This window comes from Streptomyces sp. bgisy130, assembly GCF_057708345.1.
This window is the reverse complement of sequence record NZ_JBYISA010000025.1, coordinates 57,672-111,616: the sequence shown is the minus strand read 5'-3', so window position 1 is coordinate 111,616 and position 53,945 is coordinate 57,672. Positions and strand designations below refer to the sequence as shown.

Genomic DNA, 53,945 nt, shown 5'->3' with positions numbered 1-53,945 from the left:
ATCTCTCCGGCGCCGAACACGCCGATTTCCGCAGCTTCCTGGATCGGAACCGGGGCGACCAGCCCCAGGGCCCTAGCCGGCGTTCGGTTCGGTGGGTGTGAAGTCGTACACCGCCCACTCGGTGAGCGGCAGGTACCCGAGGCGCTGGTAGAGGGCGTTGCTGGTGGGGTTGGCCGGGTCGGCGTACAGCACGACGTCGGTGGCGCCTGCGGTGAGCGCGGCCTGGCTGACCTCGGTCGTCACGGCGGCCGCGTAGCCGCGACCCCGGAGGTGGGCCGGGGTGTAGACGGGGTCCACCCGGACCATGCCGCCGACCATCGATGTTGCGCCTGCCATGGAGACCGGTGTGCCGTCCGGGGTCTCCCAGAAGGTGAAGTGTTTGTCGGCGAAGCGTGTGCCGGCCCAGGAGTCGGCGTCGATGGTGACGGCTTCCCTGACGTCCCTGGTGAACTCGCGGAGGAAGATCATGAGTTGCTCACGGTCCTGTTCGCCTACGAGTCGGCCCCGGCCCTCTGGGACTGGTGTGGGTGGGGTGAGCGTGCCGAGGCGGTACAGGCGGATCCGGTTGCGCAGTGTGGGTGTTGCGCCTGTGTGCCGCTGCCACGCCTCGGCGAAAGCGGTGGCGGTGCCGTGGTCCGCGCTGACGAAGGGCAGGGAGTGCCCGAGGGCGGCCAGGTGGGCGGCGAGGGTGTCGGCGTGCTCGGGCGTGAGGTGGGTCAGGCTCAGTCCGCGGATGAGGCAGAAGATGGCGTGGACGTTGCCTGCTCGCTCCAGTCGGCCTAAGACGGGCGCTGGGGCGCCTGGGGTGCCGAATGCGTCCGCTCCGCGCGTACGCAGTGTCTCGATGGTTGTCAGCGGTGTGGTGTGCAGGGCGGGGCGCGAGCGCAGGAATTCTCCGGCTCGGGTGTGGAAGTCGTCGACGTCTTGGGTGAGGTGCCAGTCATCCGGGCGCATGCTTCATGATCCCGGATGGACTCGGCTGCGGGGAAGGGAATGCTCGGAGGTCAGTCACCGTCGGGGGCTGGGTTCCAAGGGTGGGACGAGGCGGTAGGAGTCGCCGTGGGAGTGCACCAGGCCGCCGGTGGGGGCGGGGAAGTGGGTGCCGAGCAGCAGGGTGTCGGTGTCGGCCAGGGAGGCGAACAGGTGGCGGCGGGTGGCGGCGGCCTGGTCGGGGTCGGTGTCCACGCAGCTTCCCATGGTGGGGTCGAGCAGTTGGACGGGGTGGTGGATGCAGTCGCCGGTGATCAGGGCGGTGGTTGTGCGGCCGCGCACTTCGACGGCGAGGTGGCCTGGGGTGTGGCCGGGGGTGGGGATCAGGCGGATGTTTGGCGCGATATCGGTGCCCTCTGCCGGGATGTCGATGAGGTCGAGAAGGCCGGCGTCCTTGATGGGGTGGACGGAGTCCATGAACATCTGCTGCCGGGCTTCGTCCATGTCCACCGACGCCCAGTGGTTCCACTCCGTGCGGGACGTCAGGTAGCGAGCGTTGGGGAAGGTGGGCCTCCAAGTGGCGCCATCGGCATACGTGTTCCACCCGACGTGGTCGGTGTGGAGGTGCGTGAGGATCACGAGGTCGATGCTCTGGGGCGGAAAGCCGGCGGCTTCGAGGTGTGCGAGGTAGTCGCTGTCGAGGTTGTTCCAGGCGGGGTTGGCGCGTGGTTTGCCGTTGCCGATACCGGTGTCGACGAGGACGCGCAGGCCGTCCACGGAGAACGCGAAGCTGTGGCTGCTCAGTCGCAGGATGCCGTCGTCATCGGCGAAGTCGGGCCGTAGCCAGGGTGCTTGGGCCACCACGTCAGGTGTGGCCGCCGGGAGCAGCCAGGGGCCGGTCTGCGGGGGCAGGGCGACCTCGTCGATGCGGTGGATGGTGAGGTCGCCCAGGTCCCAGGTCGCGGGCGCGCTGCTGGCGGAGGGGTTCGAGTGGCTGTGCATCGGCGTTCTTTTCCGTTCCTTCGCTGGTGCTTGGGAGTGGGGTGGAGTGGGGCGGGGGGATGCGGGAGCTGACGCCCATCGTGACGGACCCTCAGCCGCAAACGCTATTTATTTGCTTTAGATGACGCTAGACCCTACCGTCGACTAAGGCAAATCTTTTGCTTTTGCTGTGGATAGTCGCTGGACGGCCGATGGGCGGCCGCTCCGCAACGCACGCTGCACGTAAAGGAAGGAGATCCATGAGCGACGTCGAACTCACCGCCGCCGAGGCCGCCAGGTGGGCGCTCCGCGCCGGGCTCCCGCTGGAGAGTGAGCGCCACGACGAGGTGGCCGCCACCGCGAACCACATCCACTCCGTGGTGCGCACCTTGCGCGAACTGGACTTCGGGGAGACACCGCCCGCCACCCACACCATCGAAGGGGAGGCCACCGATGGCGCTCTTTGAACTGACCCTCGCCGAGGCGGCCGACGCCGTGGCGCAGGGGGAGGTGTCCCCGGTGGAGCTGACCGGCTCCGTGCTCGAACGACTCGACGCCGTCGAAGAGCGGCTCGGGGCGTACGTCGCCGTGGCGAGTGAAGCGGCGCGAGAGGCGGCCGTATTGGCGGAGCGCGAGATCTCGGCCGGCCTGTATCGGGGGCCGCTGCACGGCATCCCGTTCGGGCTGAAGGACCTCATCGATGTCGCCGGTCTGCCGACCACGGCCAGTTCCCGGGTACGGGCGGGGCATGTCGCACCGGCCGACAGCGCGGTGGCCCGGAGCCTGTTCGACGCCGGGGCGGTCCTCCTGGGGAAGACGCACACACATGAATTCGCTTACGGGCTGACGACGCCCCAGACGCGCAATGCCTGGGACCAGGGCCGTATCGCGGGCGGATCGAGCGGTGGTTCCGCGGTCGCGGTGGCCGCCGGAGCGGGCACCTTCGCCCTGGGTACGGACACCGGAGGTTCCATCCGCGTACCCGCGGCGCTGAACGGCGTCGTCGGGCTGAAGCCGACCTATGACCTGCTCTCCCGGGACGGTGTGACCTCGCTGTCCTGGTCCCTCGATCATGTCGGTCCCCTCACCCGTACGGTGCGGGATGCGGCGCTCGTGCTCTCCGTGCTGACGGGCCACGACTCCCAGGACCCGGCCGGCCCCAGTGTCGCGCGGCCGGGCTACCCGCTCCCTGGGGAAGGGGACTTGACGGGGCTGCGGGTCGGAGTGCCGGTCAACTACTACTTCGACCGGGTCAGCCCCGCCGTCGAGACCGCCGTACGACGTGCCCTCGCCCAGATGTCGGATCTCGGGGCCGAGCTCGTCGAGGTCGAGATTCCGCTGGCCCGCTACATCCAGGCGATCCAATGGGGCCTGATGGTCCCGGAGGCGACCGCCTACCACGAACGTGCGCTGCGGTCGGTCCCCGAGCTGTACGCGCCGGATGTCCGGGTGCTGCTGGAGGCCGGCGAACTCCTTTCGGCCGGTGATTACCTGCGGGCCCAGCGAGCCCGCACTCTCATGCGTCAGGCGTGGGGGCGCGTGCTCGAACAGGTCGATGTGATCGCCGCGCCCACGGTGCCGATGACGGCTGCCGAGGTGGGCCAGGAGACCGTGGAGTGGCCGGACGGTACGACGGAGAGCGTCTCCGACGCCTATGTCCGTCTGTCCGCCCCCGCGAACATCACCGGGATACCGGCGCTGACTTTGCCGGTCGGCCGCGATCACGCGGGCCTGCCCATCGGGATGCAGCTGATGGGGCCGCCCATGGGGGAAGCCCTCGTACTGCGTGCCGGTCAGGCTTACGAGTCGGTCCAGGACGGGCATGGTGAGCCGGCGCCGGTGACGACCTGAAGGGCGCGGCCACGCAGGTGGGCGGCAGTCGGTTCAGCCGTTGGTACCGGTGCGCCGGCGGAGGCCGGGCGGGCCCTCGTGGGTGAGGGCTGCTGAGTGACCTATGTCAGAGAGGAAGGACCCACTCCAGATGCAACGATTTTGCTTTAAGGTGGTGGCATGAGTCCCAAGTCCATGGCTCGTCCCGGGGGGCGCAGCGCCCGCGTCCAGGAGGCCGTGCACGCCGCGGTGCGGGAACTCGAAGCCGAAGCGGGCCGCGCCTCGCTGACCGTGCCGGCCGTCGCGGCCCGCGCGGGTGTCACCCCGTCGACGATCTACCGCCGCTGGGGCGACCTCCATGAGCTGCTGTCCGACGTGGCGGTCGAGCGCCTGCGTCCCGAGGAGCCGCCCGCCGACCACGGGAGTCTCCACACCGATCTGGAGACCTGGGCCAGGCAGTTCCTCGACGAGATGGCCTCTCCGTCGGGCCGCGCCTATATCCGCGACGCGCTGCTCGGTGACCCTGACGGCAGCAATGCCGGTCAGTGCTCGGCCTACGCCGCCGACCAGATCGAGGTCATCCTCGGTCGCGCGACGGGACGCGGCGAAGCAGCTCCCGACGTCGAAGCGGTCATGGACCATGTGGTGGCCCCGATGATGTACCGCATCCTGTTCCAGCCGGGCCGGCTCACCCCTTCCTACGCGGATCACCTCGTACAAGCCGCCCTTACCGCACCCGTCCCGCCCGACTGACGGAGCGAGCGACCGGCCTCGTCATCAACGTCGTGGGACTTTGGTTGCTGTACGTCGCGACGAAAGGTGGTGTCGCCGACGCGAGGTGCTGCATAACGTGGCTGCGTGACAGGTGTGGAAGGTATGGAGCGTGCACAGCGCGCTCGGCAGGCGCCCGCGGTAAGGGTGCGTACGGGGTTGCGGCGGCTGGCCGAACCGGGCAGGACTCTCTTCGGTCCCGGGATGTGGCCGCCCAGGCGCATTGTCCTGGAATCGCTGCTGAGCGTGGTGCTGGCGACGCTGGCAGCGGGGACCGAGGCCCTGCGCGACGGGGGCGCGGTACAGGTAACCGCCGTCGCGCTGGCTGCCGGACTGCTGTCGCCGCTGCGCCGGGTGCTGCCCGGAACGGTCCTGCTGGTGGCCATCGCGGCTTCGTTTCCATTCGGCGGTGTCGCGCCGCTGATCCCCGTCGCCAGTTGGTCGGCCGGGCGCCGAATCGCCGGGGTGGGCAGGGCGACCGGCACCTTCGCCGTCGCGTACGTCCTCAGCTTCTGCTTGGACCTCTCGCGGGAGCTGCCCCGCGTCTCGCCGGCGTTCCTGGTCATCGGCGCCCTGGTGACGCTGGTCGCGACCATCGTGCCCGGCCTCGCCGGCCGCTACTGGTCGCAGCGCCGCACGCTGCTGGACACCCTGCGCGAGTACAACGCCCAACTGCTGCGCGAGCGCGCGATGATCGCCGGACAGGCCCGGATGCGGGAACGCCAGCGCATCGCGCAGGACATGCACGACAGCCTCGGCCATCAGCTCGCCCTCATATCGGTGCACACCGGAGCGCTGGAGGTGGACCGCGAGCTGACCGGACGGCAGCGGGAGGCCGTGGGGGTGCTGCGGGAGGCGTCGGTGGGCGCGATGCACGAGCTGCGCGAGGTGGTGGGGCTGCTGCGGGACGGCACCCACGCCCCCGGTGACGGAGCCATTCCCCCGTCCGCCGCGGGCGGCGCCCCCACCCCTGCCCTTGAGGCCATGGGGGAGGAGGATGCCAAGGCGCCGGCGCGCGGGGTGGCCGGCATCGAGCGCTTGGTGGAGGTGTCCCGGAGCGCGGGTACGGCCGTGGAGCTGCGGCGCTCGGGCGAGATGCGTTCGCTTGCCCCGACCGCCGATCACGCGGCGTACCGGATAGCTCAGGAGGGCCTGACCAACGCCCATAAGCACGCCCCGGGCGCCTCGATCACCATTGAACTGCGCTATGAGCCGGACTCGTTGGTCGTGGAGGTCGCGAACGGCCGTGCACCCGAGACCGCGGACGACGGCCGGAGCGTGGTGAGCGGCGGCCAGGGGCTGACCGGCCTCCGGGAGCGGGCCCGGCTCGTCGGCGGCATGGTGCATGTGGGCTCCACGGCGGACGGCGGCTTCCGGCTGGCGGGGGTGCTGCCGTATACCTCGCCGGAGCGCGGTGCCACCAGCTCCTCGCCCGGCGACGAGACTGCGACGTTCGTTGACCGCACAGGCGACTTTCGGCAGCAGATCGTGGCGGGTTCGCTCGGCGAAGCTGATCCGGTCATCGACTGGAACGCATCGCCGAAGGAGCTGGCCAAGGCCATGAGTACGCAGAAGAGAAGCAGCGGTATAGCCATCGGTTGCGGAGTGGCGGCACTGCTCGTCCTGCTGCTGGTGGCCGGCCTCCTCGTCGGTGGGGCCTTCCTCGTGAGCGAGTGGGACAAGGCCATGATCGAACCGAAGGAGTACGCGTCGGTGAAGGTGGGCCAGTCCGAGACGACGGTGCGCAAGCGGTTGCCCGAAGGCTCCTCCCTCCTGACCGAGGGCCTGGACAAGGGCGCACCGCCGGTGCCCGAGGGCGCGAAGTGCCTCAGCCTGAATTCCTCGGAGTTCGGCAGCAGCTGGGAAAAGGAGCCGGTCTTCCGGTTCTGCTTCAAGGACGGCAAGTTGATCGAGAAGAAGTCCTTCGAGGTCAAGACGTAAGGGCGGAACGCTCGCCGTGAGGTCGGGGCGGGTGGCGTGATCGGGGATGATGGTGAGCGGCCGCAGTGATGACCGTTCAAGAGGGCGCAGGAGACTCGTGATCAAGGTTCTCGTCACGGATGACGAGCCGCTCATTCGGGCGGGTATCAGGATGATTCTCACCTCGGCCGACGACATCGACGTCGTCGCGGAGGCGGCGAACGGTCGCGAGGCGATCGAACTGGCCCGCGCCCAGCGGGTGGACGTCGTGCTGCTCGACATCCAGATGCCGGTCATGGACGGGCTCACGGCCCTGACCGAACTCCGCCGGGCCGCCCCGGACGCGCGGGTGCTGATCCTCACCACCTTCGGGGAGCAGCAGAATGTGCTGCGCGCCCTGGCGGAGGGCAGTGCGGGCTTTCTGCTCAAGGACTCGGCGCCCGCGGAACTGATGCGTGCGGTACGGGCCGCCGCGGCCGGGGACGCATACCTGTCGCCGGGCGCCACCCGCCATGTCGTGGACTCGCTGGCGTCCGGCCAGAGCGTGCGCCGCGCCGAGCAGGCCCGCCGCCGGCTGGAGACCCTGTCGGACCGCGAGCTGGAGGTCCTGGCGCTTCTGGGCGAGGGCCTGTCCAACGCGGACGCCGGCCAGCGGATCCATATGAGCGAGGCCACGGTCAAAACGTATGTGAGTCGCATCCTCGCCAAGCTGGGCTGCGAAAACCGGGTACAGGCCGCCCTCCTGGCACGAGACGCCGGCCTGGGAACCTGAGCAAGCCTCCCCGCCCGCCCCGCGAACGAGTCCCGTCACGAGCGGGCCGCGCCCTTGCGGTCCCCGCGAGTCACCGCCTCAGCGAAGTCCAGGCCGCTGCCCCGGTCGGCGTAGCTCTGGCTGCCGCACGCACACCTCACGACCGGGGCGGTGACGGCACGCCCCCGCCAACGACACCGCCCCCTACGCAGCAACTGCCCTGGTCCGGGCTGCCCCCATAGGCAATCCGAGCGCCCAACGTGTCCAATACACCCAACGCGCCCTGGGCGCCCAGCACATCACTCCTCTCCCACCCGGCATCAGAAAGACAGCCATGTCCAGACTTCCGACGTTCCGCACCACCTCACTGCTCTCCGCCGCCCTCCTGCTCACCCTCGGCGCCACCGCCACCGCCTGCGGCCCGGACAAGGGCGGCGCCGACCGTATGGATTCCTCGCCCGCGGGGGCCGCCGCGCTCCCCGCCTCCCTCGCCTCCCAGAAGCTCAACTGGCAGCCCTGTACGGCGCCGTCCACCGCTCAGGGCGGTGGCGCCGCGCCCGGCAAGTTGCCGGACGGGACGGCGTGGGAGTGCGCGACGATGAAGGCGCCCCTCGACTACGCGAAGCCCGTCGGCGACACCATCGACCTCGCGATGATCCGTGCCAAGGCCGAGGGCGGCGGCAAGCGGACCGGCTCGCTGGTCTTCAACTTCGGCGGGCCGGGCGCCTCAGGCGTGGCCACCCTGCCGGGCTACCCCCCGGCCCGTACCCTGCGCGCGCAGTACGACCTGGTCAGCTTCGACCCGCGGGGCGTCGGCAACAGCGCGGGCGTGCGGTGCCTGAGCGACAAGGAGATCGACGCACAGCGCGCCGAGAACCACGATCTGGCGGGGACGGCCGAGCAGAACAAGCGGACCGCGGCGGCCTGCGCGAAGCACTCCGGCAAGGTGCTGCCGCACGTCGGCACCGAGAACGCCGCCCGCGACATGGATCTGATGCGCCAGGTACTGGGCGATGCCCGGCTCAACTACTTCGGCATGTCCTACGGGACCGAACTGGGCGGCGTCTACGCCCACTTGTTCCCGAAGCGCGTCGGCCGCACCGTCCTCGACGCCGTGGTCGACCCGACCCAGGACGCCGTACACGAGTCGCTGGGCCAGGCGAAGGGCTTCCAGCTGGCGCTGGACAACTACCTCGCGCACTGCGTCAAGACGCCCGGCAGCTGCCCGTACCGGAGCCCCGAGGACGGGCGCCGGCGGATCGTCAGTCTCCTCGCGAAGACCGCGAAGCAGCCGCTGCCGACGAAGAGCGGGCGCAAGCTCACCAAAGAGCAGGCGATCATAGGCATCGTCGCGACGCTCTACTCCAAGGAAGCCTGGCCGGCCCTGTCGGTCTCGCTCGCCGACGCGGAGCAGGGGAGTGGCGACAACCTCCTGATGCTGGCCGACGACTACATAGGCCGGGACGACAAGGGGCACTACAACACCATGCAGTCCGCCAACACCGCGGTGAACTGCGCCGACACCAAGCAGCGCCTCACCACCAAGGAAGTGCAGGCCAGGCTGCCGGAGTTCCGCAAGGCGTCCCCCGTCTTCGGTGAGCTGACCGCGACGGGCCCGCTGGGCTGCCACGGCTGGCCGGTCACCGGCACCGGCGACACCCCGGAGGTCTCGGCGCCCGGAGCCGCCCCCATCGTCGTCATAGGCAACGCGGGCGACCCGGCGACTCCCGTTGCGGGCGCCCGGAAGATGGCCGAGAAGCTCGGGAAGGGCGTGGGGGTGCTGCTCACCGTCAAGGGCGAGGGCCATGGCACGTACGGCGTCAACCCGTGTGCCACCAATGCCGTGAACGGACATCTGCTGGACGGCAAGGTCCCGGCGGACGGCACCGTCTGTTCTTGACCACCGCGTAGCGCGCCGATGCGCACGCTCCCGTTGCCGGGGCGTGCGCATCGGCTGAGGCGCTGCGGTCAGCAGGGTGAGCGCTCCCAGTCCCTGGACGGTGCCGCCCTCAGGAAACCGAGCGCAGCCGGGCGATGGATGTCAGGTACCTGTCATCCATAAGTGTAGAACTTGGTGTGATCCAGCAGATCCGCCGGGGTGACGTCGTTCCACGGCTTCATGGTGTCGTGGAGATCGACGACATCGGGTGTGTTGCCGGTCGGCAGATACCCCGACTTGGGGTGCATCCGCTGCCAGTCGGCCCAGAGCTTGTCGATGAAGCAGTGGTGCAGCCAGAAGACCGGGTCGTTCGGCGAGGCGCCGGTGGTCATCTGCCCGCCGACCCAGACGTGCACGCGGTTGTGCAGATTCGGACCGCGCCAGCCCTCGAGGTGGTTGCGGAAGCTGTCGGACGAGCTGTTCCAGGGTGCGGCGTCGTAGACCGTCATGGCGAGGACCCGGTCGACCTCGGCACGGGTCGGCAGTTCGCGGACCCCAGTGCCGAGCGAGCGGCGCAGGAACGTCCGCCCGTCCACCCGGATGTTCATCGGCCACTTGCCGCCGGTGAAGGCGAACGGCCCCGAGGTCACCCGGCCGTCGCCGCTCCGCCCGTCGCCGCCGAGGAAGTCGTCGGCCCACAGGGAGCTGCGGGGTGTGCGATCGACGGTCCAGTCCCAGTAGGGGAGCATGACCGAAGGTGTGATGCTCTGTAGGGCTTCTTCGAACTGGAGCAGGAACCTGCGGTGCCAGGGCAGGAACGAAGGTGACCGGTGGCCGGTCCGCTCTCCGTCGTCGGTGTCACCGATGATGAAGGCGTTGTGGGTGCTGATGAACTCGTCGTAGCGGCCGCTGCGCTTGAGCTCCAGCACCGCATCGACGAAGTTCCGCTTCTCGGTGGCGGTGAGGTCCGCCTGGTTCTTCCGGACTGCCATGTCGAGGACTCCTCGGTGGGGGGACGGGCAGGGTCGGGTCTCAGCCGGTGACGACGGGGACCAGGTCGGCGCCCTGGAGTTCGCGGACGGCGGCGCGCGCCAAGGCACGTGGCGTGGTGAAGGTCTCGTAGTGGTTCACCAGGCTTATCCAGGTTCCGTCGGCATTCCGCATCACATGGAGGTCGTCGTTGTCGATGCGGACGACGAACTCCATCCCCTCGTGGGGGCCGTCGGCCCGGCCGGCGTGGTGACCCCCGTGGCCCCGGTGCCCCCCGTTGCCTCCGTCTTCGGTCGGCCAGCCCTCGATGTGGCGGCCCTGGTACATCTCGTCGAACGGCTCCGCCATCCGGTGCCCGCCGGACGGACCGTGACCGGCCGAGTGCCCGTGACCGGCTGAGTCTCCGCGGCCTGCGGCAGGGCGGGTGGCCGTGGTGTCGGCGAAGGCGGCCGGTGCGGCGAGCACCGCACCGGTCACGGCCGCGGCGCTGCCGTACAGCACCTGGCGTCGGGTGGGACGCGACATGTTCCACTCCTCTGTTCGTCTCGGCTCCTCCTCCGGGGCGGGCCCGCTGAGGAGGGTTCTTCGAGCCGGCGGGCCGACGGTCGGTCCGCGCCGCCACATGCTGGCAGGGACGAACGGATCATCAAGTTGTCCCGTTGAGTGAGGCAAGGAACGAGACAACACCGGGACAAAGGTGCAGGATTCAACGGCGCCAATCGTCTTCATGCCCCGGCGCGGCTCGCCGCGGAACCGGATATTCCGCGATGTCGGCAGCCTTTCGCCGCAGATCCTTCTCTCCCGCGATCGAAACCATGAGCCCCCGCACGGCCGGAACTCGGCGCGAATGCACGGGGCTTCGGGGGTGGGGGGTTGCGGACCCGGCGCTGTCAGGGCGGGGGCGCGAATCAGTACGTGACGCCAACATCCTTGGCGCGCCGCGCGGTTGGCCGCTGTTTATCGGCTCAGTGGTGCTGCTCACAGCGTGCGTGGCGGGCGCTCGTGTGCGGGGCGATCCGGGACAATGAGAGTGATCCGGAATGCTGAAACAGGTGCTGACCTGGGGAAACGAAGACTCCCTGTGAGGCCGTTCCGGAATGCCGGAACGAACAGAGGATCAGGGTGGGGACGGAAACAGACGAGTTCGCGCGGCAATTACGCCGGCTGAAGGAGCGTTCCGGACGCAGTTATGGCGTTCTCGCCGGGCAGCTGCACATGAGCGTGTCCACGCTGCACCGGTACTGCAACGGCGACGCCGTGCCGATGGACTTCGCACCCGCCAACCGCCTCGCCAGGAGGTGCGGGGCAACACCGGACGAACTGGTGGAGCTGCACCGGCGTTGGATCCTCGCCGACGAGGCCCGCAGGCGGAGCCGCGCAGGGGCCACGGCGGCTACCGCCGCTGCCCCGGATGCCTCCTCGGCCGAACGGCCGGCCTCCTCGTCGGACGAGCAGGCCGACACGTCCGCGGATACGGCCACGGATACGTCTGCCGACACGCATACGGCCGCCGATACGTCCGCCGAAACGGCCGCGGATACGTCCGCAGCCTCCGCCCCTGCGGCCCAACCCACCGACCCGCACGCCCACGCCACCGGGGGAATGCCGGACTCACCACGCGCCTCCGACTCACCGCACGCCGCCGCGGACGCACCGCGCCCCCCGGACGCACCGGCCACCCCGCCCCCGGCGGCGCCCAAGCGTGCCCCCGCCCTGCGCCGCACCTACCTCCGTATCGCCCTCGCGGTCACCGCGGTGGCCGGTCTCGCCATACCGGCGGCCTTGGCCGTGGACGACCCCAAGGATGCCCAGCGGCGGAACGCGCACGGCGCCGACCGGTCTCCGGCCGCCAGTGGCGCTCCCACGCGGCCGCCGAAGAGCCCCGCACCGGGCCACAGCGCAGCGGACCGAAAGCCCACCCCGAGCGGAAAGGCGCGGCACACCACACCCGGCCCGGAACGGTCCGACGGCTCCGGCGCGAGCGCGGCCCCGGAAGCGGACCGGGGCGGAACGGCGCCGCGCGTGGGCATCAGCTCGTACAACTGGGATCAGCCCTGTGGCGTCAACTACCTCCTCCAGAAGTCCCCGGACCGGGTCCCGCCACCGCCCGCGCCCCAGTACACCCGCGGCTGGGCACGTGCCGAGGGCGGCATCGACGGTGGGCATCTGAAGCTCCAGCTCACCGCGACGGGCCGCACGGATGACGCGGTCGTGCTGACCTCCCTGCACGTACGGGTGATGGGCCGGCATACCGCGCTGCCCTGGGCCGCCTATTCGATGGGCGACGGCTGCGGGGGCGGTGTCACCCCGCGGTCCTTCGACATCGACCTGGACGAGGCACAGCCGCTGGCGAAGCCCGTGGCCGGGCAGGACGGCGACATCGTGGTGCCCGCGAAGAACTTCCCCTTCAAGGTCTCCACCCAGGACCCGCAGGTCCTGAACCTCGACCTGCACACCGAGGGCCATGACGTCAGCTGGTACCTGGAACTCGGCTGGAGCAGCGGCGACCGGCGCGGGACGATCCGCGTGGACGACGGGGGAAAGGCGTTCCGTACGAGCGCGATCGAGGGCCGCGAGCGCTACTCCTACCGGGCGGACACCAACCGCTGGGTTTCCGAATGACCCGAGGGCCCCGGGGAGCCCCTCACGGCGACTGACGCTTCGCACCGGTCCGGCCGCATCCGGGCACGGCCGTCTTGCCGGACCCGGGCCGGGACGCGGCCCCGGCCCCGGACCCGGACCCTGCCTCCAGCCGAGGGCGACTCGCGAGACCTGTGCCGACACGTTCGATGTCACCCGAGCGGGGCTGACGTACGGTGGCCGTGGGCTCGGCCGTGCCGTGGTCGTGGAGGCGGCCGTGGCTTGGCCGTGAGGTAACTGTGCCCCTGGCCCTGGCCGTGACCGAGGAGGTGGCTGGTGACGGAGCCGTGGTCCCCCCAGCGCGACGCCCTACGGGGCCGTGTCGCGCTGGTGGCCGGAGCGACGCGGGGAGCCGGCCGCGGAATCGCCGCCGCACTGGGGGAAGCCGGCGCCACCGTGATCTGTACGGGGCGCAGCAGTAGCACAGGCTCCGCCGCAATCCAGTCGGACTACGCCCGTACCGAAACCATCGAGCAGACGGCCGGGCTGGTGAGCGGCCTGGGCGGGGTGGGGATCCCGGTCCAGGTGGACCACCTGGATTCCGCGCAGGTGGCACGCCTGGCGGAGCGCGTCCGCGACGAACACGGTCACCTCGATGTGCTGGTGAACGACATCTGGGGCGCCGAGATCCTCAAGGGCCCGCCACCGGAGTGGAACACCCCCGTCTGGGAACACGACCTGGACAAGGGCCTGCGCATCCTGCGACTGGCGGTCGAGACCCACCTGGTCACCTCGCACCACCTCTTGCCCCTCTTGATCAACCGACCCGGCGGCCTGCTCGTCGAGGTCACCGACGGCACCACGGCCTTCAACGCGGACCACTACCGGATCTCGGTGTACTACGACTTGGCGAAGGTCGCCGTGAACCGCCTGGCCTTCTCCCAGGGCCACGAACTCGCACCCCACGGCGCGACCGCGGTGGCCCTCACCCCGGGATGGCTGCGCTCGGAAATGATGCTCGACAATTTCGGGGTCACCGAGGCCAACTGGCGGGACGCCCTCCACGGCACGGTCGAGGGATACCCCGCCGCCCCCGCCGGATTCACCCACTCCGAGTCACCCAGATACCTCGGCCGCGCCATCGCAGCCCTGGCCACAGACCCCGCCCGCTCCCGCTGGAACCAGCACTCACTGACCTCCGCCGAACTCGCCCGCGCATACGGCTTCACCGACATCGACGGCTCCCAACCGGACAGTTGGGCACACCAGGCGTGACCGGATGGCCGGCCGGTCGGCGTGATCACGGCTTTCCTTGAGTGAGCCGGACGACAGGGAGGGAACACACCGATGCAAAGAAGAGGTCTCCAAATGCCGATGGTGTCATCCGGAACTGAAGCGCACATCGATCCCGACGCTCCAGAGACCGCCTAACCCACCCCCAGCCTGCTGCTGCACAGGACGGCACAGAGACCGTCTGAGCGCGGCCAGCCGCGTTGAGATCGTCGTCCTTCAGCGGGTGCAGGAGCGAGGTCCGTGTAGGTCGGCTTCACGTCTGCATGTCATGACACCGCTCACCAGGCCAACAGCAGCGCGTTCAGCAGTACCAGGGCGGCCAGCAGGCCCAACACGGTCGCCAGCGCACGGAGTTTGAGAACGGTATAACGCTGCTGGTACTCCCCGCGGAGCTGGTGGGCGCGGGCGGCGATACGGGTGATGGCCATCTGGGAGATATCGAGCTGACGACGGGCCAAGAGGTCCACCAGCTCTTCCCGTTGGGCGGTTGTCGGCCAGTCGAGGGCGTCGACGGCGGCTTCGGCGTCGGCGCGGGCGCAGTCGGCTTCGGCCTGCCACAGCAGATATCCCTCCATTCTGGCAATACCCGCCTGGACGGCACGGCTGTCCGGCGTTCGGCTCTCGGTCATCGCTCCACCCACTCAGCCCGGCTGTTCCCCCGAAGGGCGGTCGGTGTGACCTGGCTCTTCGGGTTCGGCCGCATCGCGCCGCGCGCCCTTCCTGGCGAGCTCCAGGGCGGCGACGTCGGGGTGATGCAGGTCGAAGGCGGGCGACTCCGAGCGGATACGGGGCAGTGTGGTGAAGTTGTGCCGCGGTGGCGGGCACGAGGTGGTCCACTCAAGAGAACGTCCAAAGCCCCACGGGTCGTTGGCGGCTTCCTTCGGGGCGTACTTGGCCGTTTTCCAGACGTTGTAGAGGAACGGCAGCGCCGAGAGGCCCAGCAGGAACGCACCGATGCTGGAGACCGTGTTCAGTGTGGTGAAGCCATCGGATGCCAAATAGTCCGCGTAGCGGCGGGGCATGCCTTCGACTCCGAGCCAGTGCTGGACGAGGAAGGTGAGATGGAAGCCGATGAACAGGGTCCAGAAGTGGATTTTGCCGAGACGCTCATCGAGCATTCTGCCGAAGAACTTGGGCCACCAGAAGTAGAAGCCGGCGAACATCGCGAAGACCACGGTGCCGAACACGGTGTAGTGGAAGTGGGCGACGACGAAGTACGAGTCGGAGACATGGAAATCCATCGGGGGTGAGGCCAGCAGAACACCGGTCAGTCCGCCGAAGAGGAAGGTCACCAGGAACCCGATCGCCCAGAGCATGGGGGTTTCGAAGGACAGCGAACCGTGCCACATCGTGCCGACCCAGTTGAAGAACTTCACCCCCGTGGGGACCGCGATGAGGAAGGACATGAAGGAGAAGAACGGCAGAAGGACCGCGCCGGTCACGAACATGTGGTGTGCCCAGACCGTCACCGAGAGCCCCGCGATGGAGATCGTCGCCGCGATGAGCCCGATGTAGCCGAAGATGGGTTTACGGCTGAAGACGGGGAAGATTTCCGTGACGATGCCGAAGAAGGGCAGCGCGATGATGTACACCTCGGGGTGGCCGAAGAACCAGAAGAGGTGCTGCCACAACAATGCGCCCCCGTACGCGGGGTCGAAGACATGTGCACCGAATTTCCGGTCCGCCTCCAACACCAGCAGCGCGGCCGCCAGTACGGGAAAGGCGAGCAGTACGAGCACGGCCGTCAGCAGGATGTTCCAGGTGAAGATCGGCATCCGGAACATCGTCATGCCGGGCGCCCGCATGCAGATGATCGTCGTGATGAAGTTGACCGACCCCAGGATGGTCCCGAAACCGGAAAAGGCCAGGCCCATCACCCACAGGTCGCCACCGATGCCAGGGGTATGGGTGGGACCCGAGAGCGGGGTGTACGCGGTCCAGCCGAAGTCAGCGGCCCCGTCCGGTGTGATGAAGGAGGAGACGGCGATCAGGGAGCCGAAGAGATAGAGCCAGTAGGCGAACATGTTGAGTCGCGGGAATGCCACATCGGGTGCGCCGATCTGGAGCGGCATGATCCAGTTCGCGAATCCGGCGAACAGCGGTGTCGCGAACATCAGCAGCATGATCGTGCCGTGCATCGTGAACGCCTGATTGAACTGCTCGTTCGAGAGGATCTGCACCCCCGGGCGGGCCAGCTCTGCCCGAATGGCGAGCGCCAGAATTCCGCCGACCATGAAGAATCCGAACGAAGTGCTCAGATAAAGCGTGCCGATGGTTTTGTGGTCAGTGGTCGTCAGCCAATCCACCACCACCCGTCCGGCATGCCGTCGCCGTTTGACTGGTTGCAGCGATTCCGTCTGCTGAACGGCTGTCACGGTCCGAACTCCTCATCGCACGTGGTCGCCCCCTCGCCGGCTGACGGTACCGACACCACCGAAAACGCCAAAGAGGCTCGCCGCCGCACACCATCAGTCACATCAAGGCCGCGGGAAGAGAATTCCGTTTAGCTGCTCAGGATCCAAAAAGTACGAGGACGCGTCGCTCGTGGTCGATTGCGGACCGGCTCGCCTCCGCCCGCTCTCACTTCCCCGCGAACCGGTCCACCAGGACTTCGAGCCGTCGTGACGCTTCCTTGCGGGGGAGTCGGCCCGAGCGGGTGAGGGTCACCAGGCCGTGCAGGGCCGACCAGAAGACCTCGACGAACAGGGCCGGTTCGGTGTCGTCCGCGATGTCGCCGAGCGTGTCCAGCAGCATTCCGAATGACTCGCGCAGTGGGGCCGGTGTCGCCGCGTCGGCAAAGGGGAGGCCGGTGTCGAGGAGGAACATCGCGTCGTAGAGCGCGGGGTTGCGCTCGGCGAAGTCGACGTATGCCTTCGCGAGTGTGGCCACCGCGGTCCGCCCCTGCGGGCCCTTGGCCACCGCGTCTCGCATCGTCGCGGTCAACTCGGCGAATCCTTCCAGGGCTACGGCCTCGACGATCTCGCGCTTGCCGCGGAAGTGGCTGTAGAGCACGGGCTGGCTGTACTCGATGCGCTCGGACAGCCGACGCGTGGTCACGGCGTCCCAGCCGTCGGACTCCGCGAGTTCACGCGCCGTTGTGACGATCAGCTGGTGGCGGTCGGCCCGCTCGCGTGCCTTGCGTTCTTGCACTGACATGCCTGGATTCTAGCACTGCTAGACAATCGAGCATCGCTTCTCTAGCATCGCACCAGAATCTAGCGGCGCTAGGTATGTGCCGCGGAGCCTCGGGAGGGGACATGCAGCACGTAATCGCCATCGTCACGGTCGTGGTCGTTGGCCTCATGGTGGGCGTCGAGTTCGCGGTGGCGGCCTTCGTCAATCCGATCCTCGACCGGCTGCCGAACGACAGTGGCCTCGCGGCCCGCAGTGACGGAGCCCGCCTTCTCGGCAAGGTGATGCCGTTCTGGTACATCGGCTCGGTCGTGCTCGGCGCGGTCTGGGCGGTGGTGGCGTGGGGCGACGCGGGGGCGGGACTCGTCATCACGGCCACCGGGCTGCTCGTCCTCAGTGTGCTCATGTCGATCGCCCTGCTCGTCCCGATAAACTCCCGCGTCGCCCAGTGGGCCGAAGGCGGTGTCCCGGCGGACTGGAAGCAGCAGCTCGGCCGCTGGGACCGGTTCCACTACGTGCGCGTCGGCGTTATCGTCACGGCATTCGTCCTGCTGGTCGTCGGCGAGGGGTGATGCCATGGCCCGGTGTCTCTGGAACTGACGCTCAGTCAGGGTTGGGGCCACGTCGGCTCGCTGACCCACGTGGGTGCGGCCGGGGGCGGGGTCGTCGACGTGGCTGCTCCGGGCCGCGCTGAGTTCTCCGAGCCGGGGTGGTCCGGCCCCGGGGGGCGAGTTCGGCCCCTGGAGGTGAGCCATCCGCTGGCAAAACTCCCCATCGAGGCTGTTTGCGCTGCTTGCCCCACGTCTTCCGGTGAAGAACCTGTTAGGTGTAGTGAGGCGGAACTTTCATGGATCGTTTCACTGTCGGCCTTGTGACGCCGACAGCGTTCCAGCGCATGAAACCAATTCGCGCAGCAGCCAGAGCCGCTCTGGTGCTGTTGTTCTTCGCCCTGGGCTTTGGTGCGCAGCCCGCGTCGGCGCATGTGTCACCGCACCACGCCGAACTCGTCGTCTCCACCAAGAAGAACGTCACCAGCGGCAGGCTGATCGTCCACCGGGACGTGGTCTCGCCCGACAAGGCGGGCGCCTGGGCGTCACGTCTGCTGAGCGCCTCCTGTCCGGCCGGCGGCTCAGGTGTCGCCGGCGACAGCGGGGGAGTCCCCGGGGGTGTGGTGGTCGAGCTGGCGTGGAGCTGCCAGGTCGGCAAACTCGACCTGACCTCGATGCTGAAGGAGGGCGGACTGACCCAGGCCGTCGTCGAGTTCGACGGCACTACGGTCAATGCGACCGCGGCGGCCCCGGTCGTCGACGCACGGGGCGCCCATGAGGGCCCCGCGAGCAGTGCCTTCCCGTGGCGCACCGTGGCGCTCGGCGCAGCCCTTGCCATCGTGGCGCTCCAGGCCGTCCGCTGGGCGCTCCGGCGCCGTTCCCAGCACGGGCAGCATCGACAGGGCCAGCCCGCACACCCGCAGCCGTGGCAGTCGGTGCGCCGCGCCCCTCGGCGCCGTAAGCAGCTGATCGCCGCCGGTGCCGCTGTGGTGGCGGGTCTGGTGCCGTCCGCTACCGCTGGTACGTCGTTCGCCGCGGACGAGACGGTCGCGGCGGCGACGGACGCCGACCCGGTGTCCGTCCAGGGCACGGTCTTCAAGGACGCCAACCGCAATGGCGTACGGGACGGGGGCGAGGCGCCGATGCCCGGCGTCGATGTCACCGACGGTGCGGTCTGGACGACGACCGGCGCCGACGGGTCGTACACCCTGCGGATGGACCCGAGCCGCCGGGAGACCGATCTCGTCAGCGTGGTGTCCCCCAACGGCTATACCCCCGCCTTGCGCAAGGATTTCATCCCGCAGTTCTTCCACAAGGTGCCGGACGGCGACGGTCCGCACAACGGCATCGACTTCGCCCTGGTGCCGGACAAGAACGCCGCCAACCCCACCGAGAAGTGGGTGATGGACTCCGACATCGAGGTGTCCAACACCTCGGACGAGGCGGCGCGCAGAACGCTGCCGCAGTGGACCGGCCAGGTCGAGGCGATGTCCGAGGTCGACGGCGCGACGATGGCCATTGCGACCGGCGATCTGACCGTCACCGACTACGCCCAGGAGCCGCGCCGCCAGACCGGCTACGACATCCTGCGCAAGGGCCTGACCGACGGGAAACTCGGGATGCCCTTCTACCCGACGGTCGGCAACCACGACGTCGGCGGCACCGCCACATCCCAGGGATACGGCGGCAGCATGGAGTACTACCGCCGGAATCTGGGTCCCGAGTGGTACAGCTTCGACCGCAACGGCCGGCACATCGTCGTCCTTGAGGACAACTACGACGCGAGTGGCCTCAAGCCGCAGCTGGAGTGGCTCCGGGAGGACCTGCGGCGCCACGCGGCCGGCAAGCAGGTGCTCCTCTTCGCGCACCGGTCACTGTTCACGCAGTGGGGACCGGGCGCCGGTATGCAGCCGACCATCGATGAACTCGCGAAGTACGACGTGCGGATGTTCGCCGCCGGCCACAACCAGCAGGCCGAGTACCGCCGTGGCGCCTTCGACCGCTCGGTCGAGATCAACAACCAGGGCACATACGGCATCGACGGCTCCCACCCGGACTACAAGATCCTGAGCTTCAAGGACATCACCGACAACCCGCGTACCCGCCGCAATGAAGACACCGGCTATGTGAGAGGTACGCACCGGCAGTTCGACATCGATGACGATGCGGCACTGGTCAGCCCCGCGCCGGGCAGTGTCCACAGAACCGGCGCCGCCCTCCCCGTCGAGCTGTACGCCGAGGACGACGGCCGCACACCGGCCACCGCAACCCTCACCATCCGCGACAGTCACGGCCGTACGGTGCGACGTGAGAGCGGCCTGAAGTTCGGCGCCGGCAACAACCGGACGGGGAAGGAGAACTGCTACACGCCGCCCGGCGGCACACCGGAGCCCTGTCCCGACGCCCGGATCTCCTGGACCCGGGTCAGCGACCGGATCGAGGGACTGCGGCCGGGAACGTACACGGCGCAGATGACCGCCGTCGACACCAGGGGCAAGGCATGGCCCACCCTCAAGAACCCCTTCAAGGTGGTGCCCGACAAGGAGCTGGCGAAGCCGAAGGGCGGTCAGGACTGGGCCCGTCAGGGCCGCGACGAAGCGGGACGCGGCGCGAGTGCGGACAACCCGGGCAGCGCTCTCGATCTGCGCTGGGCTGCGAGCACCGGTGAGCAGTTCAATCTCAATGGTTCCGTGATCGCCGACGGCCGGGTCATCGTCTCCTCCCGGGCGTTCGACTCCCCGTACAGCATGATGCTCGCCTACGACCTCGCCTCCGGCCGCGAGATCTGGCGTACCTACCTGGACGGCGACGCCGAATCGGCACCCACCCTCCACAACGGCAAGGTCTATCTGACCACCGCCGTCGGCCGGATCTACGCTCTCGACGCCGGGGACGGCCAGGTCGCCTGGCAGACGATCGAGAAGGAGGAGCGGCACGGCAACACCGTGCGCCGCTACGGCCGGGCCGGCGGTCCGGTCAGTGTCTTCGACGTCAAGGGCGCGGACCGTACCGTCGCCGTCTACCAGAACTGGAACAAGATCCAGTGCCGCGACGCCAAGAGCGGTGACCTGCTGGGCGGCTTCAACGCAGCGACCAACTGGGGCCAGTTCCACAGCACGGCCGTCCGTCAGCCCGGCTCCAACACCGCTTACCTGCACACGGACTCCAGCAACACGCTGGTCGCCATGGACCTGGCAAGCTGCGGGCAGCTATGGGTCCAGGACACCCAGGGCGGCATCGACAGCCACTCCTCGCCCGCGCTCACCGATCCGGCCCAGGGGGACCCGAAGCTGGTCACCATGACCCAGAGCGGCGCCCGCGGTCACGACCTCAAGACCGGTGCGGTCAAGTGGCAGTCCCCGGTGGGCGGCAGCAGCACCTGCGAACCCGGGCAGGCTCCGCTGACCAGCCCCGCCACCTGGGGCGACATCGCGTATATCGCCGGTCGTGACGGTGTCATCCGCGCCTACGACACCGGCGCGGCCGAGCCGGGCAAGCCGCTGTGGGAGACCCCCGCCGGACATCTGCCCGGGGAGAGCCCCCTGGACGACAAGTGGCGGGTGGCCATGGGGTGCACCAGCGCGGGGAAGGGCTCCCCGACGATGCACGCCGTGGTGACCAAGGACCTTCTGTACGCGGGCACATGGGACGGGCGCCTGCTCGTCCTGGACCGCGCCACCGGCAAACGGCTGACCGAGTACAACCTCGGCGGCGGAGTGGCCTCGGCACTGTCCATCAGCGGCGACTGGGTCATCGCCCTCACCGACGACGGGACGGTCCACGCGCTGGCGGCCAGGTGCTGACCGGCGCTCGGCAGGTGCCTGACGGGCGCTCGGTAGGTGCCTGACGGGCGCTCGGCCGGTGTGTGACCGGCGGACGGCCGGTGCGTGACCGGCGGCGTCTGACTGGCGTCTGACCGGCGGCGGGCGCCGCATCCGCCGGCCGACCGGTACCTCTCTCCCGCCCTGCGGGTGCCTCCCGGGACAAGGGAGGCACCCGCAGGGCACTCGTGATCGGAACACCACTGTGCACACCCTCAGCCACGCCTGTCCCAAGGCGGCCCGCCTCCTCCTCGTCGGCATACTCACGACGCTGGCGCTGCTCGGTCTAGCGGGCACGGCGGACGCACACCCCTTTGGCGCGCCTCCCGCTGCCCGGGTAAAGGCCCACGGCACGACGGCCGAGGTCATCTGGTCGGCCGCGAAGGACGATCTGGCCGTACTCCGCAAGGAAGCCCACGCTGCCGACGAGTCCGAAGCGCGATACCTCGGTACGCACATCCGGCTGAGCCAGGCCGGCCGGCCCTGTCCGCTGCGCCACGCAGATACGGCGCACCTCGTCAAAGACGGCGCCCGCCTCCGCTACCTCTGCCCCCGACCGGTGACCACGCTCGCCGTGACCATCACCGCACTCAACGACGTCGACCCGAAATACCGCACCATCTCGGTCACACCGTCGGGCAGCGGCGGTCTGCACACGGCCGAAGAGCCGACCCATACGCTGACGCTGGCCCCGTCCGGCAGTGGCAGCAGCGGCAGCAGCGGCACCTCGGGTGCGGCGGCCGGGCCGCAGGGGCCGTTCAGCGTCTGGACGACAGACCTCTCCGGACTGCTCGCACACCGCGTCGTACTGCCCCTGGCACTCCTCGTCGCGGCGGCCGTGGGAGCCTTCCACGCCTGCGCCCCCGGACACGGGAAAACCCTCGCAGCCGGCTTCCTCGTAGGCGGCCGGGGGAGGGCCCGGGACGCGGTCTGGCTGGGCGTCATCGTCGCCGTGATGCACACCGCATCCGTCGCCGCACTCGCCGTCGCATGGTGGCTCGCCGCCGACAACGCCCCGGACATCGCAGAACTGACCGGCTGGCTACAACTGATAGCCGCCCTGGTCGTGCTCGCGGTCGGTCTCGCGCTGCTACGACGCCATCTGAGCCATCGAAGTCATACGCAGGGCCACGGCCACGGCCACGACACTCATGCGCACGGACATGGGCATCACCATGGGCGCGGCCACAGCCACTCCCATTCCCACCCCTCCCTCCCCGGCACCTCCCTCCTCACCTGGCGCGGCATCGCACTCCTCGGCACGTCCGGCGGACTGCTCCCCTCTCCCTCAGCGTTCCTCGTCCTCCTCAGCGGGCTGCTCACGGGCCGGGTGGGCGCCGCGGCGCTGATGGTGGCGGCGTTCGGACTCGGAATGGCCGTGACCCTGACCGGCGTCGGCCTCGTCGTGCTCCGGGGACGCGACGCGCTACTGACCCGCGCCACCAACTCACCAAAACTGCGCGCGTGGACCCTACGAGCCCCCGTCATCGGCGCCTCGGCCGTTGTACTCGGCGGCGGCCTGGCCTCCGCACTCGCCCTCACCCGCGTCCTGGCTCCGTAGGGCGCGTATCGCCTTCGTCTCGTCCGGGGCGCATCCGGAGTGATTGCGACGGGGCGGGCATGAGTGTCCCCGGCTGCCGGGAACCCGTCTTGGCGTCAGCTCGGTTCTCGCCACGTCTCCGCTGACGGCCGGCGAGCACGCATGTTCAGCACCGCAGAGATACGCATGCTCTGCACCGGAGAGAAGGGAACGACACCTCATGCAGATTGCTTTCCTGGTAGCGCCCGAAGGTGTGGAGCAGGCCGAACTGACCGAGCCGTGGCAGGCGGTTCTCGACTCCGGGGACATTCCCCATCTGGTCTCCACCCGCTCGGGCCGGATCCAGGCATTCCACCATCTGGACAAGGCCGACACCTTCCCGGTGGACCACACCGTGGACACGGTCGACGTGGCGGATTACGGCGGTCTGGTCCTCCCCGGCGGCGTCGCCAACCCCGATGCGCTGCGGATGCACGAGGGGGCGGTCGCCTTCGTCAAGCGCTTCTTCGACCGGGGTAGGCCGGTGGCGGCCATCTGCCACGCCCCGTGGACGCTGGTCGAGGCTGACGTCGTACGCGGGCGCGCCCTCACCTCGTGGCCGAGTCTTCGGACCGATATCCGCAACGCCGGGGGCACGTGGGTGGATGAGCAGGTCCAGGTCTGTACGGCAGGCAACAACACGCTGATCACCAGCCGGAAGCCGGCCGACCTGAAGGCTTTCTGCGCCTCGTTCGTCTCCGAGTTCGCGCGGGCAGGAAGGACGGCCTGAGATGTGCGGCCCGGTGGGCGGGGCGCCAGGTGGTAATCCGCGCCGCGCTGCCTTCCGTCTCTTCCGTGATCCTTCAGCTCGCGAGCTGGAGGGACGCCGGGAGGGGCCGGCCGTGGGCCGCCTCCGCCAGGTCCGCGTCGAGCTGCCCAGCCGCGAAGGCCAGAGCCGCTTCGACGGTCCGGGTGCCGGTGGAGACGCAGAGCGTGTAGGAGAGGTCCGCCAATTGCCACCGGGTCTCGAAGGAACTCCGCTTCGATTCTCGGGCACGGATTTCCTGATACTGCTTCACAAGGTCCCGCAGTATCACCGGATGGGGCTTCAGCACGGTACGTCCTCTCATGGGAATTCGACACGGAGGTGCCGCTCACCGCCGATAATTGATTCAACACCACGTCTCATTCAGCATTTCAGGCAGGGTGTTTTCTGCCGTCACCAGCGGTACCAGCGGCCTCGCTTGCCGCTGGGGCCTGCCGAACGCAGCACGAATCCCAGCAGCCATGCGGCGAGCACGATCACCGCCACGACCCACAGTGCCCTGAGTGCGAATCCGGCACCGAAAAGGATCAGGGCGAGAAGAAGAACGAGAAGCAGGGGAACCATAGTTATCGACCTCCGACCACCGTGTGCCCTCACGCCCTTCCGTCACGCCCTTGCATTCATGTTTTTCTGCCACCTGCGACGCACGCACTCCGCCACCACGTCGATCCCTAAAGGGGCGGGCCAGGCTTCAATCGGCCCCTGAAGGGGCGGGGCCAGGTTCCATCGGCGTGCATACCTCACTGGGGTGCGGGTACCGGACCTCGCGACCGGGGAAGACACAGGGAGGGAGCGCACCTATGCGTTCCGGCCTTGCGGCATCCGCAGTCCACGCTCAGGATTCCGCTGCCGCACTACGCGTCGACCTCGCCCGGGCCAACGAGAAGCTCTCCGGCCGGCTCGGACGGGACCCGAAGATCAGTGAACTCGCGGCCGAATTGGGCATCAGCGAGGACGAGGTCGTCGAAGGACAGGTGGCCGCCAACGGCTACAACGCTTCCTCCTACGCGGTCACCGCCGGAAATCCTCCACGTGCAAGGACGGGACGCCCCAACACCTCTGCCTGGCCGGCCTGTTCGGGTGTTACCCGCGCGTAGGGCCGGCAGCGGCGTACGTGAGAATGGGGACAACCGATGGGGGCCAACGGGCGTCCGGCCTGGTCTCTCTGTCTTGCATGCATCAAGGAGTATTTGTGAACCGCACCTACACCGCCCGCATCCGACGTGTCGCGCTCACCGCCGCTGCCGGTGCCGTGCTCGCGGCGACTGTCACCGCGTGCGGTGCGGCCGACGGCAGCGAGTCGGCCTCGGGCGGCGACTCCGCGGCGTCCGCCGAGGCCAGCGCCGAGGCGTCGGGCGGTGCGTCCCGGGAGAGCTCCGACAGCGGCAAGGCGGCCGGTTCGTCTTCTGACGGGGGCGCTTCGGGCAAGGACGGTGCGTCCTCGTCGGGCGGAGAGTCGGCTCCGGGCGGCGGCAAGAAGGGCTACGGGCAGGCCTGCGGGGCCAACGACTTGAAGTTCTCGGCGCGTTCCGAGACTCAGGCCGGTGGTTACATCCTGCTGTCCGCCCGCGCCAAGCCCGGCATCACCTGCACGATTCCCAGCGGGCTGCCCTCGGTCTCCTTCGGTTCCAAGGGCATCGAGGCGAGCAGCGCCGAGCAGTCGGTCGGCCCGGCGGTCAAGCTCAGCGGCTCCACGACCGCCTACGCGGGGATCAACCCCAAGACCACCAACACCGACGGCGGCGTCGAGTTCACATCCCTCATCGCGGCCATCGGCAATTCCGACCCGGACCCGGCGAGCGTCTCCACCGGCTCCGTCACGGTCGACAAGCCCATCGTCACCAACTGGCACACCAACCCCGCCGACGCGGTCCCCGGCGACGGCACGGACAACTGAAGTCCTTTTCGACGGACTGTTCACGTTCCCCGCGAACACTGTGCGGCCCCGACCCGGATGACCGGGTCGGGTGACCGGGGCGGGGCCCGGCCGTCGGTCTGTCACACGACCCATCGGGCCGGCCCTGTTCGTGCAGGAGGTCAGGCCGCCCGATACTGAGCGTCGGTCACCGGAAGGTGTTCCTCCGCCCAGACGATCTTGCCGTCGGCCGTGTAGCGGGTACCCCAATGGCGGGCCAGCTGGGCCACGAGGAAGAGGCCGCGGCCGCCCTCGTCGGTGGTCCGTGCGTGGCGCATGCGTGGTGAGCTGCTGCTGGCGTCGGAGACTTCGCAGATGAGCGTGTCCTGCCGGATCAGGCGCAGCCGGATGTGTCCGTTGCCGTAGCGGATGGCGTTGGTGACGAGCTCGCTGACGATCAGCTCGAAGGTGAAGATCAGGCTGTCCAGTCCCCAGGCGGTGAGGCGGTCGGCGGTCAGGGAGCGGGCGTCCGTGACCACCGACGGGTCGGAGGCCAGCTCCCAGGTGGCCACTTGGCCCTCGTTGAGGGCGTGGGTGCGGGCAAGGAGCAGTGCGACGTCGTCGTCGGGATGGCCGGAGAGCGCGGCGTCGAGGACGGTTCCGCAGAGTTCGTCGAGCTGCGCCTCGGGGGAGGCCAGGGCGGTACGGAGCCGGGCCAGGCCCAGGTCCATGTCCTGGTCGCGGGTTTCCACCAGGCCGTCGGTGTACAGGGCGAGGACGCTGCCGTCGGCGATCTCGAATTCGGCGGATTCGAAGGGCAGGGCACCCAGGCCGAGCGGCGGCCCGGCGGGCAGGTCGGGAAAGGTCACCGAGCCGTCCGGGGTGATGACCGCGGCAGGCGGGTGGCCGGCGCGGCACATGGTGCACTTATGCGTGGCCGGGTCATAGACGGCGTACAGACAGGTAGCGCCGAGCGCGGCGGGGGTCAGTGACGGGTCGGCGGTCTGCTCCTCGTCGATCAGGCGCAGTACCTGGTCGTCCAGGTGGGCCAGCAACTCGTCCGGGGGGAGGCCGATGTCCGCCAGGGTGCGAACGGTGGTGCGAAGCCGTCCCATGGTTGCTACGGCGTCGATCCCGTGGCCCACGACGTCTCCGACGACCATGGCCACCCGGGCCCCGGACAGGGGAATCACGTCGAACCAGTCGCCGCCCGCACCATCGGAGGCATGGGCGGGCAAGTAGCGCCAGGCGACGTCGAGAGTGCTGCCGCCGGTGAGGCTGCGCGGGAGCAGGCTGCGCTGTAGAGCCCGCGCGGTGCTGTGCTGCTGGTTGACGCACCCGGCATGGCTGCCAGGGTCTGCGCGGTGTGCATGACGTCCAAGGTGCTGCCGGTCTGTGCTCCGACCTCGTTCAGCAGAGCGAGCCGCTCCCGGGCCCGCCAGCGATCGGTGACGTCGAGGACCATGAGGGACACGCCCAGCACCCGGTCCGCGGCATCGTGGAGCCGGAAGATGGACAGCGAAAAGGCGTGCGGCCGATGTGGGTGTGCTTTCGTGCCGCCTCGCAGGAGGTGATCGACCAGGGGCTGCCCGCTCTCGAGCACCTCTCGCGTACGTGACTCGATCCCGTCGACATCCAGCCTGAGATCCAGCAGGGGCAGCGCGTCCCGCAGGCGCTTGCCCAAGCGCTGATCACGGGGAAGGCCGCCAAGGCGCTCCAAAGCCTCGTTGACCCAGACAAAGCGCAGCTCTCGGTCCAGCACGGCCATACCTGCCGGCGACAGCGCGAGGATGCGCTCCAGCAGCGGCGCATTCGCATGCCACCACTCGCCGCTCGGCCCCGGGCTGCGGCCGGCTGCACCTGCGCTGTCGGAGGTATCCATGGGCACTACATCGTCGTCTGTGAGAGGCAGTGCCTGACGTGTCCGGCCCGTGGGCTTTCAGATCGTGCCAGTCACTGATTCACGCACTGATTCACGCACTGATTCACGCACTGATTCAAGGATCGCACCGGGCGCCTTGGCGCGGTGGCTCGGCCACTTCTTGCCGACCGTCACGCTCGGTTACAGTGCCTACTGTGCGATGTCGCCCGGGTTGCACCTGCGGGGGATTGGCCATTGATTGCAAGGCGGAATAGCCGTGGAGCCTGGGAAATGCCGATGGAGGTCTCCGCTGCTCGTGAGGCAACGCCCGACTCGCCCTACCTGTCCCGCCCGCGGACCAGAGCCCCGCACGCCACGTCGCCCCCGGTCAGGGCCGTGCTCAGGGCGCTGCGTCGATGGATGCCCAACTTGCGGTAGCTGTGCGTCAGATGGGTCTCCACGGTGCGGCGGGCCAGATGCAGCAGATCCGCGATCTCCGCATTGGTGCGTCCCCCCGCGGCCAGTTCGGCGATGCGGCGCTCGCTGTCGGTGAGCGAGGCGGCACCGGTCCGCGTCGCCGGACGTCGCGCGCCGCCCGCCCGCAGCGCCTTCTCCGCCAGGTCCCGCAGCCGTATCGCCCCCAGGCGTTCGGCGAGCCCGGCCGCCTCCCGCAGAACGTCGCGGGCGCGGGACGACTCGCCCGACGCGGTCAGCAGACGGCCCAGGGCCAGCAGCGCCGTCACGAGCTCCGGTCCTGCCGGGCCGCCACGCAGCAGCCCTACCGCCTCCTGAGTCAGTTCCAGACCCCGGTGCCCGCCGGTCGCGGTGCCGAGGACCCGCAGTGCCCGGCCCACCGTGCGGGGCGTGTTCCACACCCGGGCCAGGCGCAGCTCCTCCTCGGCCAGGGCGAGCGCCTCCCGTGTCACGCCCAGGGCCAGATGGCACTCGGCGGCGGCCGTGCGCCACGGGGTGACGACCGGGCTGAACATCTCCCGGGCCGACTGGCGGCGCCCGCACTCCAGGAAGTCGTGCAGGGCTCCCGGCAGGTCACCCTTCGCGGCACGCAGCTCCCCGCGCGCGTACAGGAAGCGGTTCAGCTCCCAGGAATCCGGCGCCGTCCGCAAGTCGAAGGAGTCGGCCAGGCGTTCGGCCTCGGCGGCGCGGCCCGTCTCCACGAGTGCCGTCAGCGCGTGGGCATGGGCGTTGGTCGGGGCCGTGGCGGCGGGCGGCGGGTCGGCCAGGAGGCGCGTGTAGTCGGCCCGTGCCGCGATGATGTCCAAACGGGTGTGGAGCAGCGCCTCGTGCATGGGGTGCAGGACGTCGGGGCGCTGCCCGGTCAGACCGCGCTCCACCAGCCGTTCGGCCTCGTCGAGTTCGTCGGCCCACTGAGCGACCGTGGCGGCCGTCCCCAGCAGATACGGCTCGGACAGCGGGTCGGCCGGTTCCGCCAGCAGAGCGCGCAGGCGCAGCATCGCCTCCCTCGCCGAGCTCAGACCCGCCATGACCGCGTATTTCACCAGGAACGCGTGACCTGCCGAGCTGATCGACTCCGGCGAGCGCTCGGCCATCTCGGCCAGCCGCTTGTACGCCTCCTGCCGCACCATCTGGTCCTTGTCGGACAGTTGCAAAAACGCCTGCCGCAGGATGCTCACCAGGTCGGGACGGTCGGCGAGCGCGTCGAACAGCGAACGCAGCACCTCGACCCCCGCGTGGGTCCTGCCACGGCCGGTCAGCGCCGTCCCCAGGGCCACCGCGGCGCGCACCCGTTCCTGCGGCGACCCCGGCAGCCGCAGCGCCTCGGTGAGCCTCAGGATCGCGGCCGAGGAACCGGGCACCGCGTACTCCAGCGAGCCCAGTTCGGTCAGCAGGCGTTGTCTGCCCTCATCGGAGAGGGGTTCGTCCAGAGCGCGGCGCAGGAAAGCCACCGCGTCCTCGATGCGCCCCTCACGCAACGCCAGTGCAGCGGCGTCCTGAAGCACCGGCAGTGCCCAGGGCGCGTCCACCACGTCGGTGAGCAGCAGTTGACGGGCGACCAGCTCGTTGGCGACACCGTGGTGCAGCATCGCCTCGGCGGTCGTCCGGTGCGTGGCGTGCCGCCGGGCCGCGGGCACGCCGGTGAGCACCGCGTCCCGCAGCAGCGGATGGGCGTAGCGGGCGCGGCCCGTGCCGTCGGGGCGCAGCAGTCCGAGGCCGGTCATGGCAGTGATCCAGCCCGCGACCCGGGCCGGGTCGGCGCCGGAGAGTTCGGCGAGGAGTGCGGGGAGGTGAAGGTCGGGGAACCCCGCGCTGGGGGCGGGTCCGTGGTCCCAGCCCTCGTCCAGGATCGCCAGCGCCCGCGCCACCTCCGCGGTAGCCGGCCCGGCGCAGTCCAGCCACCACCGCACGGTCGCCGCGAACGCTCCCGGGTACAGCGCCGCCGAGGTGTCCGGCACGGCCGGGTGACTGCCGTCGGAGAGGTCGTCCAGCAGGGCGCGCAGCAGCAGGGGGTTGCCCGCGCCGGCCCGTACGCAGTCCCCGATCCAGGAGTCGTCGGCGTCCGGGAAGGCCGAACGGATCGCCGTCACCGCCGAGTTGTCGGTCAGCCGGGTCAGGGTGTGGGTGGTGACCAGGGCGGGGGAGAGGCTGTGGGCGAGGCCCGGTGCGGGCGGGTCGATGTCGTACTGGCTGCGCTCGGTGACCGCCAGGACGATCGGCAGCCGGTCGATGAGCCGGGCGGACTCCACCAGCCAGCGGCGGGACGCCGGGTCGGCCAGGTGCACATCGTCCACGGTGATCAGCAGCGGCGACTGTTCGGCGTGCGAGCGCAGCACCCGTCGCAGTCCGGCGCCGGTCGCCCGTTCATCGCTGTCCCATGCCCCGTCGGCCAGCTCGGGTACGAGGCAGAAGAGTTGAAGGACTGCGGCGAACGGGATCGCGGACTCGCTGGCGGAACAGCGAGCGCGCAGCACCTGCATTCCGTGGGCGGCGGCGTCCTCGGCGGCGGCCTCCAGGACCGTGGTGCGGCCCGTGCCGGTGGCACCGCGCAGCAGGACCAGACGACCGGTGCCCGCACGAGCGCGCTCGGTCGCGGTGGCCAGCAGTCGTGTCGCTTCCCGTAGTGCACATGCCGGTCGGGACATCTCTGCCTCCTTGTGTGGACGTGAGCGTCCTCCCTCACGAGGACGGAGTGCGCCGGACATCGGTGACCTGACCCACACCGTGAGAAGAACCACCACGGTTGCGTACCTGTGCGACGGAACCGGGATGCCGCTTCCGCCATCACGCACCCACTGTCGTGGTTCCGGCCGGCCGATCTCGTGGTCCGTGTCGTGGTGCTCCACGATTGCGCCGGCCACGAGCGTCACATGAAGGTGAACAGCCTTCGCCCGCGTCTGACTGCACAGAAGTGGCGGGGTCGCAGACAGGAGAATGGGTGCTCAACTCAATCCGGATGACACACGCGGGTACGGCAGACGGCATCGCCGGGCCGTCGGCTCGGGTTCCCGTGGCGGTGCTGCACACCCGCGTGGTGAAACAGCGTCAGCCAAGGCGCTGGTTAGGGCTGTCGTACCTTGTGACGGCGTGGACGAAGCGTCCCGAGGGCGAACACCGACTCATCTGTGTGGTGTTGGCCTGTCTGATGCTCGAAGAGGTGCCTCTCGGCACCGAACTACTGGGCCCTCGCGGCGCCCTGGGCCCCCCGCTCCTGCCCGAGCCCGGCGCCTGCCCCCAAGTGCCGTACTCACCCCGCCGCTTAGAGCTGTGCGAACCGAAGGCTAAACCTGGCGCCAAGCCATTGGCGGAGATCGTCATGTTTGTGTCCTTGCTGCCAAATGCCCCGGCGGGCCATGATGATCAGGTGACACAACGGCGCGTTGTCTTCCTTGTCTATCCGCGGTTTCAGGTGCTGGACCTGGCCGGACCGCACGAGGTGTTCGCGCAGACGGAACGGTGGGTGCCCGAGGGGGAGGGCTATGCCGTGGAGATCGTCGCGGGCCGGGCCGGAGCGGTGCGGGCGTGTCACGGGATCGACATTGCGGCCGGCAGTGGCGTTCAGCAGTGTGAGGGGCCACTGGACACGCTGGTGGTCGTCGGTGGACCGGGCGACCGGGAGGCGGTGGACGATGAAGAGCTTGTCGGCTGGGTCAGGGCGGCGGCCGGCCGGGCCCGGCGGGTCGCTTCCGTGTGTACGGGCGCGTTCCTGCTCGCGCGGGCCGGGCTGCTCGACGGACGGCGCGCGGTGACGCACTGGGCGGCCTGCGAGCGGCTGGCCCACCAGCACCCCGACGTCACGGTCACCCCGGACCAGATCTTCGTACACGACGGGGAGGTGTGGACCTCCGCCGGCATCACGGCGGGGATGGACCTGGCGCTCGCCATGGTCGAGGAGGACCACGGGCCCGAGGTCTCCCGGGCCGTCGCGCGGATGCTGGTGATGTTCGTCCAGCGCCCGGGCGGCCAAGCACAGTTCAGCACCCAGCTCGCCGCGCAGCGGCCCACGCGTAAGCCGCTGCGGGACGTGCAGGCATGGGTCACCGACCACCTCGCCGACGACCTGACCGTCCGGGTGCTCGCCGAACGGGCCGGTATGAGTGAGCGCAACTTCACCCGGGTCTTCCGCGCCGAGACCGGACTCACCCCGGCCGCCTACGTGGAGACCGTCCGCATCGAGGCTGCCCGGGGTCTGCTGGAGACGACGGACACCACCATCGACGCGATCGCCCGGGCCTGCGGCTTCGGCTTCGCCGAGACCCTGCACCGCCGCTTCAAACGCACCCTGGGCGTCACGCCGGGCCAGTACCGCCACCACTTTTCCAGGGCAGGGTGACGGAGCGCCCGGGCCTGGCCGTCGCGGTGAGAAGCCCGATTGCCACCGGCCCGTCTCCTTGGGCGCCTTCGGGCACCGCGGGTCGGGGAGCACCGTCAGCCCTCCGCCGACCCGGACGCCGATCCGGTCGTGGGACCGCATTTCAACGGCCGGACCCGGCACGAACAGCACCCGACGCAGCCAGCGGTTACGGCTGAGTGGCCAGGTCGCTATGAGTTCCGTTCCACTTTGCAAGCCGGACCACATCGCCTGGCTGATACCACAGAAGCAGGTTATGCATGGCAGTCTCGTCAGGTTACGACGGCAGCGGCGTAGCAGCGCCTCCTTTCCGGGTGCTCGGGCCGCTTGAGGTGAGCGGCGAGCTGGGGGCCGTATCCGTGGCACCGGGGCGTCAAGAGGTCGTCCTCGGGGCGCTGGTGCTCGAACTGAACCGGGTGGTGGAGACGACCCGTCTGGTGGATGTCATCTGGGCGCACGATCCGCCGAAGACCGCACGCGCCCAAGTGCAGATCTGCATCTCCCGGCTCCGCAAGGCACTTTCGGACGGGGGAGTTGACGCCACCATCGAGACCCGCGCACGCGGGTACATCCTGCGGGCGCCGGAGGATGCGACCGACGTCGGCAACTTCCGTCGCCTGGTTGCGGAGGCGCATGTCCTGGCCCGTGACGGTCTGAAGATGCCCGCGGTGGAAACGCTGCGCTCGGCGATAGCTCTGTGGCGGGGGCGGTGCCTGGCCGGTGTCTCCAGCGAAGTCCTGGCCGGTACGGCGGCGCAGTGGGACGAGAGCCGCCTGGAAGCGGTGGAGTCCTGCATGCGGCTGTTGCTGGAGCTGGGGCGTCATGAGCACCTGGTGGGCGAGTTGATGCAGCTTGTCGCCTGCCATCCGCTGCGTGAGCGGCTGCGGGGGTATCTCATGGTGGCGTTGTACCGTTCGGGCCGGCAGGCGGAGGCGCTGGATTCCTATCACCAGGGCCGCGCGATGCTCACCGAAGAACTGGGCCTGGACCCAGGACGGGAACTGCGCGACCTGGCGCAGGCGATCCTGACCGACGACGCCGAGCTGGCACTCGTCGAACCGGCCGAACCGGACGAACCACGTTCTCTCGTGGCGGCGCCGCTCTCGGAGGCGGTGCACGAGTGCAGTGCCGATCCCGACCCGGTCGTTCCCCCGAGGCAACTTCCCGCCGACATCGGCGACTTCGTGGCCGACGACACGATCGTTTCAAGTGTCTGTGACGCCGTCACCGAGGGGCAGGACAAGGGGCAGCTGAACGTGGTCCTGGTGCTCGGCCGACCTGGTGTCGGCAAAAGCACGTTGGCCAGGCACGTGGCGCACCGACTCGGCACCGAGTACTTCCCGGACGGCCAGCTCTACTGCGACCTGCGAGGGCCGGGCGGACAACCGGTGGGCCCCGCCCAGGCGTTGGGGCGGTTCCTCCGCGCGCTGGGCGTGCCGGGCCAGGCCATCCCCGATGCGCTGGATGAGCGCGCGGAGATGTACCGCAGTCTGCTGGCCGGCCGCCGGATCCTGGTGTTGCTGGACGACGCGGTGAGCGAGTCGCAGGTGCTGCCCCTGCTGCCCGGAACCGGCAGCAGCGGCGTGCTGGTCACCAGCCGCGGCCAGCTCACGGCGTTGCCGGGCACCCGCCGGTTCGACCTGGAGCCGCTGGGCCCGGAACAGGCCATCCAGCTCCTGAGGCGGATCATTGGAGAGCACCGTGTGGAGAGCGAGCCGGCGGCAGCGCGGGTCCTCATACGCCTGGTGGGCGGGCTGCCCCTCGCGCTGCGTATCATCGGCGCGCGGCTGGCCGCGCGCCCGCACTGGTCACTGTCCTCCATGTGGCACCGGCTGGAGAACGAGCACCGCCGGCTGGACGAGCTGGCACACGGCGAGCTGTCCATACGGGCAAGTCTTTCGCTCAGCTACGACGACCTGGCGGCGGCCGACCGTCGCCTGTTGAGCCTGCTCAGCCTGGCCGAGGGGACGGAGATTCCGAGCTGGCTGGGTGCCGCCCTCATCGACGACCACACGCCGCACCCCACTGACCTGCTGGAACCGCTCATCGACCGGCGACTCCTCGACATCACCGCCATGGACCAGGACGGCGAGTTCCGCTGCGGACTGTCGCAGATCGTGCGGATGTTCGCGCACGAACGGCTGCCCGCGGAGATTCCCGAGGCAGAACGCGCCGGAGCGGTGCAGCGTATGGTCGGTGGCTGGATGGCGCTCGCGGAGCGGGCGCACAAGGAGATCTACGGCGGCACGTACACCCTCGTGGCGGGCCGGGGCGAACGGTGGCATCCGCCGGAGGAGCATGTGCAGCGGTGCCTGCGCGACCCGCTCGGGTGGCTGGAGAGCGAGCAGACCAACCTGTTGAACGCGGTCGAGCTGGCGGCCCGGTCCGGGCTGGACGAGCTGTGCTGGGAGCTGGCCACGACTCTGGTGACGCTCTTCGAGGCCCGTGGCTATCCCGAGCTCTGGGAGCGCACACATCAGGTGGCGCTGACCGCGGTACAGGAGGCCGGCAACGAACGGGGCCAGGCGGCGGTACTCGGCTCGTTGGGAACCCTGCACCTGTACCGGGGCGAGCATGAGGCAGCAGGCCCTTACCTCAGCGCCGCTCTGGAGATCTTCGAGCGGATCGGTGAGGTGCGTGGTCAGGCGCTGTGCCTGCGTGACCTGGCGCGCATCGAGCGGCACCATGGTGACGACGACCGTGCGCTGGCCCTCTACGAGAGCGCCGAGCGCAACTTCGTGCGGGCGCAGGACGTGATCGGCCGGGCGTACGTGCTGGGCGAGATGGCACACATCACGATGCGGCGCGCGGACTTCACACGCACCCGTTCCTATCTCGACGAAGCCCTCGGCATCTGCCGGTCGGCCGGCTTCGACCGGGGCCAGGCCCTCGCACTGCGGCGGCTGGGCCAAATGCTGATGTACCAGCAGCGGTACGAGGCGGCGGAACGGACCCTGCTGGAGGTCCTCGCCATGGTCGCGGCGAGCGGCGACGTGGTCGGAGAGGGGTATGTGCTGCACGACCTCGGCCGGGTCAATGCCCACCTGCGTCGTATGGAACAGGCCCTCCAGTACTACTCGCGCTCGGCCAGGATCCGGGAGCGGCTCCTGGACCACAGCGGGGCCGCCGCCGTACGGGCCGATATCGTTGCCATCCTGGGCAGGCCGATGACGTCGGTCGGCTGATTCCAGGAGGCATGCTGGTCCGTCACGTCCAGGGTGTGTTGGCGGCGGATTTTTCGTCGGCCCGCGCCACGGCGACCGGGACCTGCTCCATGCCGTGCTGACTTCCTACAGCGCCCAGGACCAATACGAAGACGGCCCCCGCGGCAGCCGGCAATGTCTTGATGGACATCTCGGTTCTCCTCCCCTCACCACCCGTTTCGCCATCCGTCCGGGCGTTACGGAAACCAGTGTGAACCAGGGGCCCATCGCGGTCGCATGCTCGCGCTATCACCGCCCTATCCCGGCCCCGTTCCCGCGGTGGATGCGCCGTGATGCCCGGCGGATAGGGCGACACCGGAGATTGGGTCCTGCCGACCTCGGCGCTTCTTCAGGGGAGGCGGCGGTCGTCGAGTCGTCCCACTCATAGGAAACGGTGCGCCATGGAACAGGATCTCGTAGTAAACGAAATCTTCGGTCCGACCGTCCAGGGCGAGGGGCGGTCCCTGGGACGCAGGTGCGCATTCCTGCGACTCGGCGGGTGCAACCTGTCGTGCTCGTGGTGCGATACGCCCTACACATGGGACTGGACCGGAGCAAGTGAGAGCGGGGTCGCCCACGATCCGCGTAAGGAGCTGCACCGCCGCCCGGTCGAAGATGTCGTCGCGGAATTGCTCGGATTCGACACCGAGCTGATAGTGATCTCCGGCGGTGAGCCCCTGGGGCAGCAGGAGCGACTGATTCCGCTGGTGGCAGCGCTGACCGGACGCGGTAAAGAGATCGAGATCGAGACCAACGGGACGCACGCCGCGCACCCCGAACTCATTGCGGCCGGCGTCCGGTTCAACGTCTCGCCGAAGCTGTCGCACTCGGGCGACCCACTGAAGCGCAGGATCGTCCCTGCCGCACTCACCAGTCTTTCGGCACTGCCGGAAAGCACCTTCAAGTTCGTCTGCCAGAACACCCGCGATCTCGACGAAGTGGCCGAGCTCGTTGCCACCTTCGACCTGCCCTCGGTATGGATCATGCCGATCGGGCGTACCGCCGACGATGTCACCAAGCACATGAGCGAGTTGGCCGACGAAGTGGTACAGCGCGGCTGGAACCTGACGACCAGACTGCACACCTTGTTGTGGGACGAAAAACGCGGCGTGTGAGCAACGGCTCACGCAAGGAGAAGGGAACTCGGATCGATGCCATTTCGCATCACGAAGAAATTTGAATTCTCGGCCAGTCATCGGCTTGCCGGCCTTGCTCCTGAGCACCAGTGTGCCCGCATGCACGGGCACAACTATGTGATCGAGTTGGAGCTTGGAGCCGAGGATGCGGACCTGTTGCCGGTGGGCTTCGTTCGCGACTACGGAGAGCTGTCCGAATTCAAGGTCTGGCTGGACAGTCACCTTGATCACCGGCATCTGAACGATGTGATGGACGAAAATCCGACGGCCGAGAACATGGCGGCCTGGGTCCACAAGACATGGTCGGCGACGTTTCCCGAGTTGACCTGCGTGCGTATCTCAGAAACTCCCAAGACGTGGGCCGAGTACCGGCCGTGAGGCCAGTAACTCCGAAGCCCGGACGAAAGGTGACCGCATGTCGGTGACAAAGCTGGACCTCAATGGTGACTCGTCGGCGTCGAGGACGGCCGAGGACCCACTGGTCGAGATCGCCCGCCAACTGCTGGTGGAGATCGGCGAGGACCCGAATCGCGACGGACTGCGCGACACACCCGCGCGGTTCGCTCGCTGGTGGCGAGAGTTCATCAACTACGAACCGGGTTCGCTGGGCACGCTTTTCGAGTCCATGGGCACGAGTCAGCTCGTAGTCGTCTCGGACATTCAGGTCTGGTCGCTGTGCGAGCACCACCTCCTGCCGTTCAACTGCTCCGTGACGATCGCGTACCGCCCGACGGGGCAACTGCTCGGCCTGTCGAAGTTTGCCAGGGTCGCCCACCAGTACGCGCACAAGCTCCAGGTCCAGGAGCGCCTCGTGGACCAGATCGCGCTGGAGATCAGCACCCTGAGCGGCACCCCGGACGTCGCGGTCATCGCGAAGGGCGAGCACCTCTGCATGTCGATGCGCGGCATCAAGGCCGCCGCGCAGATGACCTCGACCGCATATCGCGGGGAGTTCAGCACCGACGCCGGGCTCCGGGGCGAGCTGTTCGACCTGCTCCGGGCGTGACGAGCCATCCGACTCCGAAAGTGAAAGCTGTGAGCGATCCAGGTCGGGTCGGCAGGAAAGGACAACGATGAACGCAGATGATTCCTCGACGCCTGCGGAAGCGGTTCGGCTGCTTCCCGTGCTGGACGCCGACCGGCTGGTGGCCGACCTCATGACTGCGCGCGACCACCTGTGGGATGAGCAGAGCTCGTTCCAGAACGGGCGAGTGTCCAGGTGGGCCGAGCAGGACTGGCGCTGCCTCTCGGTGCGCAGCCCCGCCGGCGACAAGACACGTACCGACCCGGGGGGCCCTGGCAGTGCGGAGTTCGCCGACACCGAGTGGCTGGACCACATGCCTTACGTGCGAGAGGTCCTGAGCTCGATTCCCGGGCCCCTCTACGCCGCCCGGTTCATGGATCTGGGACCCGGCGTCGTCGGATACCGGCACTGCGATCCCAAGTTCGCCCCGGACTGGGGCATGGCCCGGCTGCACATCCCGGTCATCACCCACGAGGAGGCCACGCTGGACCTTGACGGCGGGATCTATCGCTGGCAGCCCGGCGAGTTCTGGTTCGGCGACTTCAGCCGCAAGCACCAGATCCAGAACCTCGGCACCGAGCACCGGGTGCATCTCGTCGTGGACGTGCTCGTCACACCGGAGCTCGCACAGCTGTTTCCGGCGGACTGGGCCGACTACTTCAACGGCCCGGAGGTGCTCTACAACCGTCCGGCCGTGGCCACGACCGACCGGGAGCGGGAAGCGGCGCAGTGTTCGTTCGACGCGCCGGCGCACCTCCTGGAGATAGAGGTGTTCGGGTCGCTCACCGGCCCTCAGCCGCAGGCCACCTTCAGCATCGTCGACACCGGCACGGGCCTTGCCATGCGCTCTCCCCAGGACCACCTCTTCCCGCTGGCGGCCCTCGGCGGACACGAGTACCGCCTGGTCGGGTGGAGCGAGGAGCGCACCGTCACCACGAGGCTGGACGGTCCGCGGCCCGAGGTTGAACTGACCTACCGCAAGGGCCACCGCTCGACCCGGCTGCTCGTCCCGGCCACGCCGGCGGCGTGACGGAGGCCCGCACGTCCGCCGCTGCTTCGGTGCCCAGCACACCGCGGCCCTGATCCCTACCTGCTGATCCTCCACCCCTCTCCGTCTGCCGGAAGGCGACGCATGCCGAAAACTGTCGCAATCGTGTCCGGCGGCCTGGACTCGGTCACCATGGCCTACCACCTCCAGGCGCAAGGACACACCCTCCACCTGCTGTCCGTGAACTACGGCCAGCGTCATCTCGTCGAGCACGAGTTCGCCGCGAAGGCGGCCGGATCGCTCGGGGTGCCGCACGACGTCGTCGATCTCAGCCCCGTCGGCAGGCTCCTGAGCGGCTCCTCGCTCACCGACCCGACCGTCGATGTGCCGGATCACCGGAATGGGACGTCCGGCGAGAGCCCGAACGTCGTACCCAACCGCAATGCCCTGCTGCTGTCCGTCGCCTTCGCGGTCGCCGTCGCCGAGAAGGCGGAGGCGGTGGCCGTCGGGGTGGTCGACGACCTTCAGGCCGCGCCCGATAGCAATTCCGCGTTCATCGATTCCTTCCTCGCCATGGAGCGGATCGCGACCCGTGGATACGCGCACCCCGACCTGACCCTGACAGCGCCGCTGGTCAGGCTGCGCAAGAGCGATGTGGTGTCGCTCGGTGAGGAACTCGGCGTCCCCTGGACCGAGACCTGGAGCTGCTTTCGTGGCGACGCGCTCCAGTGCGGACGGTGCGCCGCCTGCACGGAGCGGCAGGAAGCGTTCCGGGACGCCGGCGTGACCGACCCGACGACCTACCAGACCAGCGATTCGAAGGAGCTGCCATGACCGACCCCTTTCCCGTGCTCGACCTCCGTGACGCCGCCGGTTCGGAAGAAGACCGGGCAGATTTCCTGAACCGGTTGCGCAAGGCCGTGCACGAGATCGGCTTCTTCCAGCTCGTCGGCCACGGCATCGAGGACGCCGAGGACATGCTCGAGCTCACCCGCCGGTTCTTCGCCCTGCCCGAGGCCGATCGGCTCGCGCTGAACATCCTCGACTCGCCGCTGTTCCGCGGCTACTCCGAACTCGGCCGCGAACACACCAAGGGGATTCCCGACCAGCGCCGGCAGCTGGACATCGGGCCGGAGCAGCCCGCCCGGCCGTCCGAGCCAGGCGATCCCGCCTACCGGTGCCTGATCGGCCGGAACCAGTGGCCCGAGGCGATGCCCGAGCTGCGCCCGGCCATCGAGTCATGGATCACCCGGCTCACCGATCTGTCCCACCGACTGCTGCGGCTGATGCTGGAGTCGCTCGACGCCCCCGCCGGGTTCCTGGACGATGTGGTCGACCCGGATCCGCAGATCCACCTCAAACTCCTGCACTACCCCGGTCCCACGCAGCCGAGCGAGAACGCCGGACCCGGCCAGGGGACCGGCATTCACAACGACCTCGGGCTCCTCACCCTGCTCGTCCAGGACGACAACGGCGGCCTCCAAGTCGCCGTCGAGGAGGACCGGTTCGCCGATGTGCCGGTGATCCCGGGGGCGTTCGTGGTCAACCTGGGAGAGCTGCTGGAGGTGGCGACGCGGGGCTACCTGCGTGCCACCAAGCACCGGGTGATCCGGCCCGCCCCGGGCGTCGACCGCTACTCCATCCCCTTCTTCTACAACCCCCGGCTGGACGCCACGATGCAGCCACTGCCCAGCCCCTATGTGGAGGGCGCCGGCGGAGTCATCGACGTCGCCGGCAACCCGTTGTTCGCCCTCTACGGCGACAACGTCATGAAGGGGCTGATCCGCTCCTTCCCCGACATCGTTGCCCGACACCACCCGACCCTGGCCGCGGGAGCCGGGGCCAGGAGTTCCTGACACCGGGCGGCCGGGCACATCCTCACCGCCCGGCCCGAGGGGACGGGCCCGGCGGTGGCGTCGCCGGCCGGTCCGACGGGGACCGAACGAACATGAGGCAGGGCGAATTTCATGAGAATCAACCTTCTCGGGCCGCTCCAGGCCTACGGGGACGATCACCGCGTCGACATGGCGCCGGCCGCCCAGAAAGTACGTCAGACACTGGCAATGCTCGTGCTGAACGCGGGCCGGGTGGTGCCCTTCGAGCAACTCATGGACGAGCTGTGGAACGACGACCCGCCGGCCAGCGCGCACACCGCGCTACAGACGTATGTGTACCAGCTCAGGAAGCGGTTCTCCCTCGGCAACCCGAGGAGCGGCGGCGCGGTACGGGCGGCCGGGCCGCTGCTGGGCACGGTCGACGGCGGCTACCAGCTGTCGCTGCCCGCCGACCATGTGGACGTCTTCCGGTGCGAGCCGCTGCTCGCCCGTGCCCGGGCGGAGTTCCGTGACGAGGACTTCGCCCGGGCCCGTGACACGGCCGCCGAGGCGCTCCAGCTGTGGCGCGACGATGCCCTGGTGGACGTACGCAAGGGGCCCACGCTCAAGGCCGAGGCGGTCCGCCTGCGGGAGCTGCGTACCGGCGCACACCACCTGCGGATCGAATCCGACCTGCACCTCGGCCGGCACCACGAGGTGCTCGGCGAACTCACCTCGCTGGCCGGGCGGGAACCGACGGACGAGCGGGCCCAGGGCAATCTGATGACGGCTCTCTACCGCATGGACCGGCGGGCGGAAGCGCTCCAGGTCTACCGGCGGGCACGCGAGCGGATCGCCACCGAGCTGGGTCTCGACCCTTCGCCCCAACTCCAGGCCCTGCACACGGCCGTGCTCACATCGGACGAGGCGCTGCTGCGTCCCGCCGGGCGGCTCACGGCCGTGCCCGCCGCCACCCGGGCGCCCTGCCATCTGCCCGCCCCGCGCGAGCCGCTGACCGGCCGCGCCGGCCAGCTGGCGCGCCTCACCGCGGCGCTGGCCGGCCCGGCGCGCGAGGACCGGCCGCTGGTGATCGTGGGGGGCGCCCCCGGCACAGGGAAGAGCGAGCTGTGCCTGCACGCCGCGCATCAGGTGAGCGGTCACTACCCGGACGGACGGCTCTACGCGCGTCTCCGTGACGGCGCCGGCCGGCGGGTGCGGACCGCCGAGATCCTCCGCTCGTTCCTGCGTGGACTCGGCGCGACGGAGGAGCAGTTGCGACTGGGCGCCACCGACCTGAGCCTGCTGTTCCGTACCTGGACCGCCGAACTCCGTGTCCTGGTGGTGCTCGACGACGTGTGCGACGTACGGGACTTGACGCCGCTGCTGCCGTCCGGCGCCGGCTGCGGCGTGGTGATCGGCAGCCGGCGGCGGCTGTTCGTGTCCTCGTCGGCGGTCCACGTCGAACTGGCCGGACTGCCCTTCGATGACTGTCTGCACCTGCTGGCGTCCTCCGTGCCGAGCCACCGGGTCACCATGGACCCGGAGGGGCTGCGACGGCTGGCCCGGTTGTGCCAGGGGCTGCCGGGCGCGCTCTTCGCGGTCGCTGCGCAGCTGCGCCGCCGCCCGCACTGGACGGTCCGGCAGGCCACTGCCTGGGTCCTCGCATCCGGGGGCGCCGACAGCGATCCGCTGGGCGTGCGGGCCGGATTCGACCGGACGCTCGCGACGCTGCCCGCCGAGTTACGGCCCCTGGCGTACGCGCTGTTGTCTCCCGGCGCCCCCGACCGTCTCACGCCGGCGGTTGCCGCCGCGGCCCTGGGCATCAGCGAACAGCGGGCCGAGGACCTGCTGGAGGAGCTGGCGGAGAGCTATCTGCTGCGCGTGCAGCACCCATGCGTGAGGGGCCGGTTCTCCTACGATTGGGAGCCCGGGATACGCCCGTTCGCGGCGCGGCCGAGCAGCGCGCCGGTCATGTGCTCCGCCTGACTCCTCAGCGAATCGAGGTCGAACGCCTCGCCCGGACGACCTCACGCAGGGCCGTCCCGGCCGGCGCGCCTTGCCCGAATCCGTCCACACAGCAGATCCTTGGAGAACCGTCATGCCGCAGCGCCCGAAACTCGTCCTCGTCGGTCAGTTGTCCGTGTTCCCCTGGGTGTTCGAGGCCGCCGAGCGTGCCGGTATCGACCTGATCCTGGTCCCCAGGGGGGACGACACGACGGAGTCCGCCGGGCGGGCCAAGGCGGTGGTCGAACTGCTGCCGCTGGACATCGATGAAGACCCCGACGGCGCGTTGTCCGCGCTCGCCGACCGCTACCGGCGGGAGCCCTTCGACGGCATCATGTCGGGCAACGAAAGGGTCATTCCGTTCGTGGCGCGCGCCGCTCGGGAGCTGGGCCTCACCGGGCTGACCGAGGAGGCGGCGGCCGTGGTGCGCGACAAGCGCAGTATGCGCCAGCGCCTGCTGGAAGCGGGACTGGGCGTGCCCGGCTTCGTGGTCATCAAGGATCCGGACAGCTGGACCGACGCGCTGACCTTGCGGTTCCCCGTCGTGGTCAAACCGGCGAACGGCCACTCCAGTTTCGGTGTGATCCGTGCGGATGACGGGGACGCCCTTGAGCAGGCCGTGGCCCGCACCTGGCAGCTCGTCGAAACCCACCTGGGCGCCGCCGACGGATCGGACCCGGACGCCGGTGTGCTGGTCGAGGAGTACCTGGACGGGCCGGAGCTCTCCGCCGAATCCCTCGTACACGACGGGCGGGTACGGGTCTGTGCCGTCAGCTGGAAGGGACAGCTCACGGGGCCCTACTTCGAGGAGACCACGTTGCGCGCCCCCGCCCAGCTGCCGGCCGAGATACTCGCCGCGATCGAGGCGGAGGTGATCGGTGCCCACCACGCCTTCGGCGTCACGGAAGGCACCACGCACACCGAACTGCGGCTGGTCGGCGGGGTGCGGCCGGTGCTGCTGGAGATGACCGCGCGCCTCGGCGGCGGGGGCAATATGCACCACCTCACCCACGTCAGCAGCGGGATCGACCTGGCCGCCGAGGCACTGCGCATCCACCTTGGCCGGGAGCCGCTCTGCTGGCGTGCCAAGCCGGCACCGGCCGGCCACGCGGCGGCCTATCTGGTGCCGATCGGCAGCGGCGGACGGGTCAAGCAGATACGCGGCCTGGACGCGGTGCGTACCGACCCGCGGGTGGACTACGTGGTGCAGACCGCGGGCCCCGGCGCGGAGCTGCGACCCTACCCGGACTGGACCGGAAACCCGGCGGTCGTGCTCTCCCACCACGAGTCGGATGCGGAGGCCCAGGCCTACCTCGACCACCTCGCACGGACGCTGCACGTCGAGTACGAGGAGCAGGACTGAGCGCACGCCACGACACACCACGCCGCCGGCGATCCACACCGAACGTGACCACCGGTCGCACCCGACATCAACCGCACCCGGCCCGGCCGGAAACACCGGCCTCGCCGGGACACCCGTGCAGAGGGGAAACACCATGACCAGCAGCACCAGCAACACGCTGACCACCGGACAGCAGCTCGGTGACGGCGTGCCCGCCTTCTCGGAGCAGGTCCGCCGCGCCGGCTTCATCGTCCTGCGCAAGCCGGAGCTCGCCGGGCTGATCAGCGACGCAGACCTGGAGGAGCTCCGCGGCGCCTGGGAGAACCTGCCGGTCGACACCCAGGTCGACGGCGTCGGCGTCTACCGCGAGCGCCGCTACGGCCGGCTGCGCGTCGACGTCGACGGCGACGCCGTCACCTTCGAGGTCCTGCCCAACGCCGTCTTCCGCCAGGACGCCATACCGCTCTGGGAGGGCAAGGACCGGCTCTTCGAGCCGGTCACCGAGGACGTCCTGCTCAGCGCCGGCCTGCGCGCCCTGGTCGGGTTCGACGCCCGGATGGCGACCGCGGTCAACGGCAACACCTCGTGGACGGTCGGGGTTCACCTGGTCCGCGTCGTCGCCCGCGCCGGCGCCGATGGCCTGCCCACCCCCGAGGGCCGCCACCGCGACGGCCATTCCTGCGTCGGCTTGCACCTGATGCGCCGCGAGGGCGTCACCGGCGGTCTGTCCACCGTCCACCCCAACGACGGCAGCGACATCGTGCAGACCACCCTGCTCCAGCCGCTCGACTCCATGTTCTTCGACGACAACATGATCACCCACGAGGTCTCGCCGACCATCGCCGAGGGCACCTCGGGCGTGCGCGACATGCTCCAGGTCGACTTCAACCCGGTGGACTGACAGACCCGGGCCGGCTCTTTCGTGGTTTCCCGCAAGAGCCGGTCAGGTCTGCCGCCTTGGACAACTGCTGTTACTGCGGCGGCAGTTGACCTCAGCAGTACGGCTCCCACTGCTCGTACTTCAGGGCGTCGGACACCGCGGGCGAGGAGTCGCGCAGGCGGGTGAGCAGGGCGCGGTTGTGCTCGCGGATCTCCTCGTCGTACCCGGCCAGCGGGCTGTCCTCGGACAGGTCCAGCAGCCACAGCGGCCGGAGCGTCGCGCCGCGCAGTGCCTTTCCTTCCGCGGTCTCGGTGCCCGCGTGGATCCGGCGCACTCCCGGGAGCCGCGCCGCCATGTAGTAGGTGATGTTGAAGTACTCGGCGGCCGAGACGAGTTGGGCGTGGTCGAGGCCGAGCCCCCGCAGGTGCACGGTGTCGCCGCAACGGTAGTACAGGCAGAAGCCCACGGGCGGTTCGCCGCGACGCGAGCACAGCACCACTTCGGCGCGCGAACCGGCGAGTTCACCCTGCTTGCGCAAGGACTCGGCCATCGGGGCCACGTCGACGGTTGTGCCGTAGCGCAGCAGCGAACGGGCCAGCAGCCGGGCGACGTCCTGCCAGCACTCGGCGAGCGTCCGGTGCTCCACCTCGTATCCGGCCTTCTCGAACTTCCGTATCTCGCTGCGGATACGGCGGGCCCGGTGCGCGGACAGCGATTCCAGCCAGGCGTGGTAGCCGCCGGGCGGGATCTCGATCCAGGCGTCGGTCTTCAGCGCGACCGGGACGGTCCGCACCCCTGCCGCGCGCAGTGCCCCCACGTCCTCGGTGGTCAGGTACATCGCCACGCGGGCGATCTTCGACTCCTTGTGCAGGGGTGAGCGCAGCGCGCGGACCGCGTCGAGCAGCGCGGCGGCGGCCTCGGTCCGATCGGTTCCCTCACTGGTCAGCAGGTGCGCCAGATAGCCGCGGCGCTGGCCGATGAGCAGGCCGCCCGGCTCGGGCGCCGGCAGGCCGCGCGCGGCAAGCATGTCGTGCCACCGCAGGTCCGGGGTGGGTTCGTCGGTCACCGCCGCCACGGGGAGCGCGGCCCGGCCGCCGCCCGGGGTCTCCACGTGGAGTCCGCCGGAGACCGACCCGGGGTCGAGGGCACACACCCGCAGCCACAGCGCCGACGAGTAGAACCTGCCGTCGGCGAGCCGGTCCCACTCGGTGTCCCCGAGCCCGCCGATGGCGTCGGCGAAAGTGTCCGTCGTGGCGGTCATGGCGCCTCCCATAGTCTCGGCCTGACCGTGCCCGCGAGTTCGCTGCGCGATCGGACGCTGAGTGTGCCGAAGAGCTTGCGTAGGTGATAAGTGGCCGTGGAGGGCGCGCGGGGCGCCGGCCGTCATCCCCTCACCGTTTCGAGGTTCTCCGAGAACGGCACGTCCAGGGCGAGCAGCGGCTCGGTGTCCCGGCACACCACGTGGGCGGGACGGGCCTGGCCGGACGGTTGCGGCAGATTGGCCGTGTCGTTGTAGGTGGCGATGAGCAGCCGGCGGGTGAACGGGGACATGTTGGGCGCCGAACCGTGCACGATCTCCGGCGAGAAGAGCACCAGGGAGCCCGCGGGGCCCTTGGGGCTGGACATTCCGTGGTGGCTGACGAGCTGGGCGAGCTGCCGCGGGGTCAGCGAGATGTCGTCGGGGTCCAGGTGCTGGTCGGACTTGGCGGAGTCTTCCCGGCCCTCGCGGACGAGCCCCTTGCGGTGGGATCCGGGCAGGAAGATGACCGGCCCGTTGAACTCGGTCACGTCGTCCAGGAAGACCCCGACGTTGATCTGCCGGGGGGCGGGCAGGCCGTCAGCGAGGCGCCAGGCGAGGTAGTCCTGGTGCCAGGCCCACTTGTCGCCGCCGAAGGCGGACTTGGCGTTGATCTTGAACTGGTAGATGTAGACGTTGTCGCTGAGCAGTTGCTGGACGGGGCGCAGAATGCGCGGGTCGCGGATGAGTCCGGCGTACTCCGGTTGCCGCTGGTGTGAGGAGTACACCGCGCGGACCTCCGTCCCGTCTTCCTCGGTGACGACCTGCGGGCCGGGAACCATGCTGTCCCGCTCGAACGCGGAGCGCAGTGCTTCCACTTCTCGCTGGTCCAAGAGGGATTCCAGCAGCAAGAATCCATTTGAGTGGTAGTCGTCGACCTGGTTTTTGTTCAGTCGCATGCTGATGCTACTCCGGAAAGTGAGGGGGAGTTGATGGAGCATTCTTCAGCCATGAAGTGGCGGCTGCCGCGGGCATTCTAGTGTTACCACAGATGTCCCGTGTCCACAGGGGCCGTTGGCCGATAATTGAGCCGCAATTGAGTCGCACCGAAGACCGGGATGAAACGATGAACCCTGCGGGCCGAGGGGCCCGGTCACCATCGAGCAGGAGCGGAGACTTCATGTCGGCGGAGCGGGTAACAGCCCAGTACAACGAGGAGTTCCGCACACCGGGCAGCGACTTGACAACGGTCGCCGAGCACGTCAAGAACTTCCCGACGCTCGCAGCTTGGCATGGCGAGCATTTGGCCAGACCCCTCTTCGTGGCCGAGCGTGAGATTCGCGATTTCGGAGATGACCTTCAGCACCTCCTCGAAATACTCCTTTCCTTGCCGGACCGGATGTTCGGCGGCGATCTGGAATCATTTCGCTCGGTGCTGGGCATCAGCGAGGGCCACTGGGAGGCGATACGGCAGCTCGGTGACGAAATGCCACCCCACTATGGCCGGGCCGACATGTATCACGACGGCACCTCATTCAAACTCCTCGAATTCAATCTGGGGAGCGAGGCCGGCGGCTGGGGCCTCGCGGGTGAGATCGCCCGGGCGACGATGGAGGTCGACGACTTCGCCGGCTTCGCGCGCCGGAACCGGCTCGGTTATCTGCATCCCGCTCGCGCCGCGGCGGAGGCGCTGCGCCGCTTCGGTGCCCAGGTGGCACCTGGCCGCGCCCCGGTGGTGGCCATGCTGGAATGGCGTGGCGGTCTGACGGACTACGGCGCCGCCTGGCGCAACGAGCAGTCCGCACTGCGCTGGGCGGGCCTCGACATCCTGATGGCCGAGATCTCCGAGGTGCACGAACGCGGTGGGGCGCTCTACCTCGGGGACACAAAGATCGACGTGGTCCTCCGCGCCTTCGTCCCGGACCAGATCGCCGAGGAACCCGACGGCTGGGACCTGGTCGCACCCCTGCTGCGTGCGTACCGGGCGGGCGGGACGCTGCTGTGGACCCCGCTGTCCAGCAACATGTTCGCCAACAAGGCGTGTATGGCGCTGCTTTCGGACCCGGCCCGGCGGCGCAACCTCAGCGCGGACGAGTGCCGGCTCATCGACCGGGTGCTGCCCTGGACCCGGCTGATCAACACTGACGCGCTCAAGACCGACACCGACCTCGTTGACGCATGCCTGGAGCGGCGCGAGCAGTTGATCCTGAAGGTCAACGCGCGCGGCGGCGGAGCCGGCGCCGTGGTGGGCTGGGAAACGGACGACGCCACTTGGCGGCGGGCTCTGGAGGACTCCGCCGCCGAAGGATGTGTCGTACAGCAGAGAGTGGTCCCCCGGCCCGAGCTTGTGGTGGACCCGGTATCCGGGGAAACCGAGGCATGGCACGCGGCCTATGGCATGTTCTACACCCCGCTTGGTTGTGCCGGAGTATTCGCCAAGATGGTGCCGGCCGGTTCGAGCGGCATCATCTCCATCCTGTCGCAGGTCAAGGCGCGCAGCGCGGCCGTCTTCCAACAGAGCGAGCTGCCCGCCGGGGGCGAAGTGCCTGCCACGGGCGAATTGCCCGCCGACGCAGCGAAGTAGAGGGACGTGATGATGCCGCAGCCTTCCCCCGCGCCTTCTGCGTGGCGGCGGATTCAGACGGCCTGGGGTCTGCCGGACCTCGCGGGAAGAGGCCGATTCGTCACGGCCAATCTGATCGACAGCCTGGGAAACGGGCTGGTGGTGGCGTTCACCGTCGTCTTCTTCGTGAAGACCACGTCGCTGTCACTGGCCGCCGTCGGTGCCGCGCTGACCGTCGGCCAGCTGCTCGTCCTGCCCTTTCCGCTCTTCATCGGGCGCCTGTTGGACAAATACGGTCCGCGCCTTGTGGTCGCCGCGGGTAACTGGATTTCGGTGGCCGGATTCATCGGCTTCCTGTTCTCGCACGCGGTCTGGCAGATCGTGCTGTGGCAGTTCGTGGTGCAGCTGGGTTCCACCGCCTTCTGGATGGGCAACAGTCCGCTCACCGTGCTGGTCGCCCGGGGCGTCGAGCGGGCCCGCTGGTTCGGCTTCGTCCGTGCCCTGCGCAATGTCGGCGTCGGTTTCGGCGGCGCCGCGTCCGCGGTGGCCCTGAGCATCGGAACCGTCGCCGGGCTGCGGGCGGTCATGGTGATCAACGTGGTCACCTTCGCCGTCGCGGGCTGGCTCGTGATCACCTTGCGGGGCGCGGACACGAGCGAGGCGGCCGGCGCCGGGCCCGCGGAGCCGAAGCCCACGGAGCCGAAGTCCGCCGAGCCGGAGCAGGCGGCGGGCGAAACCACCGGACAACTCCCGGGCGGCTATCGCACCGTGCTGAAGGACACCCGGTATCTGCGGCTGGTCGCGACGAATATCTCCTTCGTCTTCGCCTCCACGGTGATCACGGTGCTGCTCGCCGTCTACGCGGTGGACAACCTCGGTGTCGGCGCCTGGATCGTCGGCGTGTTCGTCGTGCTGAACGCGGCCATGGTCGCGCTGCTCCAGACGCTCGCCAGCCGGTGGATCGAGGCCCGCAGGCCGGTGACGGTGCTGGTGCTGGCCCTGCTGTTCAACGCGGCGGCGTTCGTCGTCTTCGGCACGCTGCTCGTGCTGCCCGGCTGGGCGGTGATCGCCGGGCTGCTGGTCGCGATGGTGCTCTACACCGTGGGCGAGATCCTCGGTTCGCCGCCGACCAGCGAACTGAGCGTGGTGATGGCGCCCGAGCATCTGCGGGGCCGCTACCTGGGCGTCTACCAGATGTCCTGGTCGGTCGGCGGTGCCGTCGCCCCGGCGCTGCTCACCGGGCTGTTGGAGGGCGGTGCGGCGCTGCCCTGGGTGTTCCTCACCGCCATCAGCGTGCTGGCCGTACCGCTCGTGATCGGGCTCGACCGGCGTCCCGCGGCCACGAGCGAGGCCGCACCGACCGGGGACGTCGCCCCTGTGGAGCAGCGCGACGGCGACCCCGTTGGCTGAGCCTGCCCGCGCCTGTTGAGCGCACACCGTGCGCACCGCGCTCAACGCACTCAACGCATTCACTGCGCTCACTGCACTCACCCCACTCAACGCCAACCGCCGCCCGGCAGCACACCGGGCGGCGGCTTTTGGCGTCACCGCTGGGTGTCCGCCTCCAGGGCCTCGGCGAGGCCCGCGAGGGTGGGGTTTCTGAAGACCAGGACCGGCGGGACCCGGCGCCCGAGTCGCTCGCCGAGCCGGCCCGCGACCGTGGCGATGGTCAACGAGGTGCCGCCGACGGCGAAGAAGTCGTCCTGCGGCCCGAAGTCCTCCTCGACGCCCAGGCACTCCCGCCACACTTCGGCGACGAGGAGCTGCTGCTTGGTGACGGCCCGGCGGGTGGCGGGGGCCGGGGCGGGCACCGGGCGGGGGTCGGGCAGCGCGTCCCGGTTGACCTTGCCGTTCGGGGTGAGGGGGATCTCGTCGATCACGGTGTAGCTCTGCGGCAGCATGTACGGCGGCAGTTGCTCCGCCAGGTGGGCGCGCAGTTCCGCCGCATCCGGAGCGGGTCGGTCGGGGTGCTCGGGGATCAGGTAGGCCGCCAGCTGGTCCACGCCGGTACGGGTGCGGCGCACGGCCACCACGCACTCGGCGAGGGCGGGGTGGCCCTGGAGTGCGGACTCGATCTCGCCGAGCTCGATGCGGAAGCCGCGCACCTTGACCTGGTGGTCGTTGCGGCCGAGGAAGACCAGATTCCCGTCCGGCAGCAGCCGGACCACGTCGCCCGTGGCGTACATACGGGCGCCGGGCTCCGCGGCGTACGGGTCGGGCAGGTACGCCCCGGCCGTGCGGGCCGGCCTGCCGAGATAGCCGCGGCCGACCGCGCTGCCGCCGACGTACAGCTCGCCGCGACAGCCCGGGACGACCGGGCGCAGCCGCGGGTCCAGCACGTAGAGGTGGGCGTTGCCGGTCGCCCGGCCGAACGGGACGCTCGGGAGATGGCTGTGCCGGTCGAGCAACTCCTCGGTGATCGGGCAGAACGCCGAGGTGACGGTCGCTTCGGTGGGCCCGTACTCGTTGAAGACCTGGCATCCCGGCGCGGTGGCGGACAGGATGCGGCAGGCCACCTCGTGCGGCACGGCCTCGGCGCCGGTGAACACCAGGCGTACGGAGCCGAGTCGGGGAGCGGGATCCGTACCGGACTCCAGCAGGATCCGCATCTGCGAGGGCGTCGCGTTGAGCGTGGTGATGCCGCGCTCGGCGACCTCCCGCAGGAACTCCTCGGGGTCGTAGGCGGCGGTGGGGCTCGCCAGGTGCAGTTCGGCGCCGGACACCAGGCACTGGAAGATCTCCCAGACCGAGTTGTCGAACGCCACCGAGTGGTTGAGCAGGGCCCGGTCCCGCCCGGTGAGCTTGCACAGCCGCTGGTTCCACTCCAGGAACCCGGTGATGTTGGCGTGGGTGATCGCGACGCCCTTGGGGTTGCCGGTCGAGCCGGACGTGTAGATCACGTAGGCGAGGTGGTGCGGCTGTGCCTCCTCGGCCGGCCCGGGGTCCGCCCCGGGTTCCTGGTCCACCGCCACGAGCCGCACACCGTCGCCGAACAGGGCCGCGGTGGGGTGCCCCGGGTCCGCGACGACCAGGCGTACGCCCGAGTCGGCCAGCAGGTATTGCAGCCGGTCCGGCGGGTAGCCGGGGTCGAGCGGGACGTAGGCGCCGCCCGCCTTCAGCACACCCAGCAGGGCGACCACCAGCTCCACCGAGCGTTCCAGGCAGACGCCGACCAGGCTTTCGGGGCGCACGCCCGCGGCCCGCAGCTCCCGGGCCAGGGCCGAGGCCCGCGCGTCGGTCTCGGCGAACGTCAGCGACCGGCCGTCGCCCACGACACAGAGCGCGTCCGGGGTGGTCCGCACCTGGCGGTCCCACAGGCCAACCAGGGTGGTCGGCTCGGGCAGCGGCTCGGTCCGGTCGCCGGTGGAGAGGGCGCGCAGCTCATCGGCCGGGACGATCTCCAGCTCGGACAGCCGTGCCGTGGCGCCGGACACCATCTGCTCGATCACCCGCAGGAAGTGCCGGCCGAGGCCCCGGACGAAGTCCGCGTCGAACAGGTCGGTGGCGTACTCGACGGAGATGCTGAGGTCACCGGCCCCGGCGGCGTGGTCCGTCACGTCGAGGGCGAGGTCGAAGCGGGCGGTGCCCAGCCGTCCCTCCAGCTCCTTGCGGTCGTACAGCTCGGTGAGGTGACCGGCCGCCGGCTCCTCGTGCAGGGCGAACAGCACCTGGAAGAGCGGGTTGCGGCTCAGGTCGCGCTCCGGGCTCAGCTCCGCCACCAGCTTCTCGAAGGGCAGCTCCTGGTGCGCGTACGCCTGCCGGGCGACCTCGCGGACCCGGCCCAGCAGCTCGCGCCAGGTCGGGTCGCCGGACAGGTCGGTGCGCAGGACGACGGTGTTCACGAAGTAGCCGACGACCTCGTCCAGTTCGGGGCGCGGCCGGCCGCCGGTCAGGGTGCCGACGGCGACATCGCTCTCGTCGACGTACCGGCCGAGCAGTACCTGCAACGGGGCCAGCAGGCCCATGAACAGGGTGACTCCCTCGGTTCGGCACAGCGTGCGCAGCCGGTGCGCCAAGTCGGCAGGGATACGCAGCAGTTCGCGGCGGCCGCGGTGGCTCGCGACGGCCGGCCGGGGCCGGCTGGTCGGCAGCTCCAGGACGGGCACGCCGGACAGCCGGGTGCGCCAGTGGTCGAGCAGCCGCTCCAGCTCGGCCCCGGTGAGCCGCTCGCGCTGCCAGGCCGCGTAGTCGGCGTACGTCACGGGCAGCGGTGCCGGGGCGGGGCGGCGGCCGGCGGCGAGCTCGGTGTAGAGCTCGCCCAGTTCCCGCACCATCAGGTCCACCGATGCGCCATCACACGCTATGTGATGGATCGTCAGCAAAGTGATGTCACGGCTCGGGGTGCTCAGCACGTCGGCGCGCAGCAGCGGTGGGCGGTCGAGGGCGAAGGGGGCGCGGATCCGCTCGGTCATCAGCGCGTCCAGGTCCTCCTCGGCGACCTCGGTGCGGCGCAGCGGCACCGGTCCCGGCTCGCGCAGTTCGGGGCGGCCCCGGCCGGCGACGGCGACGAGGGCCGTGCGCAGCGCCGGGTGCCGTCGCACCAGCGCGGACAGACAGTCCTGTAGCAGCGTCAGGTCGACGCGCCCGCCGGGCAGGCCCAGGGCGACCGGCAGGTGGTAGGCGGGCACCGCGTCGTTGAGCTGCTCGAAGAACCAGATCCGCTCCTGGCCGAAGGAGAGTGCGGCGGTCGCGGCCGCGGGGATCGGCTCGTCGTCCGAGGGCGCCACGCCGTCCAGGGCGGCGGCGAGCGCGGCGGGTGTCGGATGCGCGAAGACCGACCGGGCGTCGACCGGCACGCCGAGCTCCGCGCGCAGCCGGGCCACGGCCCGTACCGCGGTGAGCGACTGGCCGCCCAGGCCGAAGAAGTCGTCGTACGGGGACACCTCGTCGAGCCCGAGCACCTCGGCCCACACGCGGCGCACCACCGCGGTGTGCGGCGGCAGCGGGGCGTCGTCGGGCATCGGCCCGCTCGCCCGGACCGGGCTGTGCGGGATCCGCCGCACGGCGCCGCGGTCGGCCTTGCCCGCAGGGGTGCGGGGCAGGGCGTCGAGCACCGCGTAGCCCTGGGCCACCATATGGGCGGGCAGCCGCTGCGCGAGGTGGTCACGGATCTGGCGGGGCAGGTCCCCGGATACGTTCCGCGCGTCGTGCGCGGGCACCAGATACGCCACCAACTGGTCGCCGCCGGCCGCCTCGCGGTCGACGACCACCACCGCGTCCGTGACGAGGGGGTGGCTGCGCACACACGCCTCGATCTCGCCGAGCTCGATGCGGAAGCCGCGCACCTTGACCTGGTGGTCGTTGCGTCCCAGCACCTCCAGCATGCCGTCGGCGGACCACCGGGCGAGGTCGCCGGTCCGGTACAGGCGCCCGGAGGCGTCCCCGAACGGGTCGGGCACGAACCGGTCGGCGGTCAGCGCGGGCCGGTTGAGGTAGCCGCGC

41 protein-coding genes and 2 pseudogenes (1 of these 43 only partly in view) are annotated in these 53,945 nt (G+C 69.7%); 28 read left to right on the top strand and 15 right to left on the bottom strand.

Going from position 1 to position 53,945, the window contains the following annotated elements; translation table 11 throughout:
• Positions 1-72: 72 nt before the first annotated feature.
• Both AC3EUV_RS27335 and AC3EUV_RS27330 read right to left on the bottom strand, forming a co-directional pair.
• The gene (locus AC3EUV_RS27335; protein WP_435604113.1) at positions 73-954 is read right to left on the bottom strand and encodes a GNAT family N-acetyltransferase; all 882 of its coding nucleotides are present in this window, start codon (positions 952-954) and stop codon (positions 73-75) included.
• A 54-nt stretch (positions 955-1,008) separates the two neighbouring features.
• Positions 1,009-1,932 (bottom strand): MBL fold metallo-hydrolase, encoded by a 924-nt coding sequence (locus tag AC3EUV_RS27330; RefSeq protein ID WP_435604112.1) that lies wholly within the window; start codon positions 1,930-1,932, stop codon positions 1,009-1,011.
• Between the two features lie 239 nt (positions 1,933-2,171).
• Here AC3EUV_RS27330 and AC3EUV_RS27325 point away from each other — a divergent pair, with 239 nt between their 5' ends.
• From AC3EUV_RS27325 to AC3EUV_RS27300, 6 genes are all read left to right on the top strand, one after another.
• Positions 2,172-2,378 (top strand): hypothetical protein, encoded by a 207-nt coding sequence (locus tag AC3EUV_RS27325; RefSeq protein ID WP_432143685.1) that lies wholly within the window; start codon positions 2,172-2,174, stop codon positions 2,376-2,378.
• Positions 2,365-3,762: an amidase gene (locus AC3EUV_RS27320; protein ID WP_435604111.1), complete on the top strand. Its 1,398-nt coding sequence runs from the start codon at positions 2,365-2,367 to the stop codon at positions 3,760-3,762. The genes AC3EUV_RS27325 and AC3EUV_RS27320 overlap by 14 nt, the downstream gene beginning before the upstream one ends.
• Positions 3,763-3,921: 159 nt before the next feature.
• Positions 3,922-4,494, top strand: a complete 573-nt coding sequence (locus AC3EUV_RS27315) for a TetR/AcrR family transcriptional regulator (RefSeq protein ID WP_432143683.1) — start codon at positions 3,922-3,924, stop codon at positions 4,492-4,494.
• A 222-nt stretch (positions 4,495-4,716) separates the two neighbouring features.
• A complete protein-coding gene (locus AC3EUV_RS27310) occupies positions 4,717-6,453 on the top strand; it encodes a sensor histidine kinase (protein ID WP_432143709.1) in 1,737 nt (578 codons plus the stop codon).
• Between the two features lie 97 nt (positions 6,454-6,550).
• Positions 6,551-7,204, top strand: coding sequence for a response regulator transcription factor (locus tag AC3EUV_RS27305; protein WP_432143682.1), 654 nt, complete (start codon positions 6,551-6,553; stop codon positions 7,202-7,204).
• Between the two features lie 313 nt (positions 7,205-7,517).
• Positions 7,518-9,083, top strand: a complete 1,566-nt coding sequence (locus AC3EUV_RS27300) for an alpha/beta hydrolase (RefSeq protein ID WP_432143681.1) — start codon at positions 7,518-7,520, stop codon at positions 9,081-9,083.
• 152 nt (positions 9,084-9,235) lie between these two features.
• Here AC3EUV_RS27300 and melC2 read toward each other — a convergent pair whose 3' ends face one another.
• Both melC2 and melC1 read right to left on the bottom strand, forming a co-directional pair.
• The gene (gene melC2 / locus AC3EUV_RS27295; protein WP_432143680.1) at positions 9,236-10,054 is read right to left on the bottom strand and encodes a tyrosinase MelC2; all 819 of its coding nucleotides are present in this window, start codon (positions 10,052-10,054) and stop codon (positions 9,236-9,238) included.
• Between the two features lie 40 nt (positions 10,055-10,094).
• Positions 10,095-10,577: an apotyrosinase chaperone MelC1 gene (melC1, locus tag AC3EUV_RS27290; protein ID WP_432143679.1), complete on the bottom strand. Its 483-nt coding sequence runs from the start codon at positions 10,575-10,577 to the stop codon at positions 10,095-10,097.
• A 597-nt stretch (positions 10,578-11,174) separates the two neighbouring features.
• Between melC1 and AC3EUV_RS27285 the strand changes: the two genes are divergently transcribed.
• Together AC3EUV_RS27285 and AC3EUV_RS27280 are read left to right on the top strand one after the other, a co-directional pair.
• Positions 11,175-12,674 carry a helix-turn-helix domain-containing protein gene (locus AC3EUV_RS27285; protein ID WP_435604110.1) on the top strand — a complete coding sequence of 500 codons (1,500 nt, stop codon included), beginning with the start codon at positions 11,175-11,177 and terminating at the stop codon, positions 12,672-12,674.
• Positions 12,675-12,968: 294 nt separating this feature from the next.
• Positions 12,969-13,907 carry an SDR family oxidoreductase gene (locus AC3EUV_RS27280; RefSeq protein ID WP_432143677.1) on the top strand — a complete coding sequence of 313 codons (939 nt, stop codon included), beginning with the start codon at positions 12,969-12,971 and terminating at the stop codon, positions 13,905-13,907.
• Positions 13,908-14,203: 296 nt separating this feature from the next.
• Here the strand turns inward: AC3EUV_RS27280 and AC3EUV_RS27275 are convergent, their stop codons facing one another.
• From AC3EUV_RS27275 to AC3EUV_RS27265, 3 genes are all read right to left on the bottom strand, one after another.
• Entirely contained in the window at positions 14,204-14,554 is a 351-nt protein-coding gene (locus AC3EUV_RS27275; protein ID WP_432143676.1) for a hypothetical protein, read from the bottom strand.
• A 12-nt stretch (positions 14,555-14,566) separates the two neighbouring features.
• Positions 14,567-16,300: an aa3-type cytochrome oxidase subunit I gene (gene ctaD / locus AC3EUV_RS27270; RefSeq protein WP_432143675.1), complete on the bottom strand. Its 1,734-nt coding sequence runs from the start codon at positions 16,298-16,300 to the stop codon at positions 14,567-14,569.
• A 205-nt stretch (positions 16,301-16,505) separates the two neighbouring features.
• A complete protein-coding gene (locus tag AC3EUV_RS27265) occupies positions 16,506-17,081 on the bottom strand; it encodes a TetR/AcrR family transcriptional regulator (RefSeq protein ID WP_432143674.1) in 576 nt (191 codons plus the stop codon).
• A 101-nt stretch (positions 17,082-17,182) separates the two neighbouring features.
• Between AC3EUV_RS27265 and AC3EUV_RS27260 the strand changes: the two genes are divergently transcribed.
• The 4 genes from AC3EUV_RS27260 to AC3EUV_RS27245 all read left to right on the top strand — a co-directional run bounded on the left by AC3EUV_RS27260 (position 17,183) and on the right by AC3EUV_RS27245 (position 23,735).
• Positions 17,183-17,629, top strand: coding sequence for an anthrone oxygenase family protein (locus AC3EUV_RS27260; RefSeq protein WP_432143673.1), 447 nt, complete (start codon positions 17,183-17,185; stop codon positions 17,627-17,629).
• Positions 17,630-17,952: 323 nt separating this feature from the next.
• Positions 17,953-21,408, top strand: coding sequence for an outer membrane protein assembly factor BamB family protein (locus AC3EUV_RS27255; RefSeq protein WP_435604109.1), 3,456 nt, complete (start codon positions 17,953-17,955; stop codon positions 21,406-21,408).
• Between the two features lie 223 nt (positions 21,409-21,631).
• On the top strand, positions 21,632-22,987 hold the full coding sequence (locus AC3EUV_RS27250) for a hypothetical protein (protein ID WP_435604108.1): 1,356 nt from the start codon (positions 21,632-21,634) through the stop codon (positions 22,985-22,987).
• Positions 22,988-23,186: 199 nt separating this feature from the next.
• Positions 23,187-23,735, top strand: a complete 549-nt coding sequence (locus AC3EUV_RS27245; RefSeq protein WP_435604107.1) for a type 1 glutamine amidotransferase domain-containing protein — start codon at positions 23,187-23,189, stop codon at positions 23,733-23,735.
• 73 nt (positions 23,736-23,808) lie between these two features.
• On the opposite strand, the gene AC3EUV_RS27240 is transcribed toward AC3EUV_RS27245, so the two are convergent.
• Complete coding sequence (locus AC3EUV_RS27240; RefSeq protein ID WP_435604106.1) at positions 23,809-24,060, bottom strand: DUF5133 domain-containing protein; 252 nt, start codon at positions 24,058-24,060, stop codon at positions 23,809-23,811.
• A gap of 104 nt (positions 24,061-24,164) precedes the next feature.
• The gene (locus AC3EUV_RS27235; protein ID WP_435604105.1) at positions 24,165-24,335 is read right to left on the bottom strand and encodes a hydrophobic protein; all 171 of its coding nucleotides are present in this window, start codon (positions 24,333-24,335) and stop codon (positions 24,165-24,167) included.
• A 236-nt stretch (positions 24,336-24,571) separates the two neighbouring features.
• On the opposite strand from AC3EUV_RS27235, the gene AC3EUV_RS27230 reads away from it, so the two are divergent.
• Entirely contained in the window at positions 24,572-24,868 is a 297-nt protein-coding gene (locus tag AC3EUV_RS27230) for a sigma-70 domain-containing protein (protein WP_432143669.1), read from the top strand.
• 95 nt (positions 24,869-24,963) lie between these two features.
• A complete protein-coding gene (locus tag AC3EUV_RS27225) occupies positions 24,964-25,668 on the top strand; it encodes a DUF4232 domain-containing protein (protein ID WP_432143668.1) in 705 nt (234 codons plus the stop codon).
• A gap of 140 nt (positions 25,669-25,808) precedes the next feature.
• Here the strand turns inward: AC3EUV_RS27225 and AC3EUV_RS27220 are convergent.
• Together AC3EUV_RS27220 and AC3EUV_RS27215 are read right to left on the bottom strand one after the other, a co-directional pair.
• Positions 25,809-27,430, bottom strand: a pseudogene (locus tag AC3EUV_RS27220) (ATP-binding SpoIIE family protein phosphatase); the annotation flags it as partial.
• A 395-nt stretch (positions 27,431-27,825) separates the two neighbouring features.
• Positions 27,826-30,606, bottom strand: a complete 2,781-nt coding sequence (locus AC3EUV_RS27215) for an AAA family ATPase (protein ID WP_435604104.1) — start codon at positions 30,604-30,606, stop codon at positions 27,826-27,828.
• Between the two features lie 311 nt (positions 30,607-30,917).
• Here AC3EUV_RS27215 and AC3EUV_RS27210 point away from each other — a divergent pair.
• The 3 genes and pseudogenes from AC3EUV_RS27210 to AC3EUV_RS27200 form a co-directional block, all read left to right on the top strand.
• Positions 30,918-31,103 (top strand): annotated as a pseudogene (locus tag AC3EUV_RS27210) (Pvc16 family protein); the annotation flags it as partial.
• 222 nt (positions 31,104-31,325) lie between these two features.
• Positions 31,326-32,294: a GlxA family transcriptional regulator gene (locus AC3EUV_RS27205; RefSeq protein WP_432143708.1), complete on the top strand. Its 969-nt coding sequence runs from the start codon at positions 31,326-31,328 to the stop codon at positions 32,292-32,294.
• A gap of 278 nt (positions 32,295-32,572) precedes the next feature.
• Complete coding sequence (locus AC3EUV_RS27200) at positions 32,573-35,497, top strand: AfsR/SARP family transcriptional regulator (protein WP_435604103.1); 2,925 nt, start codon at positions 32,573-32,575, stop codon at positions 35,495-35,497.
• A 22-nt stretch (positions 35,498-35,519) separates the two neighbouring features.
• Here the strand turns inward: AC3EUV_RS27200 and AC3EUV_RS27195 are convergent, their stop codons facing one another.
• Positions 35,520-35,666 carry a hypothetical protein gene (locus tag AC3EUV_RS27195; RefSeq protein ID WP_432143665.1) on the bottom strand — a complete coding sequence of 49 codons (147 nt, stop codon included), beginning with the start codon at positions 35,664-35,666 and terminating at the stop codon, positions 35,520-35,522.
• Positions 35,667-35,916: 250 nt separating this feature from the next.
• Between AC3EUV_RS27195 and AC3EUV_RS27190 the strand changes: the two genes are divergently transcribed.
• The 9 genes from AC3EUV_RS27190 to AC3EUV_RS27150 all read left to right on the top strand — a co-directional run bounded on the left by AC3EUV_RS27190 (position 35,917) and on the right by AC3EUV_RS27150 (position 44,724).
• A complete protein-coding gene (locus AC3EUV_RS27190) occupies positions 35,917-36,630 on the top strand; it encodes a 7-carboxy-7-deazaguanine synthase QueE (protein ID WP_432143664.1) in 714 nt (237 codons plus the stop codon).
• 36 nt (positions 36,631-36,666) lie between these two features.
• The gene (locus tag AC3EUV_RS27185) at positions 36,667-37,029 is read left to right on the top strand and encodes a 6-pyruvoyl trahydropterin synthase family protein (protein WP_432143663.1); all 363 of its coding nucleotides are present in this window, start codon (positions 36,667-36,669) and stop codon (positions 37,027-37,029) included.
• A 37-nt stretch (positions 37,030-37,066) separates the two neighbouring features.
• Positions 37,067-37,657: a GTP cyclohydrolase I gene (gene folE, locus AC3EUV_RS27180; RefSeq protein ID WP_432143662.1), complete on the top strand. Its 591-nt coding sequence runs from the start codon at positions 37,067-37,069 to the stop codon at positions 37,655-37,657.
• A 67-nt stretch (positions 37,658-37,724) separates the two neighbouring features.
• Positions 37,725-38,705, top strand: coding sequence for an aspartyl/asparaginyl beta-hydroxylase domain-containing protein (locus AC3EUV_RS27175; protein ID WP_432143661.1), 981 nt, complete (start codon positions 37,725-37,727; stop codon positions 38,703-38,705).
• Between the two features lie 102 nt (positions 38,706-38,807).
• Positions 38,808-39,497 carry a 7-cyano-7-deazaguanine synthase gene (locus tag AC3EUV_RS27170; protein WP_435604102.1) on the top strand — a complete coding sequence of 230 codons (690 nt, stop codon included), beginning with the start codon at positions 38,808-38,810 and terminating at the stop codon, positions 39,495-39,497.
• On the top strand, positions 39,494-40,519 hold the full coding sequence (locus AC3EUV_RS27165) for an isopenicillin N synthase family dioxygenase (RefSeq protein ID WP_432143659.1): 1,026 nt from the start codon (positions 39,494-39,496) through the stop codon (positions 40,517-40,519). Before AC3EUV_RS27170 ends, AC3EUV_RS27165 begins: the two co-directional genes overlap by 4 nt.
• A 111-nt stretch (positions 40,520-40,630) precedes the next feature.
• Positions 40,631-42,463: an AfsR/SARP family transcriptional regulator gene (locus AC3EUV_RS27160; RefSeq protein ID WP_435604101.1), complete on the top strand. Its 1,833-nt coding sequence runs from the start codon at positions 40,631-40,633 to the stop codon at positions 42,461-42,463.
• 112 nt (positions 42,464-42,575) lie between these two features.
• Positions 42,576-43,844 (top strand): ATP-grasp domain-containing protein, encoded by a 1,269-nt coding sequence (locus AC3EUV_RS27155; RefSeq protein ID WP_435604100.1) that lies wholly within the window; start codon positions 42,576-42,578, stop codon positions 43,842-43,844.
• Positions 43,845-43,977: 133 nt separating this feature from the next.
• Positions 43,978-44,724: a 2OG-Fe dioxygenase family protein gene (locus AC3EUV_RS27150; RefSeq protein WP_435604099.1), complete on the top strand. Its 747-nt coding sequence runs from the start codon at positions 43,978-43,980 to the stop codon at positions 44,722-44,724.
• Between the two features lie 91 nt (positions 44,725-44,815).
• On the opposite strand, the gene AC3EUV_RS27145 is transcribed toward AC3EUV_RS27150, so the two are convergent.
• Both AC3EUV_RS27145 and AC3EUV_RS27140 read right to left on the bottom strand, forming a co-directional pair.
• Entirely contained in the window at positions 44,816-45,964 is a 1,149-nt protein-coding gene (locus AC3EUV_RS27145) for a GNAT family N-acetyltransferase (RefSeq protein ID WP_435604098.1), read from the bottom strand.
• Between the two features lie 122 nt (positions 45,965-46,086).
• Positions 46,087-46,899 (bottom strand): phytanoyl-CoA dioxygenase family protein, encoded by an 813-nt coding sequence (locus AC3EUV_RS27140; protein ID WP_432143654.1) that lies wholly within the window; start codon positions 46,897-46,899, stop codon positions 46,087-46,089.
• Between the two features lie 221 nt (positions 46,900-47,120).
• Here AC3EUV_RS27140 and AC3EUV_RS27135 point away from each other — a divergent pair, with 221 nt between their 5' ends.
• Both AC3EUV_RS27135 and AC3EUV_RS27130 read left to right on the top strand, forming a co-directional pair.
• Positions 47,121-48,524 (top strand): hypothetical protein, encoded by a 1,404-nt coding sequence (locus AC3EUV_RS27135; RefSeq protein WP_435604097.1) that lies wholly within the window; start codon positions 47,121-47,123, stop codon positions 48,522-48,524.
• A gap of 12 nt (positions 48,525-48,536) precedes the next feature.
• Positions 48,537-49,913 carry an MFS transporter gene (locus tag AC3EUV_RS27130; RefSeq protein ID WP_432143652.1) on the top strand — a complete coding sequence of 459 codons (1,377 nt, stop codon included), beginning with the start codon at positions 48,537-48,539 and terminating at the stop codon, positions 49,911-49,913.
• A gap of 134 nt (positions 49,914-50,047) precedes the next feature.
• Here AC3EUV_RS27130 and AC3EUV_RS27125 read toward each other — a convergent pair whose 3' ends face one another.
• A protein-coding gene (locus AC3EUV_RS27125) for an amino acid adenylation domain-containing protein (protein WP_435604096.1) crosses the window boundary here: on the bottom strand, positions 50,048-53,945 show its 3' portion. 1,037 nt of this gene lie beyond the right edge of the window; 3,898 of the gene's 4,935 nt are visible here — the last part of the coding sequence; the start codon falls outside the window, past its right edge; it ends in the stop codon at positions 50,048-50,050.

Coding starts and splice junctions, on each gene's coding strand:
- AC3EUV_RS27310 (WP_432143709.1), top strand. CDS start 4,717: ATGTGGCCGCCCAGGCGCATTGTCCTGGAATCGCTGCTGAGCGTGGTG.
- AC3EUV_RS27235 (WP_435604105.1), bottom strand. CDS start 24,335: ATGGTTCCCCTGCTTCTCGTTCTTCTTCTCGCCCTGATCCTTTTCGGT.
- AC3EUV_RS27170 (WP_435604102.1), top strand. CDS start 38,808: ATGCCGAAAACTGTCGCAATCGTGTCCGGCGGCCTGGACTCGGTCACC.
- AC3EUV_RS27255 (WP_435604109.1), top strand. CDS start 17,953: ATGAAACCAATTCGCGCAGCAGCCAGAGCCGCTCTGGTGCTGTTGTTC.
- AC3EUV_RS27160 (WP_435604101.1), top strand. CDS start 40,631: ATGAGAATCAACCTTCTCGGGCCGCTCCAGGCCTACGGGGACGATCAC.
- AC3EUV_RS27215 (WP_435604104.1), bottom strand. CDS start 30,606: ATGTCCCGACCGGCATGTGCACTACGGGAAGCGACACGACTGCTGGCC.
- AC3EUV_RS27265 (WP_432143674.1), bottom strand. CDS start 17,081: ATGTCAGTGCAAGAACGCAAGGCACGCGAGCGGGCCGACCGCCACCAG.
- AC3EUV_RS27135 (WP_435604097.1), top strand. CDS start 47,121: ATGTCGGCGGAGCGGGTAACAGCCCAGTACAACGAGGAGTTCCGCACA.
- AC3EUV_RS27230 (WP_432143669.1), top strand. CDS start 24,572: ATGCGTTCCGGCCTTGCGGCATCCGCAGTCCACGCTCAGGATTCCGCT.
- AC3EUV_RS27145 (WP_435604098.1), bottom strand. CDS start 45,964: ATGACCGCCACGACGGACACTTTCGCCGACGCCATCGGCGGGCTCGGG.
- AC3EUV_RS27150 (WP_435604099.1), top strand. CDS start 43,978: ATGACCAGCAGCACCAGCAACACGCTGACCACCGGACAGCAGCTCGGT.
- melC1 (WP_432143679.1), bottom strand. CDS start 10,577: ATGTCGCGTCCCACCCGACGCCAGGTGCTGTACGGCAGCGCCGCGGCC.
- AC3EUV_RS27200 (WP_435604103.1), top strand. CDS start 32,573: ATGGCAGTCTCGTCAGGTTACGACGGCAGCGGCGTAGCAGCGCCTCCT.
- folE (WP_432143662.1), top strand. CDS start 37,067: ATGTCGGTGACAAAGCTGGACCTCAATGGTGACTCGTCGGCGTCGAGG.
- AC3EUV_RS27185 (WP_432143663.1), top strand. CDS start 36,667: ATGCCATTTCGCATCACGAAGAAATTTGAATTCTCGGCCAGTCATCGG.
- AC3EUV_RS27140 (WP_432143654.1), bottom strand. CDS start 46,899: ATGCGACTGAACAAAAACCAGGTCGACGACTACCACTCAAATGGATTC.
- AC3EUV_RS27155 (WP_435604100.1), top strand. CDS start 42,576: ATGCCGCAGCGCCCGAAACTCGTCCTCGTCGGTCAGTTGTCCGTGTTC.
- AC3EUV_RS27330 (WP_435604112.1), bottom strand. CDS start 1,932: ATGCACAGCCACTCGAACCCCTCCGCCAGCAGCGCGCCCGCGACCTGG.
- AC3EUV_RS27320 (WP_435604111.1), top strand. CDS start 2,365: ATGGCGCTCTTTGAACTGACCCTCGCCGAGGCGGCCGACGCCGTGGCG.
- AC3EUV_RS27300 (WP_432143681.1), top strand. CDS start 7,518: ATGTCCAGACTTCCGACGTTCCGCACCACCTCACTGCTCTCCGCCGCC.
- AC3EUV_RS27260 (WP_432143673.1), top strand. CDS start 17,183: ATGCAGCACGTAATCGCCATCGTCACGGTCGTGGTCGTTGGCCTCATG.
- AC3EUV_RS27175 (WP_432143661.1), top strand. CDS start 37,725: ATGAACGCAGATGATTCCTCGACGCCTGCGGAAGCGGTTCGGCTGCTT.
- AC3EUV_RS27190 (WP_432143664.1), top strand. CDS start 35,917: ATGGAACAGGATCTCGTAGTAAACGAAATCTTCGGTCCGACCGTCCAG.
- AC3EUV_RS27195 (WP_432143665.1), bottom strand. CDS start 35,666: ATGTCCATCAAGACATTGCCGGCTGCCGCGGGGGCCGTCTTCGTATTG.
- melC2 (WP_432143680.1), bottom strand. CDS start 10,054: ATGGCAGTCCGGAAGAACCAGGCGGACCTCACCGCCACCGAGAAGCGG.
- AC3EUV_RS27275 (WP_432143676.1), bottom strand. CDS start 14,554: ATGACCGAGAGCCGAACGCCGGACAGCCGTGCCGTCCAGGCGGGTATT.
- AC3EUV_RS27325 (WP_432143685.1), top strand. CDS start 2,172: ATGAGCGACGTCGAACTCACCGCCGCCGAGGCCGCCAGGTGGGCGCTC.
- AC3EUV_RS27315 (WP_432143683.1), top strand. CDS start 3,922: ATGAGTCCCAAGTCCATGGCTCGTCCCGGGGGGCGCAGCGCCCGCGTC.
- AC3EUV_RS27335 (WP_435604113.1), bottom strand. CDS start 954: ATGCGCCCGGATGACTGGCACCTCACCCAAGACGTCGACGACTTCCAC.
- AC3EUV_RS27130 (WP_432143652.1), top strand. CDS start 48,537: ATGCCGCAGCCTTCCCCCGCGCCTTCTGCGTGGCGGCGGATTCAGACG.
- AC3EUV_RS27245 (WP_435604107.1), top strand. CDS start 23,187: ATGCAGATTGCTTTCCTGGTAGCGCCCGAAGGTGTGGAGCAGGCCGAA.
- AC3EUV_RS27165 (WP_432143659.1), top strand. CDS start 39,494: ATGACCGACCCCTTTCCCGTGCTCGACCTCCGTGACGCCGCCGGTTCG.